This window comes from Psychrobacillus lasiicapitis, assembly GCF_006861795.1.
Lineage (GTDB): Bacteria > Bacillota > Bacilli > Bacillales_A > Planococcaceae > Psychrobacillus > Psychrobacillus lasiicapitis.
In genome coordinates this window covers 115,344-173,014 of the sequence record NZ_VDGH01000008.1, presented here as the reverse complement: position 1 = coordinate 173,014, position 57,671 = coordinate 115,344, and the positions used below count along the sequence as shown (strand labels likewise).

49 protein-coding genes (1 of these 49 only partly in view) are annotated in these 57,671 nt (G+C 37.5%); 41 read left to right on the top strand and 8 right to left on the bottom strand.

All coding sequences use genetic code 11. The features are described from left to right. Positions 1 to 13: 13 nt before the first annotated feature. From FG382_RS14560 to FG382_RS14520, 9 genes are all read left to right on the top strand, one after another. A complete protein-coding gene (locus FG382_RS14560) occupies positions 14 to 433 on the top strand; it encodes a PaaI family thioesterase (RefSeq protein WP_142539615.1) in 420 nt (139 codons plus the stop codon). A gap of 30 nt (positions 434 to 463) precedes the next feature. Beyond that, positions 464 to 1,636: an acyl-CoA dehydrogenase family protein gene (locus FG382_RS14555; protein WP_142539614.1), complete on the top strand. Its 1,173-nt coding sequence runs from the start codon at positions 464 to 466 to the stop codon at positions 1,634 to 1,636. Between the two features lie 17 nt (positions 1,637 to 1,653). Continuing rightward, complete coding sequence (locus FG382_RS14550) at positions 1,654 to 2,442, top strand: citryl-CoA lyase (RefSeq protein ID WP_142539613.1); 789 nt, start codon at positions 1,654 to 1,656, stop codon at positions 2,440 to 2,442. A 295-nt stretch (positions 2,443 to 2,737) separates the two neighbouring features. Continuing rightward, positions 2,738 to 4,528: an acyl-CoA dehydrogenase family protein gene (locus FG382_RS14545; protein ID WP_170206531.1), complete on the top strand. Its 1,791-nt coding sequence runs from the start codon at positions 2,738 to 2,740 to the stop codon at positions 4,526 to 4,528. Positions 4,529 to 4,699: 171 nt separating this feature from the next. After that, positions 4,700 to 5,692, top strand: coding sequence for an NAD(P)H-dependent flavin oxidoreductase (locus FG382_RS14540; protein ID WP_142539611.1), 993 nt, complete (start codon positions 4,700 to 4,702; stop codon positions 5,690 to 5,692). A gap of 280 nt (positions 5,693 to 5,972) precedes the next feature. Further along, positions 5,973 to 7,292 (top strand): ABC transporter substrate-binding protein, encoded by a 1,320-nt coding sequence (locus FG382_RS14535; protein ID WP_229677280.1) that lies wholly within the window; start codon positions 5,973 to 5,975, stop codon positions 7,290 to 7,292. A gap of 57 nt (positions 7,293 to 7,349) precedes the next feature. Continuing rightward, positions 7,350 to 8,261 (top strand): carbohydrate ABC transporter permease, encoded by a 912-nt coding sequence (locus tag FG382_RS14530; protein ID WP_142539610.1) that lies wholly within the window; start codon positions 7,350 to 7,352, stop codon positions 8,259 to 8,261. Next, positions 8,258 to 9,115 carry a carbohydrate ABC transporter permease gene (locus FG382_RS14525; RefSeq protein ID WP_142539609.1) on the top strand — a complete coding sequence of 286 codons (858 nt, stop codon included), beginning with the start codon at positions 8,258 to 8,260 and terminating at the stop codon, positions 9,113 to 9,115. The genes FG382_RS14530 and FG382_RS14525 overlap by 4 nt, the downstream gene beginning before the upstream one ends. A gap of 16 nt (positions 9,116 to 9,131) precedes the next feature. Then, the gene (locus FG382_RS14520) at positions 9,132 to 10,268 is read left to right on the top strand and encodes an ABC transporter ATP-binding protein (RefSeq protein ID WP_142539608.1); all 1,137 of its coding nucleotides are present in this window, start codon (positions 9,132 to 9,134) and stop codon (positions 10,266 to 10,268) included. A gap of 105 nt (positions 10,269 to 10,373) precedes the next feature. On the opposite strand, the gene FG382_RS14515 is transcribed toward FG382_RS14520, so the two are convergent. Continuing rightward, positions 10,374 to 11,261 carry a LysR family transcriptional regulator gene (locus FG382_RS14515; protein ID WP_142539607.1) on the bottom strand — a complete coding sequence of 296 codons (888 nt, stop codon included), beginning with the start codon at positions 11,259 to 11,261 and terminating at the stop codon, positions 10,374 to 10,376. 145 nt (positions 11,262 to 11,406) lie between these two features. Between FG382_RS14515 and FG382_RS14510 the strand changes: the two genes are divergently transcribed. The 9 genes from FG382_RS14510 to FG382_RS14470 all read left to right on the top strand — a co-directional run bounded on the left by FG382_RS14510 (position 11,407) and on the right by FG382_RS14470 (position 21,147). Beyond that, a complete protein-coding gene (locus FG382_RS14510) occupies positions 11,407 to 12,843 on the top strand; it encodes an MmgE/PrpD family protein (RefSeq protein ID WP_142539606.1) in 1,437 nt (478 codons plus the stop codon). A gap of 54 nt (positions 12,844 to 12,897) precedes the next feature. After that, positions 12,898 to 13,935 carry a TRAP transporter substrate-binding protein gene (locus tag FG382_RS14505; RefSeq protein WP_170206530.1) on the top strand — a complete coding sequence of 346 codons (1,038 nt, stop codon included), beginning with the start codon at positions 12,898 to 12,900 and terminating at the stop codon, positions 13,933 to 13,935. A gap of 83 nt (positions 13,936 to 14,018) precedes the next feature. Further along, the gene (locus tag FG382_RS14500; protein ID WP_142539604.1) at positions 14,019 to 14,537 is read left to right on the top strand and encodes a TRAP transporter small permease subunit; all 519 of its coding nucleotides are present in this window, start codon (positions 14,019 to 14,021) and stop codon (positions 14,535 to 14,537) included. Then, entirely contained in the window at positions 14,530 to 15,828 is a 1,299-nt protein-coding gene (locus tag FG382_RS14495; RefSeq protein WP_142539603.1) for a TRAP transporter large permease, read from the top strand. The genes FG382_RS14500 and FG382_RS14495 overlap by 8 nt, the downstream gene beginning before the upstream one ends. A gap of 31 nt (positions 15,829 to 15,859) precedes the next feature. Beyond that, positions 15,860 to 16,654 carry an enoyl-CoA hydratase/isomerase family protein gene (locus tag FG382_RS14490; RefSeq protein WP_142539602.1) on the top strand — a complete coding sequence of 265 codons (795 nt, stop codon included), beginning with the start codon at positions 15,860 to 15,862 and terminating at the stop codon, positions 16,652 to 16,654. Positions 16,655 to 16,706: 52 nt separating this feature from the next. Then, positions 16,707 to 17,861 carry a CaiB/BaiF CoA transferase family protein gene (locus tag FG382_RS14485; RefSeq protein ID WP_142539601.1) on the top strand — a complete coding sequence of 385 codons (1,155 nt, stop codon included), beginning with the start codon at positions 16,707 to 16,709 and terminating at the stop codon, positions 17,859 to 17,861. Positions 17,862 to 17,914: 53 nt separating this feature from the next. Next, positions 17,915 to 18,844: a hydroxymethylglutaryl-CoA lyase gene (locus FG382_RS14480; RefSeq protein WP_142539600.1), complete on the top strand. Its 930-nt coding sequence runs from the start codon at positions 17,915 to 17,917 to the stop codon at positions 18,842 to 18,844. 69 nt (positions 18,845 to 18,913) lie between these two features. After that, complete coding sequence (locus FG382_RS14475) at positions 18,914 to 20,080, top strand: acyl-CoA dehydrogenase family protein (RefSeq protein ID WP_229677279.1); 1,167 nt, start codon at positions 18,914 to 18,916, stop codon at positions 20,078 to 20,080. A gap of 215 nt (positions 20,081 to 20,295) precedes the next feature. After that, positions 20,296 to 21,147 carry an STAS domain-containing protein gene (locus FG382_RS14470; RefSeq protein ID WP_142539598.1) on the top strand — a complete coding sequence of 284 codons (852 nt, stop codon included), beginning with the start codon at positions 20,296 to 20,298 and terminating at the stop codon, positions 21,145 to 21,147. 68 nt (positions 21,148 to 21,215) lie between these two features. On the opposite strand, the gene FG382_RS14465 is transcribed toward FG382_RS14470, so the two are convergent. Beyond that, positions 21,216 to 22,067, bottom strand: coding sequence for a LysR family transcriptional regulator (locus FG382_RS14465; RefSeq protein WP_142539597.1), 852 nt, complete (start codon positions 22,065 to 22,067; stop codon positions 21,216 to 21,218). Between the two features lie 166 nt (positions 22,068 to 22,233). On the opposite strand from FG382_RS14465, the gene tcuA reads away from it, so the two are divergent. Together tcuA and FG382_RS14455 are read left to right on the top strand one after the other, a co-directional pair. Further along, the gene (tcuA, locus tag FG382_RS14460; RefSeq protein WP_142539596.1) at positions 22,234 to 23,742 is read left to right on the top strand and encodes an FAD-dependent tricarballylate dehydrogenase TcuA; all 1,509 of its coding nucleotides are present in this window, start codon (positions 22,234 to 22,236) and stop codon (positions 23,740 to 23,742) included. A 127-nt stretch (positions 23,743 to 23,869) separates the two neighbouring features. Then, positions 23,870 to 24,892 carry a tripartite tricarboxylate transporter substrate binding protein gene (locus tag FG382_RS14455; RefSeq protein ID WP_142539712.1) on the top strand — a complete coding sequence of 341 codons (1,023 nt, stop codon included), beginning with the start codon at positions 23,870 to 23,872 and terminating at the stop codon, positions 24,890 to 24,892. Between the two features lie 71 nt (positions 24,893 to 24,963). Here FG382_RS14455 and FG382_RS14450 read toward each other — a convergent pair whose 3' ends face one another. After that, positions 24,964 to 25,917: a putative bifunctional diguanylate cyclase/phosphodiesterase gene (locus tag FG382_RS14450; RefSeq protein ID WP_170206529.1), complete on the bottom strand. Its 954-nt coding sequence runs from the start codon at positions 25,915 to 25,917 to the stop codon at positions 24,964 to 24,966. A 160-nt stretch (positions 25,918 to 26,077) separates the two neighbouring features. After that, positions 26,078 to 26,203, bottom strand: a complete 126-nt coding sequence (locus FG382_RS23375; RefSeq protein WP_268238252.1) for a hypothetical protein — start codon at positions 26,201 to 26,203, stop codon at positions 26,078 to 26,080. A gap of 44 nt (positions 26,204 to 26,247) precedes the next feature. Between FG382_RS23375 and FG382_RS14445 the strand changes: the two genes are divergently transcribed. The 3 genes from FG382_RS14445 (at position 26,248) to FG382_RS14435 (ending at position 30,254) form a co-directional block, all read left to right on the top strand. After that, positions 26,248 to 27,123: a helix-turn-helix domain-containing protein gene (locus FG382_RS14445; RefSeq protein WP_229677301.1), complete on the top strand. Its 876-nt coding sequence runs from the start codon at positions 26,248 to 26,250 to the stop codon at positions 27,121 to 27,123. A gap of 1,229 nt (positions 27,124 to 28,352) precedes the next feature. After that, a complete protein-coding gene (locus FG382_RS14440) occupies positions 28,353 to 29,015 on the top strand; it encodes a ribonuclease H family protein (protein WP_142539593.1) in 663 nt (220 codons plus the stop codon). A gap of 210 nt (positions 29,016 to 29,225) precedes the next feature. Beyond that, positions 29,226 to 30,254 (top strand): SGNH/GDSL hydrolase family protein, encoded by a 1,029-nt coding sequence (locus FG382_RS14435; RefSeq protein WP_170206528.1) that lies wholly within the window; start codon positions 29,226 to 29,228, stop codon positions 30,252 to 30,254. A gap of 34 nt (positions 30,255 to 30,288) precedes the next feature. On the opposite strand, the gene FG382_RS14430 is transcribed toward FG382_RS14435, so the two are convergent. Continuing rightward, positions 30,289 to 30,696, bottom strand: coding sequence for a hypothetical protein (locus FG382_RS14430; RefSeq protein WP_142539591.1), 408 nt, complete (start codon positions 30,694 to 30,696; stop codon positions 30,289 to 30,291). Between the two features lie 178 nt (positions 30,697 to 30,874). On the opposite strand from FG382_RS14430, the gene FG382_RS14425 reads away from it, so the two are divergent. The 6 genes from FG382_RS14425 (at position 30,875) to FG382_RS14395 (ending at position 42,980) form a co-directional block, all read left to right on the top strand. Then, entirely contained in the window at positions 30,875 to 31,354 is a 480-nt protein-coding gene (locus tag FG382_RS14425; RefSeq protein ID WP_142539590.1) for a metal-dependent hydrolase, read from the top strand. A gap of 224 nt (positions 31,355 to 31,578) precedes the next feature. Beyond that, positions 31,579 to 34,278 carry a 5'-nucleotidase C-terminal domain-containing protein gene (locus FG382_RS14420; RefSeq protein ID WP_170206527.1) on the top strand — a complete coding sequence of 900 codons (2,700 nt, stop codon included), beginning with the start codon at positions 31,579 to 31,581 and terminating at the stop codon, positions 34,276 to 34,278. A gap of 52 nt (positions 34,279 to 34,330) precedes the next feature. Further along, positions 34,331 to 38,920: an endonuclease gene (locus tag FG382_RS14410; RefSeq protein WP_229677278.1), complete on the top strand. Its 4,590-nt coding sequence runs from the start codon at positions 34,331 to 34,333 to the stop codon at positions 38,918 to 38,920. Between the two features lie 214 nt (positions 38,921 to 39,134). After that, positions 39,135 to 41,264, top strand: coding sequence for a choice-of-anchor I family protein (locus FG382_RS14405; RefSeq protein ID WP_142539589.1), 2,130 nt, complete (start codon positions 39,135 to 39,137; stop codon positions 41,262 to 41,264). A 304-nt stretch (positions 41,265 to 41,568) separates the two neighbouring features. Then, positions 41,569 to 42,036, top strand: coding sequence for a nucleoside deaminase (locus FG382_RS14400; RefSeq protein ID WP_142539588.1), 468 nt, complete (start codon positions 41,569 to 41,571; stop codon positions 42,034 to 42,036). 53 nt (positions 42,037 to 42,089) lie between these two features. Beyond that, the gene (locus FG382_RS14395) at positions 42,090 to 42,980 is read left to right on the top strand and encodes an NAD-dependent epimerase/dehydratase family protein (protein ID WP_142539587.1); all 891 of its coding nucleotides are present in this window, start codon (positions 42,090 to 42,092) and stop codon (positions 42,978 to 42,980) included. A 79-nt stretch (positions 42,981 to 43,059) separates the two neighbouring features. On the opposite strand, the gene FG382_RS14390 is transcribed toward FG382_RS14395, so the two are convergent. Then, complete coding sequence (locus FG382_RS14390; protein WP_142539586.1) at positions 43,060 to 43,869, bottom strand: alpha/beta fold hydrolase; 810 nt, start codon at positions 43,867 to 43,869, stop codon at positions 43,060 to 43,062. Between the two features lie 359 nt (positions 43,870 to 44,228). Between FG382_RS14390 and FG382_RS14385 the strand changes: the two genes are divergently transcribed. Together FG382_RS14385 and FG382_RS14380 are read left to right on the top strand one after the other, a co-directional pair. Beyond that, positions 44,229 to 44,978, top strand: a complete 750-nt coding sequence (locus tag FG382_RS14385) for a gluconate 2-dehydrogenase subunit 3 family protein (protein ID WP_142539585.1) — start codon at positions 44,229 to 44,231, stop codon at positions 44,976 to 44,978. A 21-nt stretch (positions 44,979 to 44,999) separates the two neighbouring features. After that, positions 45,000 to 46,712 carry a GMC family oxidoreductase gene (locus FG382_RS14380; protein WP_142539584.1) on the top strand — a complete coding sequence of 571 codons (1,713 nt, stop codon included), beginning with the start codon at positions 45,000 to 45,002 and terminating at the stop codon, positions 46,710 to 46,712. 166 nt (positions 46,713 to 46,878) lie between these two features. Here FG382_RS14380 and FG382_RS14375 read toward each other — a convergent pair whose 3' ends face one another. Together FG382_RS14375 and FG382_RS14370 are read right to left on the bottom strand one after the other, a co-directional pair. Further along, on the bottom strand, positions 46,879 to 48,144 hold the full coding sequence (locus FG382_RS14375; protein ID WP_142539583.1) for a TRAP transporter large permease: 1,266 nt from the start codon (positions 48,142 to 48,144) through the stop codon (positions 46,879 to 46,881). Beyond that, positions 48,132 to 48,629: a TRAP transporter small permease gene (locus FG382_RS14370; RefSeq protein WP_142539582.1), complete on the bottom strand. Its 498-nt coding sequence runs from the start codon at positions 48,627 to 48,629 to the stop codon at positions 48,132 to 48,134. The genes FG382_RS14375 and FG382_RS14370 overlap by 13 nt, the downstream gene beginning before the upstream one ends. Positions 48,630 to 48,965: 336 nt before the next feature. On the opposite strand from FG382_RS14370, the gene FG382_RS14365 reads away from it, so the two are divergent. The 10 genes from FG382_RS14365 to FG382_RS14320 all read left to right on the top strand — a co-directional run. Further along, positions 48,966 to 49,994, top strand: coding sequence for a DctP family TRAP transporter solute-binding subunit (locus FG382_RS14365; RefSeq protein WP_142539581.1), 1,029 nt, complete (start codon positions 48,966 to 48,968; stop codon positions 49,992 to 49,994). A 48-nt stretch (positions 49,995 to 50,042) separates the two neighbouring features. Further along, the gene (locus tag FG382_RS14360; protein ID WP_142539580.1) at positions 50,043 to 51,386 is read left to right on the top strand and encodes an MmgE/PrpD family protein; all 1,344 of its coding nucleotides are present in this window, start codon (positions 50,043 to 50,045) and stop codon (positions 51,384 to 51,386) included. Between the two features lie 21 nt (positions 51,387 to 51,407). After that, the gene (gene pcaC, locus FG382_RS14355) at positions 51,408 to 51,794 is read left to right on the top strand and encodes a 4-carboxymuconolactone decarboxylase (RefSeq protein WP_142539579.1); all 387 of its coding nucleotides are present in this window, start codon (positions 51,408 to 51,410) and stop codon (positions 51,792 to 51,794) included. A gap of 346 nt (positions 51,795 to 52,140) precedes the next feature. Beyond that, positions 52,141 to 53,484 carry an MmgE/PrpD family protein gene (locus FG382_RS14350; RefSeq protein ID WP_142539578.1) on the top strand — a complete coding sequence of 448 codons (1,344 nt, stop codon included), beginning with the start codon at positions 52,141 to 52,143 and terminating at the stop codon, positions 53,482 to 53,484. A gap of 29 nt (positions 53,485 to 53,513) precedes the next feature. Further along, positions 53,514 to 54,056: a PaaI family thioesterase gene (locus FG382_RS14345; RefSeq protein ID WP_142539577.1), complete on the top strand. Its 543-nt coding sequence runs from the start codon at positions 53,514 to 53,516 to the stop codon at positions 54,054 to 54,056. Between the two features lie 90 nt (positions 54,057 to 54,146). Further along, positions 54,147 to 54,992, top strand: a complete 846-nt coding sequence (locus tag FG382_RS14340; protein WP_142539576.1) for a fumarate hydratase — start codon at positions 54,147 to 54,149, stop codon at positions 54,990 to 54,992. A gap of 30 nt (positions 54,993 to 55,022) precedes the next feature. After that, a complete protein-coding gene (locus FG382_RS14335) occupies positions 55,023 to 55,571 on the top strand; it encodes a Fe-S-containing hydro-lyase (RefSeq protein ID WP_142539575.1) in 549 nt (182 codons plus the stop codon). Between the two features lie 18 nt (positions 55,572 to 55,589). Next, positions 55,590 to 56,498, top strand: coding sequence for an NAD(P)-dependent oxidoreductase (locus tag FG382_RS14330; protein WP_142539574.1), 909 nt, complete (start codon positions 55,590 to 55,592; stop codon positions 56,496 to 56,498). 10 nt (positions 56,499 to 56,508) lie between these two features. Then, positions 56,509 to 57,183, top strand: coding sequence for a GntR family transcriptional regulator (locus FG382_RS14325; RefSeq protein WP_142539573.1), 675 nt, complete (start codon positions 56,509 to 56,511; stop codon positions 57,181 to 57,183). Positions 57,184 to 57,206: 23 nt separating this feature from the next. Then, positions 57,207 to 57,671 carry the 5' portion of a tartrate dehydrogenase gene (locus FG382_RS14320; protein WP_142539572.1) on the top strand. The gene runs 627 nt beyond the window's last position, so 465 of the gene's 1,092 nt are visible here — the first part of the coding sequence; it begins with the start codon at positions 57,207 to 57,209; its stop codon lies off the right edge, out of view.

The following is a 57,671-nucleotide window of genomic DNA, read 5'->3' as shown; positions in this document are numbered from 1 at the left end:
GTGAGAAGGTTTGATGAAAACAGATACAGATTACTTGGATTGGTTAAAAGACCATTTTGAGAGTTCGCCCTATTGGAAGACTCTTGGAATTAGCTTTCATTCCTTGGAGAAAGGTGATGTATGTGTGAAACTCGTTGTAACCGAAAAAGTTAAAAATATTAATAACACGCTTCATGGTGGTGCGATTGTTTCTTTATTGGATGTAGCCATCTCGTCCACATTGCGATCTTTACAACCTGAACTGGTTACTACGGTATCACTTACAACAAATTTCATTAACCCAGCAAAATTGGGTAAGACAGTTTACGCCACAGCCAATGTTGTTAGTTCTAAAAGTAGAATACAATACGTCGAATCAGAGGTTTTGGATGAAGACGGCCTCATCATAGCAAATGCTGTTGGCGTTTTTTCACTTATAAAAAAGAAAGACTAAAACTGAACTAAAAAACGGGAGGTAATAATTTTGAACTTTGAATTATCTGAGGATATAAAAGATATAACCAGAACTGTACGTGATTTTGTCTACAATGAAGTAGATCCCCTCGCTAATCAAATTGAACAAGATGACGAAATTCCCAAGTCCATTATGGATAAAAGCAAGGAACTTGGCCTTTTCGGATTAAGTATTCCTGCAGAATATGGGGGCCTTGGAGTTGGCATGGTAGGAAAATGTGCAATTTTTGAAGAACTTGGTAAGACAGCGAATGGTTATACAACCGTTATTGGAGGTCACACGGGAATAGGCACTGTTGGAATTGTCGAAATGGGGACTGAAGAACAAAAAAGAAAGTATTTACCCAAAATGGCTTCAGGAGAATATGTCGGTGCATTTGCCTTAACAGAACCTAGTGCTGGTTCCGATGCTTCAAACCTTCAAACGATGGCAGTCCGTCATGGTGATAAATATATCTTAAATGGTTCAAAACATTATATTACCAACGCACCTATTGCCAGTATTTTCACAGTTATGGCTGTAACGGATAGTAGTAAAGGACCTAAAGGTATCACATCTTTCATTATCCATAAAGATAACCCTGGTTTAAAAATCGGGAAGAATGAAGCGAAAATGGGTTTACGAGGGGCACATTCAGTGGAGCTATTCTTCGAAAATTGTGAAGTGCCGATTGAAGATGTTTTAGGTGAAGAGGGCTTGGGTTATGTAAATGCTTTAAAAATTCTTGCAAATGGTAGAGCAGGTCTAGCTGCACGAAATCTAGGATCTTGTGTAAGGTTATTAGAACTCTCTGTAGATTTTGCGATGGAACGAGTTCAATTCGGTAAGCCTATTTTTGAACAGCAAGTGATCCAACATTATTTGGCAGAAATGGATTTAGAAATTGAAACGCTTCGTAGTTTGACTTATAGAGTAGCTTGGATGGTTGATCAAGGGAAGAATGTTATTAAAGAAGCTTCCATGGCAAAACTACTTGGTTCCGAAGTATATGGAAGAATTGCGGATAAAGCGGTTCAAATCCATGGTGGCCTTGGATATATGCAATCATATCCAATAGAGCGATTTTATCGAGATGCACGAATAACAAGAATTTATGAAGGAACTTCAGAGATCCAAAAAAATATTATCGCTGGGCAATTAAGAAAAAAATATAATTCAAAAAAAGAGCTAGTAACCATCTAATATAAGGAGGAATAAGGATGAAATTTGAAACAAAAGTGGGAGTTTCACATACAGATAAGATTTTTGTGCATGGGTATGACCTTGTGGAGGATTTGATGGGATCAATTACACTTGCAGATATGGCATTTTTAGGTGCCAAACATAGAAAACCAACTGAAAATGAATCAAGGATGCTGAATGCAGTCATGGTCGCAATTTGTGAACATGGTTTTACACCAAGCTCCATCTCTACAAGACTGACTTACTTAGGGGCACCAGAAGCAGTTCAAGCCGCAGTAGCAGCAGGTTTATTGGGTGCTGGTTCGGTCTATCTTGGAGCAATGGAACAAGTTGCGGAAATGTTGGGAAAAGGTTTTGAGAAATATGGAGAAAATAAAAGTGCTAGCGAGCTTGCCACTTTAATATTGGCTGATCGCGATGAGCAGGGTCTCCAATTACCGGGATTTGGACATCCGATCCATAAACCAGTGGATCCGAGAACAGTAAAATTATTCGAACTCGCAAAAGAACTTGGCTTTTATAAGAAAAATTCAGAGGTCATAAACGAAATCAGTAAACAGTTCAATGCTAAAAAAGGAAAGTCAATCACATTAAATGCGGTTGGAGCAATAGGAGCTGTTTTAGCAGATATGGATTTCGATCATCGAGTAATGAAATCTTTTGCTGTTGCGGCTAGAGCTGTTGGTTTGGTTGCCCATATTGTAGAAGAAATCGAGGTAGGTAGAAAAGAAAGTGTTGGTCAAAAGTTATTTGATTTCATTGAAGAAAATACGAATTATACCGTACAGGTAGCTAGCAAAGTTTGATGTTTTAACCTGGAAACAGGGATGAATAGAGGAACCAGTAGTGGTCTTAATACTTTTCTGGTAGCTAGAGTAGGAAAATACTGCTCTACTATTGTTTCCAAAGTCGAAGGTGAAAATATGGAGTGAAAGCCCTATTGGCCGCCTTACTGGATAGCACTATGGCAAATGTATATGTCCCAATCGATTTACTCATATCTAATGAGATTTCGCTGGGACTCTTCCATCAGTCTCATACAAATATGTATTTTGATGTATTTAATAGAAGATAGTTTTTATCAAAATGGGGGTATGCTCAATGTCAGTCGCTTCATTGAATAAAAATGAATTTGTCGGAAAAATGCCTGATACAACAGGATTCAACTATTTTGATGAAGATCAAAATTTATTATTTCTAATGAAACGTTATCTTTCTAATGAAGATTTTAATCGTGCAAAACCACTACTTGCCGAGTTGGGTGAACTTGCTGGTAATCAACTCGATCAACTGTCACGTACAGCAGATAAAAACTCTCCGAAACTGCATTCTTATGATGCTAAAGGAAATCGTATTGATAAAATTGAGTTCCATCCGTCTTACCATGAAATGGAACATCTAGGTTACAGTAAGTTCAGTATGGTGGCGATGTCACATAAATCTGGTGTATTGGGATGGCCAGAGGAATTCCCTTATGTTTTAAAATATGCCTTTTGGTACTTATTCGCGCAAGCGGAGTTTGGTTTGCTCTGCCCGATGAGTATGACGGATTCAGCAGCACGAGTATTGGAAAAATTCGCAAGCGAGGAGATGAAACAAAAATATCTTCCTCATCTTACGAGTACAGATATGGATGAACTATGGACAGGTGCCCAGTTTATGACTGAGAAGCAAGGAGGTTCCGACGTTGGTGCGAATACAATGAAAGCCGAAAAGGTAGGGGACCATTGGGAACTATGGGGAGACAAATGGTTTTGTTCCAATCCTTCTGCAGACATTGCTCTAGTTTTGGCACGACCAGAAAATAGTCAGGCTGGAACAAAAGGTCTTGGTATGTTTTTGGTGCCACGAAAGTTGGAAGATAATACTCTGAATCGATATAGTATCAATCGCTTAAAAGATAAACTGGGTACCCTATGTATGGCTTCAGGCGAAATAAGCTTTGAAGGGGCAGTCGCATATGAGGTAGGGGATATTAAAAATGGGTTTAGACAAATGATGGCTATGGTCAATTCATCACGTCTCTCCAATGCCGTCAGGTCAACAGGAATGATTAGACGAAGTTATTTAGAAGCACTGGAATATGCTCGTGGTCGCTCCTCGTTCGGCAATAATCTGTCTGAATTTCCATTGATGAGAGAAACTCTATTTGAACTTCTACTTGATAGTGAGACAACTACATCAATTGTTTTGCACACCGCAGAAATATATTCCGAAGCCGATAAAGGTTCTGAAAAGGATCAAGCACTATTACGTATATTAACCCCATTACTAAAAGGCTATATATGTAAAAGAGCCAGATATTTAACGGCCGAAGCAATGGAGGTAAGAGGAGGCAATGGGTATATCGAAGATTGGGTAAATCCGAAACTTGTCCGTGATGCCCATGTAGGCTCCATTTGGGAAGGTACGACAAATATATTGGCACTGGATGTATTAAGATCTTTAACCAAAGATAAAGTTGGCGATATCTTCTTTAATGAAATATTTGTCCGACTCGATCGTATTAAAAACCCTCTTTCAAGGCGAGTGGGAGAACAGTTGAGGTCAATTTCCGGTAGGATCCAAGAACAAACCAAACGTATTCTTAAAATAGAAGGTTTAGAGCGGGAATTGCATGCTAAAAAATTAATGAATCGTATGTATCATATTTACTCGGCCAGTTTGTTACTTGAAGAAGCAGATTTTGAAATTACAGATCAAAATAATTACAGGAAACTATTTTTGGCAACCCATTACTTATGCCGTTATTTCCTTTCAAACGGTTTTGATGATGTATATTCGGTAGACAAATCTTTATTGGATTCTTTTAATAAGATTGTTGACTGGGAACCAATATCGCAAGATGTGGTTAATACATTATTAAATGAAATAGAACTCGTTTCAATCTGACTGGAAGCCAATTCTTTAAAAGAAGGATAGATTGGGCTAAACTTTGGACCCCTGTATTAATACGAGGGTCTTTATTTTGTATAGAAGGGGAAATAAAGAAAAAGTGAATCTCTACTAATGCCTTGAAAGAAAACACTCTTCACCAATAATGAATAAGGAGCTACTAATTTCATGACAAAAAAAGCGATAGCTACTATTAAAGATTCTTTAGAGTTGCCGGTTATAATGGCTCCCATGTTTTTGATTTCAAATCCCAATATGATCATTAAAGCTTGTGAGGCGGGGGTTGTGGGTTCATTTCCTGCATTGAATGCTCGAACAAGTGAAGTATTAGAAGAGTGGATGATTCAGATTACCAATGAATTAGAAGATTTAAAGATGAAAAACCCTAATAAAAAGATAGCTCAATGGGCAGTTAATTTTATTAGTCATCGTTCTAACAAAAGATATGTGGAAGACCTTAAACTCTTAAAAAAATATCAGCCGCCAATTGTCATCACGTCATTAGGAGATCCGAGTCCAGTGGTGGAAGTTGTACACGAATATGGTGGTACAGTTTTATCAGATGTAATTAATATTAAGTTTGCCAAAAAAGCAATAGAGAAAGGAAGTGATGGATTGATCCTCGTTTCCAGCGGAGCAGGTGGACATGCTGGAACCTTAAATCCGATTTCCTTTATTCATGAAGTAAAAGAGTTTTGGGCTGGACCCATTATCTTGGCTGGAGGAATTTCAAAAGGTCAGGATATTCTAGCGGCTGAAGTATTGGGAGCAGATTTTGTATATATGGGTTCCAGGTTCATTGCAACTAAGGAAAGCTTAGCGGTGGATGAATATAAAGAGATGGTTATTCAATCGACGATTGAAGATGTCTTATATACCGATGTATTCAGCGGTATTCATGCGAATTATCTTATCCCAAGTATTCAAAAAGCAGGACTAGACCCTAGTAATCTAAAGGATAAGAATGAGATGGATTTTTCAGCAGGTAGTAATAATCACCACGTTAAAGCTTGGAAGGACATATGGGGAGCAGGACAAGGAGTTGGTGTTACCAAGAAAGTACAATACGTTTCTGAAATTATTGAAGAATTACATGATTCTTATCATAAGGCAAAGACTGCCATCATTAACGATAAGGAACAATACTTACTGAAGAATTGAAATATCAGGTGATACTAACTCTGTGTAAGAAATGTTTTTGACTACTATTCCTTTATCTTTTCAAAGTCCATTCATCGAGAAATTGATGAATGGACTTTTTTAGATGGTAGAAAACTATACAACTAAACGAGAGTGAGTATTTAGTTCTTTAAACAGGGTACAAAAGAAGTTAAAAGAAAGACTAATAAACTATTTTAAGAAAAATAAGTTTATTTGTCAGATTAAGAGGGAAAAGGAAGTCGTATGTATTTTGTTATAAATCCTGAAGGAGGAGAAAGAGTTGTTTAAAAAGGGAATGTTGTTTTCACTAATTGCAGTGATGTTGCTTCTTTCAGGTTGCGCTGGCTTCCAGGTTGGAAGCGATAAGGGCGCTGCTCTGGAGGCAGGAGCAGAGGGTAAGGTGGTCGTCGATTTTTGGAGTTTCTGGGGGTCTGAGATTAGAAGGCCTGTCATTGAAAAGATTATCGAGGACTTTAATAACTCGCAAGATGAGATTGTTGTAAAACATACTTTCGTACCATGGGGCGATATTTGGACGAAAGAGCTTGCGTCAATAGCAGCCGGCGATCCGCCAGATGTTGTCATTAATGATATCAAAGCGACAGCACTCCGCGGACAGAAGAAACAAGCAATGAATTTATCGCAATTTCTAGAGAAAGATGATATTTCTGAGCGATTCTACCCTGAACTATGGGAAGCTACTTTATATGAAGGAGATTCGTATGGAGTTCCATTCAATACAGATACTCGTATTCTCTATTACAACAAAGAGGCTTTTAAAGAAGTTGGACTAGATCCAGAAAAGCCACCGACAACATGGGCTGAACTAGAAGAATACGCAGCAAAATTAGATAAAAAGAACGGCGATACATATGACCGTTTGGGATTCTATCCGCTATTTGGTATTAACTATGACGTATGGATGTTGAACGCAGCAGGCCAAAACGTTGTGGATAATAAAGGAAATGTCGAAGTGGACACAGATATAAATCGTCAAACGTTGGATTGGTTATTAGGGTGGAAGGAACGTTACGGCGATAACGTCATTAATTCGTATAAATCCCAAATAGACAGTCAGCAGTCAAATCCTTTCTTCACAGGGAAATTAGCGATGTTTGTCAACACTCCAACATTCAATACGCAAATCCGTGATTATGCTCCTGAACTGGACTTTGGCGTAGCAATGCTGCCTGAAAGCGAGCCTGGTAATGGCCACACAAGCTGGGGAGGCGGGTTTGTAGCTGAAATCCCAGAAGGTTCAAGCCATCCAAAGGAAGCTTGGGAGTTTATCAAATATTTGACGGATCAAGATGCGCAAGAATACTGGGCTGTCAAAAACTATGACAATGTAGCGAACATAAAAGCTGCAGAGGCAACTGCTAAGAATGCAGAGATGTCAGAGAAGGACAGAATTGTGTACCAGATGGCTGTCGAAAACATGCCAAACACATTGTTAACACCGACACCTCTTCAGGCACCGGACTTTCCGACTCTTATCAATCCGGAAATAGATAATGTCATGCTAGGAAAGAAAACTCCTACAAAAGCATTGCAGGATGCCCAAGCGGCAGTCGAGCGATTAGTGAAAGAAAATCAATAAAGATAAAAGGGGAGCAGAAATGCTCTCCTCCTTTTCTATACATAAGGGGATAGTTCAATGAAAAAGAGAAAGTTACATTTTAAACGGCAGGAAGGTCTTGTTGGATACATATTTATCCTTCCTTGGATCATCGGTTTTCTTATCTTTACAGCAGGACCACTGTTATTTTCACTAGGTGCCAGTTTTACCAATTATAATATTACCTCCCAGATGGATTTCATCGGGATTAGAAACTACGAGAAGTTACTAATGGATGACCAACTGTTCTGGACATCCCTCTACAATACGCTATATTACGTCGCTTTCTCTGTTCCTCTTACAACGATTGGCGCTATTTTCCTTTCTGTTCTACTCAATCAAGATGTACCCGGACTTCGCTTTTTCCGTACCATCTATTACTTACCAGCGGTCTTATCGGGCGTTGGTGTTTATCTTTTATGGATGCAGTTACTCGACCCGGGCACGGGGTTAATCAATATGATGCTCGGTTGGGTCGGCATTGATGGCCCGAATTGGTTGTTTGATCCCGAATGGACGAAGCCTTCGCTAATTTTAATGAAGCTTTGGAGCGTCGGCGGTGGAATGCTCTTGTATTTGGCAAGTCTACAGGGTGTACCGAAGTCGCTTTATGAAGCAGCGGAAATAGATGGTGCCAGCACGTGGCAGCAATTCCGCTACATTACAATACCAATGATTACACCGGTTATCTTTTTTGATGTAGTGACAAGTCTCATCGGTGGCTTCCAGATTTTCCAGGAGGCATATGTTATGACCAATGGTGGTGGAGGTCCTGTCAACTCGCTACTTTTCTACAACTACTATATGTGGAATAAAGCATTCAAAGTATTTGATATGGGCTACGCAATGGCTATGTCATGGGTACTGTTCCTCATCGTTTTTGTACTAACAATGATCAATCTAAAACTCGCTCCTCGCTGGGTGCATTATGAAGGGGAGGCGAAAAAATGAAGGATGCTTATTTTGCAAGTATGACTAATCGGAAGAAAGTACTGAAGATTGCGAATTTTATCTTATTGTGTATTGGTAGTCTATTATTCCTTTCGCCGCTTTGGTGGATGATTTCCACTTCCCTGAAAACGATGAAGGAAGTGATGAGTTTCCCACCGACATTCTTCCCTACTGATTGGAAATGGGAGAATTACTTGAAAACATGGGAAGCGGCTCCATTTGATTTGTACACGATTAATACGCTGACCATTACTATTTTGGTCGTAATCGGACAAGTGATTGTCAACTCTTTTGTGGCATATGGGTTTGCGAAGATACCGTTTAAAGGAAGAAATGTTTTGTTCGCCATCGTTCTATCGACGATGATGATCCCTGGTTTTGTGACACTTATCCCACAGTACGTTCTATTTTCAAAGCTTGGCTGGGTCAATACATACTTGCCGCTTGTCGTACCCGCTTTTTTTGGCGGTGCATTTAATATATTTCTGCTTCGCCAGTTCTATATGACGATTCCGAATGAAATGATTGAAGCGGCCAAGATGGAAGGAGCAAGTCATTTCTATATTTGGAGAAAGATCGGCATTCCATTGACTAAACCTGCAATGGCAACCGTGGCGATTTTTTCGTTCAATGGAGCTTGGAATGATTTCTTAGGACCACTTCTCTATGTGAATAATGAGAATTTATATACGCTTCAATTAGGACTTCAAGTGTTTAAAGGAGAGATGAATACGCAGTGGAATTACTTGATGGCAGGGTCATTGTTTGTACTTTTACCAGTCGTCATTCTGTTCTTCTTCTTCCAAAAGTATTTCATACAAGGTATCAATTTACAATCAGGCGGAAAATCATAAGAATGGGGGAAGTAAAATGGCTGAGTTGCTGTTGAAAAACATTAACAAACAATATGATAAATCGATAAAAGGGAATGCGGTAACAGATTTTAACCTACATGTGGAGGATGGGGAGTTCATAGTACTTGTAGGACCATCTGGATGTGGGAAATCGACGATGCTACGAATGATAGCAGGGCTTGAAGAGATTACGGACGGAGAGTTTTTTCTAGACGACAAGCTGATGAATGATGTACCCCCTGCAAATCGTGGCATTTCAATGGTATTCCAAAACTACGCGCTCTATCCTCATATGACTGTTTATGACAATATCGCATTTGGATTAAAAATACGGAAGACCAATAAAAAAGAAATCGATCGTCGAGTGAGAGAAGCGGCAGAAATTTTAGGCTTGCAGGATTTGTTGAAACGTAAACCAAGTGCGTTATCCGGTGGGCAGAAGCAGCGTGTCGCATTAGGACGCGCCATCGTTCGAGAGGCGAAACTGTTTCTAATGGATGAACCCCTATCGAATCTAGATGCGAAATTACGTTTCCAAATGCGAGCAGAAATCGCCAAGCTTCATCAACGTCTTAAAACAACTTCTATTTACGTGACGCATGACCAAACAGAAGCAATGACGATGGCCACTCGAATTGTCATTATGAAAGACGGTGTAATCCAACAGGTTGGAACTCCAAAGACCGTATATGACTATCCGGAAAATGTATTCGTCGGAAGCTTTATCGGATCTCCTGCTATGAATTTCTTTTCAGGTAAAATAGTAGGAAACCGCTTTGTTTCAGAAGGTATCGAACTGAAGGTTCCACAAGATAAGCTAGCAGTTTTAAAAGGACAAGGCTATGATCGAGAAACGATTGTCATGGGAATCCGTCCAGAGCATATTAAAATGCAGACTGGGCTGAAGGGAGAACCTCGTTTTGAGCATTTACGTGCGAAGATTGTTGTTTCCGAATTGACCGGTTCAGATATGCTCCTCTATTCATCCATTGGTCCACAAGAATTCATCGCCCAGGTAGAATCACGTACGATTGTTTCACCAGGAGAGGAAGTCATGCTCGGCTTTGAGATGGACTGTGCCCACTTTTACGATGAGGAGAGCGGTCAGCGGATTAAGGCAGAAGAGAGGCTACTGGAAAAAATATCGGTATAAGAAGTAGTTCATCTAATATTTAATAAGAAAGTATCGACAAACGCCCGCCTGTTCATCAGGTGGGCGTTAAAAATGTGTTTTTTTAGGAAATAATTTATTTAGCTCTTAATTATATAACTCACTCATCGTATTTATAAAAGCTCGTGCGGCTTTGGAGAGATATCGATCATTTTTATACGCTATTACAATTTCTCTCTTTGGGTTAATTTTCTCTGCTTTGATAGGGAGGTAGACAGGTTTATTTGTTAGTTGAAATTCGTTCACAACCATTCTAGGAACGAAAGAAATTCCGACTCCAGCGGTGACAAGAGATTGGCATGTATTGATATTGATACTTTCGAAAACAATCTTAGGTTCGAAGCCGGATTGTACACATAAATCATATGTTTTTTTTCTAAAGTGGTTGCCTTCTTTAATGAATATGAAAGGTTCATCCTTGCAATCCTTCAAATCGACTTCCTCATAACTAGCTAACCAATGATTGGTCGGAATAGCGAGTAAAATATCCTCTTCTAAAATAGTTTCTTTCTCGAGCTCATTATTTGTGATTGGCATCGACATGAGTCCTATTTCAAGCTGACCACTCGAAATCAGTAATTGTAAATTGACACTTGTATCCTCGATTAGTATAAGGTCAATACCTGGAAATTTATCCTTAAATCTCGAAATTGTTTTAGGTAGCATATACGCACCTGTGTGGGCTAAACTTCCAACAAGCAGTTGGCCTTTTTTCATCTCTGCCACGTCAATTATTTCAGAGTTCAGTTGTTGAAACTGATTGATAATCTGTCTGGCATGGGAGATGAACACCTTCCCAGCATAAGTGAGAGATACCTCATTTTCTCTATTGAATAACAGTATTCCCAATTCTTTTTCTAGTTTACTTATTTGGTAACTTAAAGAGGGCTGTGCCAAATGAAGTTTGCGTGCTGCCTTCGTAAAATTTTTTTCATTGGCCAGTGTAATGACATAGTTAAGAATTTTAGGCTCCATTCTAACCTCCTCATAGCTATAGTTTTTTTCTATAAGTATTATTCAAACTATATATTAGACTGATTGAATTTTCAATGTTATAAATATACTAATAATTCTGTTTTTAATTAAAGGTTTAATTAAATTCATTAAAGGGGGGAGAAAAATGCAAAAAAAATTTTTGGAACAAATGGCTGATTATATAGGTTCTGTTAGCTATGAGAGTTTAGGTACGGAAATTATTGAGATTTCTAAACTTGCAATTATTGATACAATAGCGGTCGCGTTGGCGGGATGGAACGAGCCAAGTGTAGAAGTTGTCAAAAAGACTTATATGAAAAAGTCTACGAATTATGCGATGGCCTCTATTTGGGGAGAGTTAGAAAAAGTTCCATTGGAATATGCGGCTCTTATTAATGGGACAGCGACGCATGCGTTAGATTTTGATGATGTAACGCCAACCATTTTGGCGCATCCAAGTGCACCAATAGTGGCTTCTATTTTTACACTAGGTGAATATTTGGAGAAATCTATGAAGGATATACTAGCTGCTTATGTGGTAGGAACAGAAGTCATGATAACGATAGGTAAAGTGATGGGATTCAAACATTATGATCTTGGATGGCACTCTACAAGTACACTTGGAACGATTGGAGCAACAGCAGCTTGCGGACATCTGATGAGATTCAATAAAGAAAAATTGCAAAATGCCATTGCTATTTCCGCTTCGATGGCAGGCGGACTTCAAAAGAATTTTGGAACGATGACCAAGCCTCTTCACGTAGGCTTAGCTGCCCAACATTCAATACAGGCTGTTTTATTGGCTGAAGAAGGATTAACCGCTAATAAAGAAATTTTTGAGGAAAGAGGTTTTTTTCAAGCCTATACAGGTAGTGATCCATTTGTACATTTATCCAAAAACATGCAAAACACAATATTTGGTGGGCAACATGACTATGAGATTAATGGATTAAGTGTAAAAAAATTCCCTTGTTGTTATTTGACCCACCGTTTTATTGATGGGATGTTGGAAATAAGAAAGGAAAATAATTTAAAACTTAGTGAAGTAGTTGAGATAAATGTATCGGTTCCTCCAAATGGACTAACTGCACTTATTCATCATAAGCCAAAAACCGGTCTACAAGGAAAATTTAGTGCTGAATATACTTGTTTAGCTGCTTTGGAAGATGGAGAAATTCAATTGAACTCATTTACAGATTCCATGGTGCAAAGAGACAAAATTCAAAAACTCTTTGGTATCGTCCAGCTATCAGAATATGAAGGGGAAATCACAGATTCCGAGGAAATCGAAAAGTTACCAGTGTATGTGTCCGTAGTAACAAAAGAAGGCAAAGTGATAGAAAAAGAAGTTAAGCACGCACCTGGTTCAAAAGGAAAGCCTATGAATTTAGAAGAATATGAAGCTAAATGGTCTGACTGCCTAACTTTTGCTTATGGTGATGAGGTAGATAGTAAACAAAAAAGTAAAATGGAACATTTTTTTCAACAAGGACTAGAAATGGAAAAATTACATTCTCTCAAAGAGTGGATTGAAAACATTAAGGGTTTTATGAGTGAAAGTAAGGAAGAGCGCATTGTGTAAATAGTCTGTGGAAATAAATGAAAGCGTTACCACAAATAAGGGGGTTAAATGTTTATGAAGAAGCTTTTATTCCTATGTTTAATTTTATTAATGATTTTAACTGGTTGCAGTAAGGGCAATGATTCTGTCGCTAAAGCAGGAGATAACAAAAATCAAAAAACACAAACAATCAAAATTGCTTATAACTTACCGAAAGAGCATGCGACTGGTGTTTATTTTGAAGTACTGGCGGAAGAAATTGATAAGAAAACAAAAGATACTTCCATTCACTTAATTCCGAGTACATTCTCGAATGGACAGCTATATAACGACACACAATTGCCAGATGCCCTTGCAACGGGAGGCGTTCAAATAGGACAGATTACAACAGGTTTTCTAGCAGGTGGAGAGGCAAAACCGTTACAAGTTACGGATTTACCATTACTGTTTAATTCTTGGGAGTCTATGTGGACAGCTGAGGATGGAGAGTTTGGTGACATATTTAATACTCAATTTGAGAAGCTGGGGATGAAATTGATTGGATGGCCGTCTTATGGAACAGTGGAACTCTATGGAAGTAAACCAATCAAAGTACCAAAGGATGTTTCAGGACAGATTATGAGAGGCTTTGGTCAAGGTGCATCCTTAATGTTGGAAGAACTAGGAGCTTCACCAGTAAGTATGAGTTCACAGGAAATATATCAAGCGCTTGAGCATGGAGCGATAGATGGCTACACTACAGGACCTTCCTCAGTAATTGATCGGAGTTTGTATGAAGTAACTAAATATGGAACAGATATGACCTTATTAAGTCTTTCCTTTCAAGGAGCTACAAACCTTAATTGGTGGGAATCGTTGCCAGAAGATGTACAAAAAGCAATAGAAGAGGCTTCTGAAATTGCTCAAGAGCAGTCAAGAAAAGAAGCAAAGGAAAAAGATTTAGTCTACAAAAAACAATTGGTGGAACATGGGATAGAACTATATACACCTTCTGAGACAGAAATGGGACTATGGAAAGAAGCAGCTTCTAATCGTTATAAGGCATACGTTGAATCTTCAGGTGAAATAGGCGAGCGCTTATTGGAATTGGTAGAGAAAGCAAACGAACAATAATTTGGATCTGAAGGACATAAGAAACATCATAATCTTGGGTGACTTATGTCCTTTGAGAAATCTGAAGAGAGTTGGTGATCGTTATGAGAGGTGTATTGAAAGGCATCGAATACGTACAAAAAACGATTGTTTACTTATTAGCTATTTTAATAGCCTTGCTTGCTATTATTGTCTTTTATGAAGTGATTGCTAGGTATGGATTTAGATCTCCAACTATCTGGACAAATGAAATATCATCGTATATTTTGCAATTTATCGTTTTCTTTTCCATGGGTTATTTACTGATTGAGGATGAACATCTTAAGGTAACTTTCTTTCTCGATAAGTTAAAAGGTAAAGCTAATAAAGTATTACGAATAATTAACGTGATATTAGTAATTCCGTATGCAGCTATATTACTTATATACGGATGGAATATCACAGCTAGCTCCTTCGAGCGAGGATCCGTTTCTCCAACGTTACTTTCTGTTCCTTTATGGATTCCTTATTCATTTATTTGTATAGGTGGTGGACTTCTAATATTGGCTGGAATAGGTAATGTATTGAAAATTATTACTGAACCAAACGATGCAACAGTAAAGGAGGCGAAATTAATTGATTAGTACGAGCGCCATATTGATATTATTAGCAGTCCTTTTTATCGCATTATTTTTAGGTGTTCCAATTGGTTTCGCACTAGGTTTGTCGGGAGTAATTACAATCCTATTTTCAGCTGATACACAATATTTAATACAGGTACCAATCACATTGAAAAATACTTTATCTGAATTTATTTTTGTGGCGATTCCCTTGTACATCATTATGGGAAATCTAATGTATCACGGTAAAAGTGGGGAACGAATTTTTGCGGTAGCCCATCATTTTCTCAGAAGAGTAAGAGGAGGGGCCGGAGTGGCAAGTGTTGCGGCTTACACTCTTTTTGCTGCCATTGTAGGTTCTAGTATGACATCCGTGTTAACAATAGGCCGGATTGCTATCCCTGAAATGTTGAAACAAAACTATACAAAAAACCTTGCGTATGGTCTTTCAGCGCTGGGGGGGTCTCTAGGTATCCTTATTCCTCCAAGTATTCCTTTAATCTTGTATGCATCATTAAGTGGATCTTCCCCTGGACATTTGTTCATGGCAGGAATTATTCCAGGATTGATGATAGCCATTTTACTATCTATTTATACTGTTATTAAAGCTCCTAGTCTTAAGCTTTCCATGCAAGAAATAGAAGAAAATACTATTCCTGAAAAGGAAAACAAAAATATACTTTTTAAAGCAATCCCTGATCTCTTGTTGCCAGTATTTATATTGGGTGGAATATATGCAGGGATATTCACTCCTACGGAAGCAGCAGCAGTTGGAGTAATTTACGCATTCATTGTTTCGTCAATTATACATCGGACGTTACCTACCCGGTTGATCCCTACTGTCTTTATTGAATCAGTAAAGACAAGTGCGATGTTGCTTACTGTTGTAGTTGGAGCAGTGGTTTTTGGATCTGCATTAACTCTTCTAGGAATGCCACAATATCTCTCTAACTTTATCTCTGAACTTTCTGTTGCCCCTTGGATAGTTATATTAATCATGAGTATTATTTGGCTCATTATGGGCTTTTTCTTGGAAGTTGTTTCCATACTATTAATCACAACACCAATCTTCTTCCCGATTGCAATGAGCCTAGGATTTGATCCAATTTGGTTTGGAATCATCATGGTGATTAATATGGAACTTGCAGTAATTACACCACCTGTTGGAATGAATTTGTTTGCTATTAAAACATTGGTACCGAAAGAATCGATGGGAACCATTATAAAAAGTGTATTGCCTTTTGGGTTAATTATCATCCTAGTACTAGCCTTAGTATGGATATTCCCGGAGATTGCACTTTTCATATTAGGTTAAAGGATAGTATTTAGAAAGCGGAGGGAAACTTATGAAAAACTGGGACACGATAAAACTTATTGATGATCATAAAAATGACAATATTTATGTCTTACAACTTAATCGACCGGAAGCGATGAATGCATTGAATACTCAAATGGGAAAAGAGTTAATCGAGTGCTTTCAATATTTAGAGACGCTAAAAGATCTACGAGTTTTAATTTTAACAGGGTCTGGAGAAAAGAGTTTTTGTGTAGGAGGAGATTTAAAAGAAAGGAAGGGAATGTCTCAAAAGGATTGGAAGCTTCAGCATGATATTTTTGAAGAAGCATATGAAGCAATCCGGAATTTTTCGTTTCCGACTGTTGCGGCTGTGAATGGGTTTGCGCTAGGTGGTGGGTTGGAGATGGCTCTGAGCTGTGATCTTTGTTATGTTGCAGAGCATGCTAGGATCGGGTTGCCTGAAGTGAAGATCGGAATTATTCCAGGTGCAGGTGGGACACAGCTTTTGCCAAGAGCTATCCCAATAAAGGTGGCGAAGGAATTTTTATATTCAGGGAAACATATGACTTCAACCGAATCACGCGAATTTGGGCTTGCTAATGGGGTATTTCCAGGTGCGAGTTTACTCGAGGGAACGTTGGAAGCTGTGAAAGGAATCGCAAAAAATGCTCCTCTTTCATTAAAAGCACTTAAACAATCAATTGATAAAGGAATTCAAACAGATATTGAAAAGGCACTATCAATCGAATTAGAAGAATACTATAAATGTGCTAATTCGCAAGACCGAGAAGAAGGAATACTGGCATTTAATGAAAAAAGAGACCCAGTTTGGCAAGGTGTTTAAAGGTGATTCGCATCTCCGGTCTATTCCATAAAAACTATGAAGGGGGAGTTCGATGTTACCACTAAAAGGGATTACTGTTGTTTCATTAGAACAAGCAGTAGCAGCACCTTATACGACTAGACAATTAGCAGATTTAGGAGCACGTGTCATTAAAGTCGAAAGACCAGGCGGAGATTTTGCTAGAAAATATGATGAAACGGTTCACGGAATGTCTAGTATTTTTGTTTGGTTAAATCGTTCAAAAGAATCGTTGACACTTGATCTAAAAGAGCCGGAAGGAAAAAGAGTTTTGGATAAGATTCTTTCCGAAGCTGATGTGTTCATACAAAATTTGGCTCCAGGGGCGATCAACCGACTTGGTTTCAACCCGGAGGAATTAAAGGAGAAGTATCCGCAGCTAATCATTTGTAGTATTTCTGGATATGGGTCGGACGGACCTTACAAAGATAAAAAAGCGTACGATTTACTTATACAATGCGAGGCCGGATTGATGTCCATCACTGGAACAGAGGAAACACCTTCAAGGGCTGGGATTTCTATCGCAGATATAGCTGCAGGAATGTATGCTTATACAGGAATTTTAACTGCATTGTTTGCGAGAAAAGAAACTAATAAAGGAGCAATAATCGAAATATCCATGCTAGAAGCGTTAAGTGAATGGATGGGATATCCGCTTCTTTACTCTAAATATGGAGGCTCTGATCCGAAAAGAACTGGTGCAAGCCACGCAGCAATTTATCCTTATGGTCCGTTCAAGGTAAAAGATGAGGAACAAGTATTTTTAGCCATTCAAAATGAAAGAGAATGGAAACAGTTTTGTGAAGAACTATTAAAGAATCCATCTTTAATTAATGATTCTCGCTTTAATATAAATAGCAGTCGTGTACAGCATAAAATAGCATTAAAGGAAATAATAGAAGATACGTTTAAAAGTTCAAGTGCCAAAGAAATAATTGCTAAGCTGGAAGAGTCTAATATTGCTAATGCCCAGTTAAATACATTAAAAGAACTCATTCATCATCCTCAATTAAAATTTAGAGAACGTTGGAGAGAGATCCATTCTCCAGGTGGAGTAGTAAAAGCACTTATACCACCTGTTACATCGAAGGAATTTGACATTGTAATGAATCCGGTGCCCGAGGCTGGTGAACATACAGAAGCAATATTAAAAGAATTCGGTTTCCATCAACAACTGATTGAAAAGTAATCCTCCACTTTTTATCATCAAGTGGAAATGCGAGCAAGGGGGAAGAACTTGGTATGAATTTTCCGACAAAAGTATATATCAATGAAGTAGTACTACGCGATGGACTTCAACTGGAAAAGAAATTAATCAATGTAGAGGAAAAAGAACATTTATTTAAACGGTTGAAAAGTGCTGGGGTACAATCCTTTGAATTTGGATCATTTGTTCATCCTGTAAGAGTCCCGCAGATGGCTAATAGTGGAGAATTATATTCTAAAATACAGCAAGCAGCCGGTGATGCTGATTTGATTGCTTTAGTTCCTAATTTAAAGGGAGCAGAAAGAGCGGCTCAACTGAGTGTCAAAAATATAAACTACGTCTTTTCGGTGAGTGAAACTCATAATCTACAAAATGTACAAAAAACAACTTTGGAATCCTTAGAAGAGTTACATGAAATTAGTGATCTTTGTATCGAAAATAAAATTTCTTTGGATGTGTCACTGGCTACAAGCTTTGGTTGTCCTTTTGAAGGAGAAATACCAACAGATCGGATTGTTTCCATCGTGCATCAAGTTACTGAATTGAATATAAACACACTGACATTAGCCGATACGACAGGAATGGCGAATCCGAAAAGGGTTTTTCAGCTAATTTCATTAGTGCGTTCTGAGTTTCCAAAACAGAAGCTTGGACTTCATTTTCACAATACAAGAGATATGGGCCTCTCCAATATACTAGCAGGTATGAATGCAGGTGTTAGTCATTTTGATACAGCACTTGGTGGGCTGGGTGGTTGTCCGTTTGCACCGGGAGCTACCGGTAATGTTTGTACCGAAGACGTTGTTCATATGCTTCATAGTATGGATATACAGACGAATGTAGACTTGAAAGAACTATTGAAAGCTTCCCATCTGTTGGAAGAAATAGTGGGACATCAAACTCCCAGCTATTTATTGAAAGCTGGCCCATATGATAAAAAGTATCCAGTCCCTGTTTCTACTTGAGGAAATTAAGCAAGTCGTCCATCTTTAAAATTCTGTTTTATTCATAAACTTTTAGGAGGAATGGTTCATTTGGTAACTGCAAAAAGTTCAGGCGAGGAAATCGAGCTAATTAGAAAAAGTATTCGCACATTATGTGGAAAGTTCCCGGAAGATTATTGGAAAAAACTCGATGAAAAAAATGAATATCCCGAAGAATTTATTAAAGCGCTGACGGAGGAAGGATGGCTTTCCGTGCTGATACCCGAAGAATACGGAGGTGCCGGACTTGGTATAGCTGAAGCTAGCGTTATTTTAGAAGAAATTAATCGTTCGGGTGGGAATGGAGCGGCAGGTCATGCTCAAATGTATACAATGGGCGCATTGCTGAATCATGGAAGTGAGGAGCAGAAACAACGTTATCTACCGAAAATTGCAACAGGTGAATTGCGACTTCAAGCATTTGGAGTAACGGAACCAACCGCTGGCAGTGATACGACTAATATAATCACAACTGCTGTCCGTCAAGGAGACAAGTATATAGTGAACGGACAGAAAATCTGGATTTCTCGCACTAAGTATTCAGATTTAATGCTTTTGTTAGCAAGAACAACTCCGAAAGAACAAGTTGCCAAAAAGACAGATGGATTAAGCTTATTTATTCTGGATATGAATGACCAAAAGGATAATATTACGATTCGCCCAATCGAGACGATGGTTAACCACGCCACGACTGAAGTATTTTTTGAAAATGTAGAGATTCCTGTAGAAAACTTGATTGGAGAAGAGGGTAAAGGATTTCGTTATGTACTAAGTGGTATGAATGCTGAGCGAATTTTAGTAGCATCCGAAAGCATAGGTGATGGTTATTACTTTGTAGATAAGGCGGTTCAATATGCAAATGAGCGAGTCGTTTTCAGTCGCCCAATCGGTCAAAATCAAGGAATACAATTCCCCATATCGAAAGCTTATATGAATATTGAAGCGGCAAAGCTTATGAGAGATAAAGCTGCAGCTCTATTTGACGCCAATGAAAAAGGCGGAGCAGAGGCGAACATGTCAAAATATTTGGCGTCGGAAGCCGCATGGGAAGCTGCTAATGCAGCTATGGATACTTATGGTGGATATGGATTTGCCGCAGAGTATCATATTGAAAGGAAATTTAGAGAAGCAAGGTTATTTAAAATAGCGCCAATCTCCAATAATTTAGTAGTTAGTTTTGTTGGACAGCATGTACTAGGTTTACCGAGATCATTTTAGGTGCACTTTAGGTTAGAAATATAACTTATAATTCAAAGTCCATTCATTGACGAATGGGCTTTTTAAATATTTAAGTTAAATCTAATTAGTATTGTAAACAATAAGGAGAGAGTAAAATCTTTCGATAGTCTCAGTTTGGCAGCAAACTACCATTTTTCCTTCGAAACATTTATACTTAAAGAAGCAATGTGTTAATTAAGAAAGAAGGAAGTAAATTGAAATCAATTAATGAACAACTTTATGAATACCTAATTAACAATTCTAGAAATATTACAGAACGATGGTTTGCTGAGAAAGACAATTTTACTGGGGCCTTTTACTCCAACAATTCGAATCCACAAATAGATGACATTCTACTAGAACAACATGCTTTGACGATCAAAACTGTTGTCTCTGCATTTCTAGAGGAAAAGGGTTCTTTAGAAGAGCAACAATTGTTATGGGCCGAGACAGTGGCAAAAAGTAGAATTGAAAATAATACGCCTATACATGAAGTCATTGAGGCATTGAACAAAACTCGTGAAACAATATGGGGATATGTTGGTCTTTTTGCAAAAGAACATGATGAGGTAGTGACCAAAACACATATTATAAAGTGGAGTATAGTATATAACACCTCTTTCGATCATCTTATCTATCTGTTTTCAGAAAAATACTATGAGTTGTCCAACAAGCGTTTGACTGCCCAACAAACATTAATAAATGAATTGGGTACTCCGGTTATTCCAATTTTAGAAAGAGTAGCTGTGCTACCAATTGTAGGTGATATTGATACGAGTCGAGCAAAAGCATTATTACAAGAAGTGCCACAAAAGTGTTCTGCTCTTGGAATAGAACAGCTTTTTATTGATATTTCTGCTGTCCCAATCATGGACACGATGGTAGCCAATGAAATGTTTCAATTGATGGATATTCTCAACTTACTCGGCATTCAAACTTTTATGTCTGGAATTCGCCCAGAAATAGCCCAAACCTCCATTCAGTTAGGACTCGATTTCAGCAGTATACCTACATTTAGTTCGTTAAAACAGGCGTTGTTCATGACTGGTGTTTATAAAAATATTTAGGTGAATCAGAAACTGCCCTCATTTGTTAACTTGTCTAATGGATGGGGGCAGTTTTTATGTAAGAAATACTAGTCACTCAAAAAATCAATAAAAGCTTTAACTTGAGCTAACTCTAGCGTAGCATCCCGATAAAATATCCACGTGTTTCTAAGTAAATACTTATTTTCTTGTAAAAGAATAGGTGCAATATACAAATCCTCATCATTCTTAATACAAATTTCCGGCAGAATAGCGTATCCTAGACCATTTAGCACAAGTTCTTTGCATGTATCAAGCCGGTCTACTTCCATCGATATCATTGGTGGAACCGAATAAGTTTCTTGCCACCAGTTTGCTATTGTATTTTTTAATGAATGGTCCGTTTGGTAATTCACTCTTGGTAGGTATGGAAGTTCGTCGAATGCTATTTTTTTACTAGAAGCGATGCATATTTTTTCTTCCCGTAATAATATTTTATTTTCCTTCCAGCTATAATCTCCTCTCACAATTCCAAGATGCGATTCTTCTTTTTGAAGCATTTGATGAATGTCGGAGCTCCAACCTGTTTTTAAATTTACCTCAACTTCAGGGTATATGGACAAAAATTCTTTCAATAAAGAAGGTAGCTCATAACGAGCAAATAGACCTGAAACAGCCAACCTTAGCGTTCCTTTTACGGTATTATCCATATTTAAAATCTGTTCTTTTGTTTTGCGTAATTGATCAATCATGTCCTGTGCGTATTGGACAAGAAATTCCCCTTTTACCGTAAACTCGACTCCTTTTTTTCCTCTAGAAACAATCTTTGAATCAAACTCTTTTTCCATCTGCTGTATTCGATAGCTTAAAGCTGGCTGTGAAATATAAAGCCGCCCAGCTGCTTTTGTTATATTTTTCTCTTCATAAAGTGTCGTTATTATATGCCAATCTTTTTCATCCAAAAGGTGTCCTCCTCACTAATACTAAATATTCAATCAATTAATTTCATCATATCACTTGATAACTTATTAATAAAATTCTTTTATGGATGAAAATAAAAAAACGATATTATATTTATCTCTCATTTTACTCTACTATAACGTTAAGAGTTATGAAGGAGGGGTCGAAATGTCACATACACAAAGTTATGATGTAGTGGTAGTTGGAGCAGGGAATGCAGCTTTATGTTCGGCGATTGCCGCAAAAGAGGGTGGGGCGAATGTTCTTGTTTTGGAAAGAGGACCTGAGAAAAAACGTGGAGGGAACTCCTTTTTTACAGATGGGGCGATTCGTGTTGCTTATAATAATTTAGAAGCTATCCGAAAGATCATACCAGAATTGACAGATGAAGAAGCAGATATAATCATGATGCCCGAATACGATGAAAGCGATTATTATAATGATTTGATGCGCGTTACAGGTGGAAAAAGTAATCCTGGGCTTGCGAAGCAGTTAGTTTCTAAATCTTATGAAACGATTGCATGGATGCGAGATCAAGGACTTAAATTTGAGTTAAACTATGAAAATCAATCCTTTATGGAAGATGGTAAGCGCCACTTTTGGGGAGGTCTGCCTATTAAAACAGAAGATAAAGGCGTTGGGTTAATGAAGCAGCTTTTCGCAAGAGTGAAAGAGCTCGAAATCGATATATGGTATGAAGCGCGAGCGGTAAAATTAATAAAAGAGAACGACCAAATTACGGGAATTGTTGTGGAAAAAGATAACGAGACAATTACAGTAAATACAGTCGGTGTAATTTTAGCTTGCGGAAGTTTCGAGGCCAATAAGAAATTGAGAAGCGAACATATCGGTGAAGAATGGGAAGCTGCCATTGTTCGTGGGACTGAATTTAACACAGGTGACGGTATATTCATGGCTTTAGAAGTTGGAGCACAAAAATTTGGAGAATGGTCTGGCTGTCATTCGATTGGAACAGATTCTAATGCACCGATTGTCGGAGACTTTACAAAACCAGGAGATATTTTTAAAAAGCATTCGTATCCTTACAGCATTATGCTGAATAAAGAGGGAAAACGTTTTGTAGATGAAGGAGCAGATTTACGGAATTATACGTATGCCAAATATGGTCGGGAAGTATTAAAACAACCTGGTCATATAGCTTACCAAATTTATGATGCTCAAGTTCGCCCGATGTTGCGGAAAGAATATGACTTGGAAGAAGCAACTTTCTATCAAGCAGATTCGCTAGAAGAACTTGCGAATTTATTGCCGGTAAATCAAAAACAATTTTTAGAAACAATCGAAGAGTATAACCAAGCTGTGCAGGAAGGCGATTATAAGCCCGCTGAGAAAGATGGTAAAGGAACGAAAGGAATTACTCCATCAAAATCGAACTGGGCACTCCGGATTGAGAAATCTCCATTCTATGCTTTCCCTGTAACATGCGGGATCACCTTCTCGTTTGGTGGATTACATGTAAATACATCGGGGGAAGTGCTAAATCAAGAAGAACAACCGATTAAAGGACTGTTTGCGGCTGGTGAAATGATTGGTGGAATTTTTTACGAAAACTATCCAGGTGGGTCTGGTCTAATGTCTGGTGCCGTTTATGGAAAATTAGCCGGCACATCTGCTGCACAGTATATCCTAGGTAAAAATGCGGAGTTGGTGAACTAATTTTATACGAAAAGAATTCTCCCTGATTATGCTGTCGGGGAGTTTCATTTAAATAAGAATGTATACGCTTTCAAGATTTGCTGCAAAAATGGAGATTTATACTATCTGAAGGGGTGAAGTAGTATTGATGAAAACGGCAAAATGGAAAGGTATTCTATTAGGAACGGTTATGGCGTTAGGGTTAGCTGGCTGTAGTGGAACAGGAAGTAATACCGCTAGTGGAGCTAATAAAAATACGTACCCAGAAAAAGCAATTGTTGTCGTAGCACCTTCTGGACCAGGGGGAGGCTGGGATAGAACAGCTCGTACATTTACGAAAGTGATGACAGATGCCAAGCTTGTGGATGGAAGTATGATGGTTGAAAATAAGCCAGGCGGTGGCGGAACTGTGTTTCTTGCTAGCTATGTTACGCAAGATGCTAAAAATGACTACAAATTATTCACGGGTTCACCTCCTGTTTTGATTAATCATTTGAAAAAAGAAGGGAATAGCCCATTTGGACATAATGATACGACACCTCTTGCCCAATTAACAAAAGATTATGGCTCAATTGTTGTTAAAGCAGATTCAAAGTATAATGATCTTCAAGCATTATTAGATGATTTAAAAAAGGATCCTACCTCTCTTTCATTTGCTGGAGGATCAGGCCCTGGCTCGATGTATCATTTAGTTTCCATTTTACCTGCATATAAGACGGGAATAGATCATAAATCAATCAAATACGTCTCGTATGATGGCACCGGCGAAGCCATGACTGCTTTACTAGGTGGTAATGCGGATGTACTTGCAACAGATGCTTCATCCGTAACCCAGTATGTAAAAGCTGGCGAAGTAAAAGTGCTTGCGGTCGCTTCTCCAGAGCGGATGGGAGGAGAACTGAAAGATGTCCCAACTATGAATGAACTAGGTATCGATGCGGAATTTATGATTTGGAGAGGGATCTTTGGACCGAAAGAGATAAGCGAAGATGCGCTTAGCTACTGGAATGAGAAGATTCAACAAATGGTAGAAACAGAAGAATGGAAAACAGCAATGACAAGTGCTGGTTGGGAAAGTGACTATAAAAACTCAGAAGACTTTAAAGAATTTTTAGATCAGCAGAATGATCAAATTGCGGAACTGCTTAAGGCGCTAGATATGGCCAAATAGTTTTCTTCTTTTGATCTAAGAGTCAAGCAAAACTGCTATTATTAAAAAAATGTCCTTATGTAAGAAACAATTTAGTCTTGTTTCTCACATAGGGACGTTTTTAGTAAGTCGGCAAATTTAGATGCAGTTAGTGGTTTAGAGAACAAGTAACCTTGAATAATATTGCAATTGTATTTTTGTAATACTTGCAGCTGTTCATTCGTTTCAACGCCTTCAGCAATTACTTCCATCTTCAGCTGATGCGACAATTGGATAATCATATTCACAATAAAATTGGAATCCTCTTCATGTGAACTACTTAAATCACGAATAAAAGAACGATCAATTTTAAGAATATCTAATTTACCTTTAAATCGATTAAGATAGGAAAGGGACGAGTAACCTGTTCCAAAATCATCTAAAGAAATTTTAATACCTAAATTTCTTAGTTCCTCTAAAATAGAGAAAACAATTTCTTCCTCTTCCAATAGAGACGTTTCAGTAATTTCAATTTCTAAGTATTGAGGTTCTAAGTTAGTTTCTTTCAATGTTTGTACTATGTTGCTGATTAAATCTTTTTCTAGGAAGTGATTAGCAGATAAATTAATAGAAATGGGAATCATCGGTAGCTTGGCATTTTGCCAATCTTTATTTTGCATACAAGCTGTTCTTGTAACCCATTTTCCAATTTCTTTTATTAATCCTGTTTGTTCTGCCAAAGGTATGAATTCGGCTGGGGATATCATGCCATGGTTTGGATGATTCCATCTAATCAGTGCTTCTGCACCAATTATTTGCTTGGTCTTTGCAAAGACTTTAGGCTGATAATACAACTCCAATTGGTTTCGCTCTATAGCATATCCAAGGTCCAACTCCAGTGAATGTGATTCTTTTTCATCATTCGCTGATAATGCAAATAGTTGTTGCCCAGGCTTAACTATATTATTTAATTCAGAACTAGTATTTTTAAAATGATCACTTACATTGTCTGAGTTACTTTCTACGTGTAAAGGGTAATATTCAACACTATTTGCTTTTAGTTGCATAGTCGTTCTCCTTGTATATTTTAGTTTTAGAGCTCTCTCCAGATTGAAATGCATGTTTAGATGGGTATTAGGAGAGGGTATTGTTAATTATTTACATTGTAATATTTGAAAAATCCAATAAAATTAATGGAAATAGTAACTTTATTGGATTCTACTATTATTAGTGGATAAGTGGTAAATCTAATGTAGTAATTGGTTTATCGATAAATTTAGCACTCTCATTGCTTACGTTTGGATAAAGCGCTACTGCTAGTACGATTAATAAAATAATAGATAGTTTTTTCATGTGATTACCGTCCTTTTAAATAGTATGGGGTGATATTTTTGGAAATGAAATATTTAGGTTTAGAGATTAGTAAACTAAGAACTGAAATGGGAATGTCCCAAAAAGAGCTCGCAAATAATATTTGTACACAGTCGACTATTAGCCGTATTGAAGCAGGAGAAGTATATCCAGCAATTGATACATTATTAAAAATAGCTTTAAAATTACAAGTCCCAGTTGAATATTTTATAGAAATGTTATTTCATAAAGATGTCTTAGAAAGTGAACGATTAATAAAAGATATTGAGTTTCATCTAAAAGAACATAATTATAAAAAAATTATTTCAATTATTAAACATAACAAAATTGATTCTGAAAATATCTGGTTAAATCTCTACTTAGAATACCTCTTAGATATAGCACATTATTATTTGAAAATCATTACACCAGAAGAATGTATTAGTAGCTTAAAGAGCATTTTAGATTTTTCCAATCAAACAACTATTCAATTCCGCTTTTTACATATTAAAATTAGTAATTCTATTGCAAATATATACGCGGAAAATGGAGAAATCCCAAAAAGCTTATACTACTATAATAAAATTCTCAAAGAGCATTTTCATAAAAACTATAGCGACCATAAAATTTACGAAACACTCATTACAGTGCTCTTTAATAAATGCAATATACTTTATGAGTTAAAAGACTATGAAGAAGCACTAGAAACAGCAAATTTAGGAATAAAAAAATCAAAAGAGACATCATTTTTCTTTTTGGTTGGCCAATTCTTATACTATAAAGGTCAATGCTTAGAAAAAATGAATGGTGCCATTACAGAAATCAAAGAAGTATATAAGCAAGCATTGTTTTTCTTTGAGTTCTTAGAACTTCCTTTTTATATCAGTGCGATTAAACAAAATAAAAATAAGTACTTGGATTAAAAAAGAAGACTATTGTTGCGATCGTTAACATGCTATTTGCTGAAAGGTTAAATAGTTTCTCCAAACTAATTTTAAGATGTTGTACTCTCTCATATAAATGCAATAAGAATAAATGAGTGTTTGCAAGAGGTACAAAATACTTAATAATTCCTGTATAAAACATCTTTTGCATTTCAAATATACTAAATTTAATAAGAAAAATCTCTAGAATATGCATAAATGGATATTTTCCTTCTTGAACGTGCAATATATGTCGAACTTTGTCCCTGTATATATAAAAATATTTTTAAAAAAGATGTTTAACTACTTTCTAGCGGGGTATATAAATAATACAAGGCGGAACTACCGTAGGAAGGGACTGGTAAACGATGCGTTTACAAGAGACTCCAAAGGATGATTTGCACAGCCTTGGCGGAAAATTTGCTTTACTGGCGAAAGGCACTCTCGTCGGGAACCGATATATTTAGGTTCTGTTCCAAAGAGTATGATCGGCAAGTGAAAGAAAAGTTTTTTGTGGAAGTGCACCTTGATGTCTGATGAAGTTTCAGACGAAGTGAACTGCACTGACGAGATGGAAGTTAACATTGTCAGTAACGTTTTAGGAAAGTAACATTAGCGAATTTTCCGAGTGTATCCCCGTATTTGGGGAAAGAAGAAAGCGTAGTCCAATTAGGATTACGCTTTTTTCTTTCCTTTTTCGACATACCTTTAAGATATATTATAGGATAGCGTGGATAAAGTTTTTATACACAAAAAAGAAAAAAGATGTTTAACTAATTTCTTCAAGGGTATATAAATAGTACAAGGCGGAACTACCGTAGGAAGGGACTGGTAAACGATGCGTTTACAAGAGACTCCAAAGGATGATTTGCACAGCCTTGGCGGAAAATTTGCTTTACTGGCGAAAGGCACTCTCGTCGGGAACCGATATATTTAGGTTCTGACCCAAAGAGTATGATTAGCAAGTGAAAGAAAAGTTTTTTGTGGAAGTGCACCTTGATGTCTGATGATGTTTCAGACGAAGTGAACTGCACTGACGAGATGAAAGTTAACATTGTCAGTAAAGGTTTAACAAAGCAACATTAGCGAATTTTCCGAGTGTATCCCCATTGAGGGGAAAGAAGAAAGCGTAGTCCAATTAGGATTACGCTTTTTTCTTTCCATATGTAAAAATGTACTGTATTGGGTAATCTATAGTTATGTGGATTTAATAGTTTGGAGGATTTGTGATGAATGTGATAATCGAATGTATTTATAGGACTCCTAAAGGGGTGGAAATTACCTTTCGCTCAGATGAGATGCAGGCAACTCAAGCCCTACTTGTTGCAGAGGACTTGGAGAAAATAGGTCGCGCAAAAAATGTGATTTTCATTGATCGTTTTGATAGTTCGTGGACGATAAAAGAGTTGAAGGGCTATTTGAAAGGAATCGAAACGGAACCACATAATGTGACTGTTTATTTTGATGGGGGATTCGAGCGAGCATCTAGCAGCTCTGGTTTGGGTTGTGTTATTTATTATGAGCAAAGCGGAAAGTCGTATCGATTAAGAAGAAATGCGTTTGCTACCGAGCTAGTATCTAATAATGAGGCCGAATATGCGGCGTTCTATCTAAGCTTGCAAGAGCTTGAAATTCTGGGGGTTCACCATTTACCAGTCCGCTTCATTGGAGATTCACAGGTCGTGATTAATCATTTGAGTGAAGAATGGCCAGTGATAGAAAAGGATTTATCTAGTTGGGCAGATCGTATTGAAGCTAAAATGAAAGACTTAGGTATTCAGCCAGAATACGAGTTAGTTCCAAGAAAAGCAAATGCGGAAGCGGATCGATTGGCAACCCAAGCTCTGAATGGAATTGAAATTACTGGGACTAGTGAGATGGAGAAGTATTAGCTATTGGAGAAACTAAAAAGTCCTTTCGCAGTTGAACAAGACTGTGAAAGGATTTTTTGCCTTTACCTGCTTTCTAAAGCTCACTATATTTATTTCCATAATAAAGTTGTGTCTCTAAATGAGAAAAGCTATTATTAAAACAGTTGTAGTTCTATTCTGATAACTATGGGTACTTATGCATATTATAGAATGGGTGAAGGAGGATTAATAGTGAAGAAGATTTTATCGTTTGTATTAGTCGGAGCACTTGCTCTTTCTAGCGTTTGGACTCCTAACGCACAGGCGGAGAGTAAGAAAGTCGATTATGTAGCATTGGGTGATTCACTAGCAGCTGGTCATACGCCATATGGGATTAAGGTTGGAAGAGGGTTCACCGATATTATTAGTGAAGAGCTCGCTAAGAAAGATTTGTTAGCGTCCTTTAACAAAGACTTTGCCATGACCGGTGAAACAAGCGTCGGTTTGTTGGAAACATTGAAGCGTACTGAGGTGCAGCAAGCTTTGAAAGAGGCAGAGCTTGTTACCATTATTAGCGGTGCCAACGATTTTATAGATGAAATGTACAATCCAGAGGATGAAAGTATTAATACAGATCTTGCAACAGCGTCGGCAATGTTAAATAAAGTAGCTGGTAATTTGACTGCTGCTATTCAACAAGTGAAAGCACTCAATCCGGAAGCAGATGTTTATTTATTTGGTTATTATTTTCCGTTACCACATATAGCGGATAATGGGGTCAAACAACAGTTGAAACTCGCTTTTAGTTTTGTAAATAGTAGAATGGCTGAAATCGCGAAAAGAGAAAATGTACACTTTGTGGAAATAGCAACTGCTTTTGATGTAAATGGCACAGCATTTTTGGAAAACCCAAAGGATATCCATCCAAACGAAGCTGGGTATCAAGTATTAGCTGATCAATTTTTAAAAAATTATTTAATGCCTGTACAGGCCCCAACCAACATTCCGAAAGTAATGTGGGGGAAAACAGAGCTCAAAATTGGCCAAATTGGTAAAGTAACGATTCTTCAAGATACTTATTTGATGAAAATAGAAAACGATGGCTCTTTATCTACTATTCGAACATTGAAAAAGGGAGAAGAGTACCGAGTTTACAGCTATAAAGGGCAACAGAATGGTCTTTATGGTTTAGGGGGAAGTAGCTTTGTTCAAAAGAACACGGCAATTCGTTACGAAACACCATCGAAAGCGAAGCTAGCGTTATTACAAAAGAAGAATTGACTAGAAAAAAGCGACTGAAGCTTCAGCCGCTTTTTTAGTCTTTTGCATTATGATTGGTATTTTGTTGTTTTGCAGGTGATTGGTTATTAGCTTCTGGCAAAGATTCTTCTTTTTCAGGAAGCTTTTTTTGTTGGGATTTTGGAAAAGCATTTTTTGCTGCCGATTTAGAATCGGGCTCTTGTACTTTTTCATTGTAATACTGAACGCTTGTCATGGCTCCTTCTTCCACCATACGATTGTCGTCTGGGTCTTTAGGATCTGAGAAACCAGCTTTCGTCATTTGTGTCGGCTTATGTTTTTTAGTATCCGTATAAGAATTAATTTTTGTTTTAGTATTTTTCAAAGTTGTTATTGCTTGGTCTCTATTTTCAATTTTAGTGAAATAGGCATATGATAATGCGGCAATTCCTCCAATTAATAAGGCACATCTAGTTTTATTCATCTTCGTCACTCCCTAAATGTAATGTATTGTTTTTATATGATACCCATTTCAATTAGCGGCCAAACATTTTCGTAAGTGGCAATTTCTAATTTATTGGTTACTGTTATCCTATTTAGTCAGTTGGAAAAATAGTGTAAAATAGAAGTTTAGCTTAAGAGTAAAAGGAGAAAAAAGAAGCATGACAGGAAAAACTCACATCATTGGCGGTATTACAGCAAGTCTTGCTTTTGCCCAAACTTCAAATTATGAAACCGTCCTTTTAGTTGGCGCTGGTGTTGTCGGTGCTTTGATTCCAGATATTTGCCACGGAGGAAGTAAAATTGGGCGAAAATTGCCTTTACTATCTAAAATTATTAGTACATTATTTGGCCACCGTTCCTTTACACATAGTTTATTGTTTTTGTTTCTAATAGGAATTCTTTTGAATTCATTCGTAACAAATGAATCTATTGTAGCGGGAATCTTGGTAGGAATGGCGAGCCATTATATTTTGGATATGGCTACAAAAAACGGGATTAAATTGTTGTATCCGATTAAAGTAACGGTGCGTTTCCCGATTACAACGAAAACTGGAGGAGCAGTGGAAGATGTAGTGTTTGCCGCACTATCACTGCTAACGGTTTATTTTGGATATGGAGTTTTTACCAGTTATTTTTAGTTCTCAAGCAGAAAGTTTACAAAATGAAGAAAGCTATTTCACTTAGGGTGTCTATGTGGAATAGCTTTTTTATTTATGTAAATGTATTGTTAACTTAACTTTACAAATTTTTCACAATATTCTGTTTGTATTAAAGTTCTATTTTAATTATAATAGAGTAGTTGCTTGATTATTCTATTTATTAGATAGAATTGCCTAGCGCGAATAATACTAGGAGGGAAATTATGAATAGGAATACGGTAAAAAAGTCTGTAATTGCAACGGTTCTTGCAACATCCTTATTAACTTCAACAAGTGTTAGTTTCGCTAATAGTTCATTGCAAGAAATTGTCGACCAGGCGAGAATAGATATGAAGGAAGCGGCTTATTCTTATGTAGTGCCTTCACAAAATGGAAAACTCGCAACAAGTTTAGATTTGTATCCAGCATTGAATTTGGCAAAAGCAAATTACCAAAAAGCTAGAAAAGCAATCTTGAAATCAGATGCAAAAAATAAAGATACTTTGTTAAAAGATTTAGATGCTCTATATGAAGAACGTATTACAAAAGGAATTATTCCTTATATTGACGCTTACAATTATGCGGACAAATATCTAACGCCGATTATGGCAGATCTCCAAAAGGCAGAGGCAGAAAAAGACTGGGCGAAAGTAGAAAATTTATATCACAAACTATCCGTTCAATTAAAAAGCCGTACAGCGATACTTTATCGCTTTACAGGTAAAGCTGCAAGGGATTTATTGTTAAAACAATATAAAGACCCGGCAAACCTTAAACGTGATCAGCTGATGGTGCCCGTGACAGTTTATATGAAAGTACAAGAAGCAGATAAATTGTTAGCTGCTGGAAAATCTGCGGAAGCTATAAGAGTTTTAGAGACAATTAAACCTTTACTCTATAGATTGCCACCTACTGAACGACTTCCAATGATGAAAGAATTATTAGAAAAAATAGAGGCGGTAAGTAAAAAAGCAGGGGTTGTCATAATCACACCTACTACTCCATCTACTCCTGGTGGTGGAAGCGGTGGTGGAGGTAATAGCGGAGGTGGAAACAGTGGAGGCGGTGGCGGTAATACTGGCTCTAACTTCAATTTATCATTGATGCATACGAACGATACACACGCTAACTTGGATAATGTGGCAAAACGAGTTACGGCAGTCAAGGATGTTCGTAAAGCAAAACCATCTGCACTATTAATAGATGCAGGAGATGTTTTCTCAGGAACGTTATATTTTAATGAATTTAAGGGACAAGCTGATCTGGAGTTTATGAACCTGATGAAATACGATGTGATGACACTTGGAAACCACGAGTTTGATCTTGGTTCAGGGGCGGATGGTCACAAAGCTTTAGCAGAGTTTATTAAAAAAGCTAATTTCCCAATTGTCAGCTCTAATGTTGATTTTTCACAGGATGACGATTTAAAAGGCCTATTCAATGTGAAGATATCAAGTGATGCAAAAAATAGTCAGATTTATAGTGGCATTATTAAAGTTGTAAACGGTCAAAAAGTAGGTTTGTTCGGATTAACAACTGCAGAGACAAAAGATATCTCTAGCCCAGAAAAGGTAACTTTTACTGACTATGTAAAAGCAGCTCAAACAATGGTTGATGAGTTCCAAAAGCAAGGAGTTAACAAGGTTATAGCGGTGACTCACTTAGGTTATGATGATAATCCAGCTTATGACAATGACTTGCAATTGGCAGCAAAAGTTACAGGTATCGATGTTATTGTAGGAGGTCACAGTCATACAAAACTAGAAAAACCGGTAGTAGTAAATAAAGATTTAAATGGAAAAGCAAAAGATCCGACCGTTATCGTGCAAGCTTATCAATACAGTGAATTTCTAGGCACATTAGATGTAGAGTTTGATAAATATGGAAGAGTAGTAAAACATGCAGGCGAGTTAATAAGTGTCAACGCTAAACAAGAGGATGCAGAAGCCGCTCAATTGTTGAAAAAATACTCGGATAAAATTAAAGAGTTGAAAGAACAGCCTACTGGTGCAACTGCTGTAAAAGCTTTAGAAAACCCTAGATCAAATGCAGAAAGTAATGTAAGTGTAAGAAGTAATGAAACCCCACTTGGAAATCTGATTACAGATGGCATGCTAGATAAAGCCAAAGTGTATAACAAAGATGTCGTTATGGCATTCCAAAATGGTGGAGGAATAAGAGCGGGGATTAATCAAGGTCCGATAACGGTAGGTGAAGTTATAACAGTCCTTCCTTTTGGAAATACCCTAGCGACTATGAAACTTACGGGTGCAGAATTAAAAGCAACATTTGAAACTAGTTTTAAAGAATTTCCTAAAGAAAACGGCGGTTTTCTTCATGTATCTGGTGCAAAAGTAGAATTCGATTCTTCTAAGCCGGTAGGAGAACGTGTAGTTTCTATTAAATACGAAGCGGCAAAAGATAGCTATGTAGAAATTAAAGATGATGAAGAATATGTAGTTGCAACCAATGCCTTTACAGCAAAAGGTGGAGATGGCTACGACGTTCTGAAAAAAGCATATGAAGAAGGAAGAGTTACAGATTTAGGCCTCTCTGACTGGGAAAACTTACGTGACCATATCGCAAGCTTGGTAAATGTTGATCTAAAAGTAGAGGGACGTATCGTTGACGTTGCAAATAAAAATCCGGGCACTGAACTTCCAGGTGGGGAGATTGGAGAAGAAGATTTCTCTGGTACACAAGATGCACCAAAAGTATACAATGGCGACGTTACAGTATCTGTGACAAATATTGCTAAACTTGAAAATGCAGTAATCAAAGGTGACTTAATCCTTACCGGTAATCCAAGCGAAAGTATTTCTTTTTCTAATATTACAGTTGAAGGGGATGCAGACTTTACTGGACTAGGTGGGAAAATTGTGAACTTCGACGGAATAACGATTGATGGTGAAATGATTCTTTGATTTTAATAGTTAAGGTAATTATCAAAAATAGAAAAATGATAGGAGCCAAATAATGAAACAGTATAAGAGGAAAACCGTAAATATTGGTTTAATATTTCTTTTGATTTTCAGTTTAATTACTCCATTTAATGCTCAACATGTAGAAGCGGCAGAGTCAATTTCAGTTGCTGAAGCTATTGCAAATAATTCAGGGTCAGCTTCAGTACATGGATATATCGTAGGCTATATGGTAGATAAAAATAAGGTGAACTTAGAAGCTCCATTTCCTGCAGATACAAATATAGTTATTGCAGATTCTCCAGATGAGACAGATATTAAGAAAATGTTGCCAGTTCGATTAGCAACTAATTTCCGTGCTCAATTTGGATTAGCAACTAACCCGAATAACCGTGGAAAAAAAGTTGAAATTAATGGTACTTTAGGTGCTTACTTTACTTTACCTGGTATTTCTGCAGTTTCTACTATGAAGTTCCTTGATGATGGCGGAGAACCACCTGTAGAAAACAAAGTAGAAGTTGTTACAGTGTCTATACCGTCTTCAAGCGTTCCAAAAGATACTAAAATTATTCTATCAACCAAAACAGAAGGAGCATCAATTTATTACACAACTAATGGGTCAGAACCAACAGTTTCAAGTACTAAATACGAAGCTCCGATCGTCATTGACAAAGATATGACGATTAAAGCTATCGCTATAAAAGAGGGACTTGAAAACAGTGCGGTTGCTGAGTTTAGTTATACAGTATTAAGTGAAGAAGGGACAGTATCAATTGCAGAGGCACGTGCTACAGCCCTTGGCCAAACAGTAACGGTTAAAGGAATAGTAGCTGCAAACTTGAAAAATACTATTTCGATTCAAGATTCTACAGGTGGTATTGCCGTACGCCCTACTAGCCTGCCTTTAACTGTAGGAGATGAAGTAATCCTCACTGGTAAATTAGCAGATTATCGTGGACTTCTTCAATTAGATGGGGCAACTATTGTTAATAAGTCAGGAAATGTAGGAGCACCATCACCAAAAATAGTTACAGGTGCAGAAGTGTCCGAAAACAATGAATCACTTCTAGTGCAAGCAAAAAGTATTACATTAAAATCAGTAAATGCAGGAAACTATACAGCAACTGATGGAGTAACTGAATTCATCGTCCGTGATGAAAATGGTTCTTTAGGTTTAATTGTAGGTAACACATATGAATCTATTACAGGTATTGTTCAACAGTTTGATTCAGATTACCAAATCATCCCTAGATCAGTGCAAGATATCATTTCCGACAGTTCAATTTTGCAACCAGTTATAGCAAATCCAGGTAGTGGAACTTTTGTCGGTGGTACAATGGTTACACTGTCCACTACAACTGTAGGTGCAGAGATTTATTACACAGAAGATGGAACTGAACCAACAAAAGAGAGCACCAAATATACTGCACCTATCGAGATTAAAAAAGATACAACAATTAAAGCAGTAGTAATAACTGCTGAGGGATCTTCTGAAGTGAAGTCTTTTGAGTATAAGATTACAGATAGTCTTCAAATTCATGATATACAAGGATCAGGGCACGCTACTTCATTCGATGGAAAAACAGTAGAAGGGATTCAAGGGGTTGTTACTTACTCATTTGAATTAAGTGGTTCAACTTATTATCATATCCAAACTCCAGATGAGTTAGCGGATAATGATCCAAATACCTCGGAAGCAATTTTACTTTATAGTGGTAAAAACAAATGGCCGATTAAAGTAGGTGATCTAGTATCTGTCACTGGGAAAGTGAGCGAGTATGCATATGATGGATATTCTGATGCTAACCAAACTGACTTGAAAACCACACAAATCAACGTTAGAAATGATCAAGGTGGAAAAGTTGAAGTTATAAAAAATGGTGTTACTTTACCAGCGCCAATCATCATCGATGAAACAAAAATGGCATTAGCAAAAATTGATAGTGATAATCTAACTGTTTTCAATCCGACTGTAGATGCAATTGATTTCTGGGAAAGCATTGAAGGAATGCGAGTGGAAGTTGGAAATGTGAAAGCAGTAGCACCGCAAGAGCATGGAGACCTTGTTACACTTCTAGAAAACGCGCCAACGAATTCTCTTCATGGCGGTGTATTATATGAAGAGGGTAACCAAAATCCAAATCGTATACAATTCCGTTTAGAACCTAATGGTCCTGGTCGTGATTTTGAAGTTGCAACGGGGGATAAGTTTAATGGTCCGATTACTGGAGTAGTGGGCTATTCATTCCAAAACTTTAAAATCTATGTTTCTTTAGATGAAATGAAAGCTGCTCATACAAAAGGAACTGCAAAACCTGAGAAGACAACAATTGCTAAATCAGAAGATAAATTAACGATTGCATCTTATAACTTAGAAAACTTCTCAAATAATACAAAATCTACTTCCAATGATAAAGCTAGTAAATTAGCAAGAGCAATCGCTAATGATATGCAAAGTCCTGATATTGTTGGTGTCACGGAAGTTCAAGATAATAATGGGGAAGATTCTGGAGACTCAAAGGCAGACCAAAGCTATGCAAGATTGATTGCGGCAATAAAAGCTGCAGGCGGAGCTCAATATAAGTATGTAAATATTGACCCTGTGAACAATCAAGATGGTGGTGCGCCAAATGCTAATATCCGTGTCGGGTTCCTTTATAATCCGGAACGCGTGAAATTAACAGAAGGTATCTCTTCTGGAAATGCGACTACAGCTGTAGGTTACCAAGATGGAAAGTTAACACTTAATCCAGGACGCATTGACCCTACAAATAGTGCATTTAATAGCAGCCGCAAACCATTAGCAGCACAGTTTGATTTTAAAGGTGAAAGTGTTATTGTAATAGCGAATCACTGGAATTCGAAGTCTGGAGATACTCCTTTATTTGGATCTATTCAACCTCCGAAATATGATAGTGAAACGCAACGCCATAAAATTGCGAATATCGTATATAACTTTGTAGAAGATATTAAAACAAAAAATCCAGATGCAAATGTTGTTTCTTTAGGAGACTTTAATGATTATCAATTCTCTCAATCATTAAAAATCCATGAGGGCAGCCTAATGACAAATATGATTAACAAAGTAGAAACTGCTGATCGTTACACATATTTGTATCAAGGTAATTCACAAGTTTTAGATCATATTTTAGTTACTAAGAACTTAGAATCAAAAACTAAAATTGATATTCTTCATATAAACGCAGACTTTACGGATATGGCTGGACGCGCAAGCGATCATGATCCGGTAATGGTTCAAATTGATTTACTAGCTGAAGATGTAGAAGAACCGATTAAAGCAGAAAAAGAATATGACTTCAAAAATCTTAAAACTAAGAAATTGACGATTGGGCAACCAAGCATATCTGTTAAACTCGATGACAAGTCAGTTATTACAGAAGGAATCCTTTTCAAAGGAGCGTACGCAGAATTTCAAGGTGAAGGTTTTGCGAAGCATTCTGTAACGATCAAACCTGTAAATGCTGGTGCGATTATTGATTTCAAAGGAACAAATGTGCAAAAGTTAATCATTGATGGTACTAATGTAAAAGAAATCCGCGGAGCCGAAAACATTCAAGAAATTGAATTTATTAACGGTGCAAATGCAGAAACAATTAAATTTACAAATGTTAAAGGGGAACCCATTGAGGTTCCTTCTTTACCTGGTGAAAATAAAGCACCGATTGTAAAAAAAGCTATATCTAACCTAGACGTTAGAGTTGGAGAAACAGCATCCATCTTATTGACAGATCATTTTTCTGATCCAGACAATGATAAACTTACTTTTACATCAACAAAAGGGACTGTTGAAGCAAACACATTAAAATTAAAGCTTGAATTAGGTACTCATATTGTTGGGGTCACTGCAACAGACGGTGAAAAAAGTGTAACTACGAATTTTAGTGTAAATGTGACTACTGCTGGTTCCCCTGTGGATGACTATTACAAAGATGCTTTTGGCAAAGAAGGACAAGCCTTGAAAGCTGCGCTCCATGAAATTATCGATGATCATACACAACTATCTTATGATCAAGTATGGGAAGCTTTAAAAGAGACGGATGAAGATCCGAACAATAAGAATAACGTTATTTTATTTTACTCAGGAGTATCCCGTTCCAAAAATAGTAACGGTGGTAATGTAGGACAATGGAATCGTGAACATACATGGGCTAAATCACACGGAGACTTTGGGACAAGTAAAGGACCCGGTACTGATATCCATCACCTACGTGCTACGGATGTACAAGTGAATAGCGCTAGAGGAAATTTAGATTTTGATAATGGGGGAAGCCCAGTTAACGGATGTAATGGATGTTTAAAAACTTCAAATTCATTTGAGCCACCTAATCGCGTAAAAGGTGATGTTGCAAGAATTCTCTTCTATATGGCTACTCGCTATGAAAAAGGAGATAAAGTTGATTTGGAATTAAACGAAAAGCTAGGTAATGGAAGTGCACCTTACCACGGAAAGCTGTCAACTCTCTTAAAATGGCATCTTCAAGACCCAGTTGATGAAGTGGAACGAAATAGAAATAATATCATTCAAAAATGGCAAGGAAACCGCAACCCATTTATCGATCATCCAGAATGGGTGCAATCAATTTGGGGGCAAACAAGCTCGTCTAATGTTCAAAAGGCTTCATAATATTAAAGGATAAAGAAGTGTTACGGGTAACTGATACCCGTAACACTTCTTTTTTGTAAATACATGCTAACAAAAATTTACATGTATTTAACAATATTCACATTGTACTTAATATTTGTATTCTCTATTCTTAAGTAGTCATTGTTATATCTAATTTATAAAATTAATTTAATTAGTAGATTAGTAGTTTATAAATATCGGTAGGAGGAAAATTATGAAAAAAAATAAGGTGAAAAAAACAGTAATGGCTACGGTGCTTGCGACCTCATTGTTTTCATCAACAGGTGTTAGTTTTGCAAGTAGCTCTTTACAAGATATAGTGGAACAAGCGCGTAAAGATATGAAAGAGGCGTCTTACGCTTATGTAGTACCAGCTCAAAAAGGAAAAATTACGACGAGTATGGATCTTTACCCTGCACTTAATACAGCAAAAGAAAGCTATCAAAAAGCAAAAGCAGCAATAGAAAAATCGAGGGTAAAGAACAAAAAAGCATTATTAAGTGATTTAGAAGACTTATACAATGAAAGAATTACAAAAGGCGTAATTCCATATATTGATGCGTATAACTATGCTACTCAATACATAACTCCAATCATAGAGGCAATCGAAAAAGCAGAGTCAGATAAAGACTCGGTTGAAGTAGAAAAACAATTTCAAAAGCTTTCTTATCAATTGAAAGAAAGATCTGCAATTATGTATCGCTTCACAGGCAAAGCACCACGTGACCTACTTTTAGCTAAATTCAAAACACCAGCTGATAGAAAACATGCACAACTCGTGGCATCCAAGTCAAATGAGAATGAAGCACCACCTCTTTATAATTCTAATCCGGAACAACTAGCAGTTAAACAAGTCGCTCGGTATGACAGTGGTCAAGGAGAAACTGGCACGGAAATTTTAGCTTATGATGAAAAACTGAAGAAAGCCTTCGTTACAAATGGTGCTGTTGGTGGATTTGATATTTTGTCATTTGCTGATGTTAGATCAGCTGAATTTACACAAGTAGATTCAGCTAAACGCGTTGTAATTGAGGATTACGGTGTTAAAGGCGTAAAGAACATTACAAGTATCGCTTCTCATCCAACGGAAGATTTAATCGCCATTGCTGCTTACGCTGAAAAAACAGATCTAGGCTATATTATTTTTGCTACTAAAGATGGGAATTTTGTGAAGGCTGTTCAAGTTGGGGCTTTACCAGACATGGTGACATTCACTCCTGATGGGAAAAAAACAATTGTTGCAAATGAAGGGGAACCTAATAAAGATACGACCATTGATCCAGATGGTTCAATTTCTATCATAGATGTACCTTCATTTGAAGAAACAACACTAACTTTCACCGAAGCTATGTTAGATGAAAAGGTGCGCATGTCTTATCAAGGCAAAGGTTCTTCCTACTTAGCACAACTGGAACCAGAATATGTATCGGTATCACCAGATAGCAAAACAGCTTATGTAACACTACAAGAAAACAATGCTATTGCTACTGTAGATTTAGTTAGCGACAAAATTATGTCGGTAAAAGGATTAGGAGTTATCGATCATTCTGTAGCTGGAAATGAAATCGATGCAAACAAAGATGATAAAGCGATTGGTATTAATAAAGCACCAATACTTACCTGGCATATGCCAGATGCAATAGATTCTTTTGTAGTTAATGGTAAAACGTACATCATTACACCGAATGAAGGTGACTCTCGTGATTATGTAGATGATGGTGGTTATTCGGAAGTAGCGAATCTTGCTGATATCGAGTTGCCAATTAAACTAGATGCTTCTAAATATGAAGGTTTTACCCAAGCAGAACTAGATAAATTTGATTTGTCCACATTAGAAGGCTATAAAGTGACGACAGAAAATGGATTAAATGCTGAGGGCACTGCATATGAAACAATTTATGGTTATGGTGGACGTAGCTTCTCGATTTTTGATGCGAAAACGTTAGAGCAAGTATATGACAGCGGTAGTGAGTTTGAACGTATTATTGCTGAGAAAACACCGAAATATTTTAATACGAATAGCGATGAGATAAAAGTAGACAGCCGAAGTGATGACAAAGGTCCTGAGCCCGAAACAGCAGTAGTTGGTGAAATTGACGGAATAACTTATGGATTTATCGCTTTAGAACGTTATAGCGGTATTATGGTCTATGATTTAACCGATGTAAAAGCACCGAAATTTGTCACTCTTATTTCAAGCCGTGACTTCTCAGAAGATGCTGCTGGGGATGTTTCACCAGAAGGATTATTATTTATATCAGCTGAAAAGAGTCCAACAGGCAAAGCATTACTAGCTGCAACTCATGAAATCTCAGGAACAGTTGCAATATATGAATTTGGATAAAAAGCAAAAGAAACGGACTTTCGAACATTCAAGCATTCATACAAATGATACAAAATAAAAGTACAAAAGGGCTCTCCATCATCGACCTCAGTCGACTTTGGAGAGCCCTTTTGGAGATGTCTTTGTCTTCTTGATAAGTACAAGAATGGGACTCGGAAATTTAAGATATCATTGGGGTTAAAATTCTTAATATATTCGCTACTTCCAATGCATTACACTCTCAGATAGTGAAATAAAACTATATTAAAGGTGCCTGGAACCCGCAATAGAATGATATGATGTTCTCAAAGGGAGGAGGCTTAGCATGGATAACTTTATGAAGCGCGCGGTTGAATTGGCTATCGAAAATGTTCGAGATGGGGGACAGCCTTTTGGTGCAGTTCTTATAAAGAATGAAGAGGTCCTTGGTGAGGGAGTAAATGAGCTGCATATGAAGTATGATATCAGTGGGCATGCTGAGTTGCTGGCTATTCGACGTGCACAAGAGTACTTACAAACGAATGATTTATCTGGCACTACAATGTATGCTAGTGGATTTCCATGTCCGATGTGTTTTGCAGCAATGCATTTTGCTGGAGTAGAGAGAATTTATTATTGTGCAAGTTTGGAAGAGGCAAAAAGTGTGGGCCTTGGAAAATCGGCAGTTATTTATGAAGACCTACAAAAGGAAACAGAAGAGAGAGTGTTGCCGATGGTTAGGATGGAGCTTCAAGAAGAAATCGAAAACCCTATGAACTTATGGAGAGAGTTTAATAAAAAGGGTATGTTATAGGTTCTTTAATAGAAGGAGATTAGAGTAATAAATAAAACAAAGGGGATTAAAAAATGAGCAAAGCATTAGTATTAGGGGGAACAAGGTTTTTCGGTGTGCATTTAGTAGAAGCGTTGCTAGCGAAAGGTTTTGAGGTGACGATCGCAACAAGAGGTAATACGCAGAATCCTTTTTCAACACGTGTGAATAGAATCATAGTCGATCGATTGAATGTGGAAGAGCTTAAGGAGCTATGCGGCAATGAAACATGGGATATCATTTTTGACCAGATCTGTTATTCCTCTCAAGAAGCAATGGAAGCGATACAAGTGTTTCAAGATAAGACGAAAAAGTATGTGTTCACTTCCTCCAAATCAGTTTACGATGCAGGTAATGGAGAAGTAGGTTTTGTTGAAGAGGATTTTAATCCATGGAAACACACGATCGTTCAAGGCCCAAAAGAGGATTTTTCCTATAACGAAGGAAAAAGGCAAGCGGAAGCTGTATTTTTTCAAAAAGCACCATTTACTGTGGTAGCGGTGAGATTTCCTATCGTGTTGGGTTTGAACGATTATACAAAACGCCTTCATTTTCATATTGAAAAAATCCGCAATCATGAGGAGATACACTTAGTAAATCCAGAAGCAACCATTGATTTTATTACGGAAGAAGAAGCTGGAAACTTCTTAGCATGGATTGGTCTTTCAGATTTTACTGGACCAATTAATGCGTTATCTAATGGAAAAGTTAAGTTAAGCGACATAATCACTACTATAGAAGAAAAGACACAAACTTCAGCGATCATTACTTCTATACCGAATGAAACCAATGTGTCGCCGTTCAATATTTCAGAGTCTTGGTTAATGGACAATGAAAAGGCTAGAAATTTGGGCTTCCAATTTAGAGATTTAGAAGAATGGTTGCCTGTACTTATTGGAGATATTTTAGAGACAAATAAAAACTAATCGATCAAATCGATTAGTGACATACCTAACAAACAAAAGCTATTTCACAAATAGAAATCCATTCGTGAAATAGCTTTTTTCATCCTATAAACTTCGCAAGTTCCTCATTGAATTTTTCCATCTCACAGTAAAATAAACCATGTCCACTGTATTCAAACGGTATCAATATAGAGCCTTTAATACTCCGATGCATTAATTCGGCAAAATCGTAGGGGCATACTTTATCTTGTTTTCCATGCAAAATAGCCGTTGGAACGTTTATATGTCGTAGGTCATTACGAAGATCTTCATCTCGAAGGGAGGCTAAACATTTAGCCGTAGCGTTACCAGATGCGGCTAATCCCAGATCATGAAACCAATCAATAAAATCTTTTGATAAGTAGCGTGCGAAGAAGATATCTCCAAAATTACTTAGCATTTTAGGGCGATCTGTGTAAGTCTCTTCTATTAATTTATCTACTTCCTCCACTGTTTTTCCATAAGGGAAATCTTGCCGCCTTGTAAAAGCCGGGGCAGCAGCACCTATTAGCGCAAGTTTTGCCACTTTATATCCACTATATCTCGCCATATATCGAATGGAAATAGCTCCTCCCATTGAATGCCCGGCCAGTGTTATATCTTCTAGACCAAGTGTATCAATAATGATTCGAATATCATCTGCCAATCGATCATAGAAATAACCGCTCCACGGTTTACTCGATTTCCCAAAACCGCGAATATCAATTCCAATACAGCGGTAGCCCATCGCTGGAAGCTGGTTGAATTGATACTCAAACATTCGATGATTCGCGGGCCAGCCGTGAACAAATAAAATCGTCTTATTCGAAGTTGTGTTAATATCCTCCACAAAAATATTAACGCCTTTTTCCACTTTCACGTAATAACCCATTCGTATTCCTCCAATGAGCAGCTTTTTACCGACTTTACTAATGTATGAGCGATAAAAATGGGATATGCACTAATCATTGTTGTTACGCTACATTTACCTAGTAATAATAGTGTTAGGAAGTTTGGTTCACCTAGTAAAAACTGAAATGAAAGGCTATCAGACCTAGTAGGATGTGTTAGTGAGTAAGTTAAATGTGACTTTTTATGTTTAATGTAAAAAGTTTAGGGTAAAGATTAGCGGTTGTAAAATTGCAATTATAGAAAAAATATTATCGGTAGTGATTGAGTTTGGTTATATTTGTCTATGCTTTTAGGGAGTAGGTATTTTTTGAAATCACTATTTTTAAGGAGACTATGAGTATGCCAGAAGAAAAGAAAAATCTTTCAACGAGAAGAGACTTTTTAAAAACGTCGGGAGTTGCCGCTGGAGCTTTAATTGGTGGGGGATTAATCGGTGGGTTAGTTGGTTATAACGTTAATGACAACAAATCAGCTACTACACCAAAAGGGACTAGTCCGAGTGATCATACTCAACACGCGAATGCTGGGTTCCAATTTTTCAAGAACAACCGAGATTTTGAAGTGCTTTCAAATGCAACAGAACGTATTTTTCCTAAAGATGATTTAGGACCAGGTGCAATTGAGTTGGGAGTCCCTTATTTTATTGATCGTCAATTAGCCGGTCAGTATGGAAGCAACTCGAAAGAGTATATGCACGGACCATTTGCAGTAGGAGCTCCAACACAAGGATACCAAAGCCGTTTAACGCGCGCTGATGTGTTTAAGCAAGGTATTGAGAAGCTGGAAGAAGAGGCAAATAAAAGATTTGATAATGGATTTTCAAGCATTGAGCCGGAGCAAATGGATGAAATTTTAACTGCTTTTTCAAAGGATGAAGTGAAGATGTCGGGAACAACAGCTGCCTTTTTCTTTAGAATGCTTCGATCTGCAACATTAGAAGGTGCTTACTCCGATCCGATGTATAGCGGAAACAATAATATGGACGGATGGAGAATGAAAGGGTTTCCAGGTCACCAAATGTCCTATATCGCTGTAATTGAAAAAGAAGAATTCCAAAAAATCGAGCCAAAGTCACTTGGCAGCATGTAAGAAGAGAGAGGGGTATTACGAATGGCTACTACATTACCAAAAGTAGATGTTGTTGTTGTTGGATTAGGTTGGACAGGCGGTATCATTGCTGCTGAATGTGCGAAAGCGGGTCTAAAGGTTCTTGGTTTAGAGAGAGGGGAAGCGCGAAACACGGAAGATTATTTGAAGGTTCATGACGAGTATCGTTATGCGGTTCGATATGAACTGATGCAAAACCTTTCAAAAGAAACGATTACTATTCGAAATAACCGTAAAATGCCTGCGCTCCCAATGCGTCAATTAAGCTCTTTTTTACTTGGTGAGGGACTTGGAGGTTCCGGGACGCATTGGAATGGACATTCCTGGAGATTCTTGCCTTATGATTTTCAAATTAAAACGATGACGGATGAAAAGTATGGACCCAATAAATTATCGAAAGATTATTTGCTACAAGATTGGGGAGTTACCTATGATGAGTTAGAACCTTACTTTTATAAATATGAACAAACGCTTGGAATTTCTGGTGAAGATACGAATCCTTTCTGGGGGAAACGATCACAACCATTTCCAACGCCACCGATGAAAAAGACACCGATTTTAAAGAAATTTGAAAGCGCTACACAAAAGCTTGGATACAATCCGTTTATGTTACCTTCAGCGAATTTGTCTGAGCCTTATACGAATCCAGATGGAGCAGCGATCAATAGTTGCCAATACTGTGGTTTCTGTGAGCGTTTCGGCTGTGAATATGGTGCAAAGAGTTCTCCAGAAATAACTGTAATACCGACGGCAGAGAAGACGAAAAACTTTGAAATGCGATTCCGCTCAAATGTCGTGGAAGTGATTAAAAATGGCAATAAAGTATCCGGCGTTAAATACTTAGATACACTTTCTGGTGAGGAATTTATCCAAGAAGCAGAAGTAGTTGTCCTATCAAGTTATGTGATGAATAATGCAAAACTTTTAATGGTATCTAACATAGGTGAACAATATAACCCTGATACAGGAAGAGGTACGCTAGGAAAGAATTATTGCTATCAAATCCTTCCGGGTGCTACTGGTTATTTTGATGAGCAGATGAATACATTTATGGGTGCAGGAGCACTTGGTATGACGATTGATGATTTTAATGGCGATAATTTCGATCATAGTGATTTGAATTTTATTCATGGTGGTAGTATTTCCATTACTCAAACAGGCTCTAGACCGATTGAAACCAATCCAATTCCACGTGATACACCTACATGGGGAGCGGAATTCAAAAAGAACTCTATTCATAACTTTACTCGTACATTAGGAATTGGAACGCAAGGTGCATCTATGCCGCACAAAGAAAATTTCCTTTCTTTAGATAGTACCTATAAAGATGCTTATGGATTGCCACTTCTTCAAATGACGTATAACTTTACCGAACAAGACCGTGCTTTGCATAAGTATATCACCGAAGTTACGCAGAATATCATGAAAGAAATGGGTGCTAAAACAGTCGAAGGTAAAAATCCTATTACTGACTATGATATTGTCGGTTATCAGACAACACATAATACGGGCGGTACGATTATGGGAGCAAGTCCCGATAATAGCGTAGTGAATACTTACTTACAGCATTGGGATGCTGAGAATCTATTTGTAGTTGGAGCAGGTAATTTCCCTCATAATGGTGGTTATAATCCGACTGGAACAGTAGGAGCATTAGCATATAAGAGTGCTGAAGGTATTATTAAATACAGTAAATCGGGTGGATCACTCGTTTAAGATAAACTAATACAGTGTTGAAAAATAGATGCTATTTCCGGATATTTTATCGGGATAGCATCTTTCTTTTCATTAATGCCCGACATACTGATCAAATAACAAAACAAAGCCAAGAACCTGGAATCTTAGAAATCCAATGGCTCTTGGCTTTGCTATTAACCTACTATTATTTTGCGAGCAATAGAGATATTTCTGGGAAAATGATAATAAGTACAAGTACAATCGCGAAAATCGCGAAAAATGGTATCACACCTTTGATTACACGATCGACTTTTTCCTCGGCGATAGCGCTGACGACGAACAAATTGAGTCCAACTGGTGGTGTAATCATACCCAGTTCCATATTTACTACCATGATAATTGCAAAATGGATCACATTGATATCCAAAGCTGCAATAATTGGCAATAAAATTGGAAGTGTAATTAGAATGATAGCAGTTGGCTCCAAGAACATTCCAAGTATAAAAAATACAATACTAATGATGATTAAAAACGTCCATTTGTTAAAACCACTATCACTTACCCAAGTAGCAAACTCTTGTGGAATTTGTTCTGTTGTTAAGAACATTCCTAATATAAGTGCAGCGGCAATAATTAAAAAGATCATCGATGTCGTAGTAACAGATTCCGTTAGAATTTGCTTAAATTTAGCCCAATCTAATTCTCTGTAAATAAAGATGGATACAATAATAGCATACAAGCAAGCTAGGAAGGATGCTTCTGTTGGTGTAACGATACCACTATAAATCGCTCCTAATATTAGAACGGGCATTACTAATCCCCATATAGCTTTTAAAGTAGGTCTCCAACGCTTATTTAACGGCACCTTTTCTAGTCCGCCATAGCCTTTTCGATGTGCTACAATCACGGCATAAACCATTAATGCAAGGCCAAGCAATATGCCTGGTAAAATACCTGCAGAAAATAGTTTTCCTGTGGATTCTTCGGAAACAGAGCTATAAAGAATAAGTGGGATAGAAGGAGGAATTAAAATTCCAAGAGTCCCAGCTGCTGCAACTAATCCCATTGCATAATTTTTATCGTATCCTGCTTTTACCATCATTGGAATCATAATCGCTCCAATAGCTGCTGCAGTAGCAGGGCTAGATCCAGAAATAGCAGCAAAAACCATACAAGTTAGAACAGCAACGACCGATAAACCACCCTTTGTATGACCCACCCAAGTTTTAATACACTCGATCAAATACTTGGAAATTCCACCCTTAGCCATTATTAATCCCGCGAACACAAAGCCAGGAATGGCCATTAGTGTAGTACTATTCACACCCGTAAACATTTTTTGAATAACGGTGTTAAGTGAGAAGTCTACTAAAAATAGACCAGTGACACTAGAGACGACTAAACTTATGGCGATAGGAACTCTCAAAAAAGCTAACACAAACAATAAAACAATAACGATTATTGCTGCCACTCTAAATCACTCCCTCCCGTAACATCTTCTTTTTTAACAAAAAATCTATAGGCTTTCTCACAAAAGCGTATAAATAACAAAGCACCTGCGATTGGCATGATTAAGTAGTTAATCCAAATAGGGAAACCAAGATCAATCGTTTTAATAGCCTGTTCGTGCGCTACTAAAACCATTTCTAAGCCTGTCCAAAAGATAAAAATACTAAAGCCAATCCCAATAACAAAAGTAATAACTTGACAGAAACCTCTTATTTTCGGACCTGATTTGTCGTACAGAAACTCGATGGCTATATGTTTATCGTCTTTTAAAGCTGTAGAGAATCCTATGAAAATCGCCCATACAAGTAGCATCGTATAAACTTCTGTTGCCCAGCTTTGAGAAGCCCCGATTACATACCTCATAAAGACGGAGTATAGGCTAATTGCAATACCCACAAGGAAAAAAAGTCCGGATAAAGCGCTTTCAATAAAATTTAAAATTCTCAATAAAATTCCTCCCCTTATTAACTTTGTATTTCGGATACAGGATTACAAACCAATGATAATATAGGAATATTCAAAAAACAATACCATAATGCAGAATATACTAAATATTTTAATTTTTCTTTACAATGGTTTTTTGTTGTGATAATTTGTTACTTGAGTTGTATCCAATAAACAAAATTCATAACATGTAAGACAACTCTTATTAAATCTTCACAAAGATAATAAGAAAGCGTGGTGTGCAGAAGTAAAATGGAAAAGCTTGTTTGAAAGCCCTTTCAACTAAAGATGCAATACTCGAATTTATTGTCTTAACATTAAAAAATAAGGGGGATTTTTGTGAAAAAGTTATCTATATTTTTATTATTTGTTTTATCCATATTCGTATTAGGAGCTTGTCAAAGTGATGAAAAAGTAGCTGTATCTGGTGCAAGTAGCGATGGAGTTCAGGAACTAAAGATTAAATTTTCTCACGTTGTTGCGGAAAACACGCCAAAGCATCAAGGTGCACTAGCTATGAAAGAGTATATTGAAAAAGAATCGGATGGCAAGATTAAAGTAGAAATTTATCCAAATAGCTCCCTATTTGGAGATCAAGATGAATATCAAAACTTAGTAGCAAATAATATTCAATTTATCGCACCTGACTTAACAAAATTCGTTGGAAACAATCCACAATTCAACGTGCCTGCACTTCCATTTGCGTTTGCTGATGATGAAGAAGCGATTGCATTCTGGGATGGAGAGAAAGGACAAGAAGTTTTAGGAAGTCTTAAAGATGATGGTGTTCTTGGGTTATCTATGTGGCCAAATGGTGGAAAACATTTAACGAATGGTAAGCACGCAATTAGTTCACCAGCAGATTTGAAAGGTTTAAAATTCCGTACGCAAGGTGGTCAAGTATTAGAATCTATGTATACAGCACTTGGAGCAGGTTCGGAGTCGATTCCTTTTGGAGAATTATACACTGCACTTGACCAAGGAGTAGTAGATGGACAAGAAAACACATTTAGTAATATTGAATCGAAAAAATTCGATGAAGTTCAAAAGTATATGACAATCATGAACCATACACGCGTAGACTACGCTGTATTTACAAACACAAAATTCTGGGACAGCATGAATGACGCGACAAAAGCAATAGTAGAAGGTGGATTGGCAGCAGGTACGGAAGTGGCACGAGCAGAAGCAAAAAGTTTAAATGAAAAAGCACTAGAAACGATTAAAGAAAGAGGCAATGTAGAAATTGTTGAATTAACACCAGAGCAAATTGAAGAATTCAGAAAAGTACTAGAGCCTATTTATGAAGAATATGAGGATGAAATCGGTGCGGATGTAATTGAAGCAGCAAGAAATGCTGGGAAATAAAAAATCAAATCGACCTGACAATAAGGCCGTGTAAAAAGGCGGAATAAGATGGTAACGAAAACATTAGTTAATCATTGTTTGTCCACTTCCTATGATCAAATTCCACAAGAAGTAATACTTCATGGGAAAAGAAGCTTGTTAAATTGGATGGGTGTAGCAGCTGGGGCTTCTACCCATCCCTCTATTGATATATTACTAGAGTTAACCAACGAGTTAAAAACTGCAGAACAAGTTTCCATCTTTGGGAGGGAAGAAAAGGTCGATTTATTAATGGCTACATTAATAAATGGAACCTCATCTCACATTTTCGACTATGACGACACCCACTTAGATACGATCCACCATCCAAGTGGTCCAATTGCTCCGGTAGTTTTTGCTTTAGGAGAGCACTTAGGTTTCAGTGGAAAAGAGATATTGCACGCATTTATATTAGGGTGCGAAGCAGAACTAAGAATTGCTAACGCTGTTTATCCAAGCCATTATCAGCTAGGATGGCATATTACAAGTTCAACTGGCGTATTTGGTGCAGCTATTGCAGCGGGAATTTTACTAAAGCTAGATGAGGAACAAATGCTATGGGCTCTAGGAATTGCAGGTACGCAATCCTCTGGTCTAAGAGAAGTATTCGGGACGATGACAAAACCATTCCATCCAGGAAAGGCTGCACAAAATGGATTGCTTGCTGCATTGCTAGCTAAAAAAGGTTTTACAAGCTCTGAAAAAATTTTAGAAGCAAAACGAGGCTTTGCAAGTGTACTTGCTCCTGAGCATGATTTAGAAAAAGTAAATGTCAATTGGGGCACGGACTGGGAGCTATTGAAAAATAGTTTTAAACCATACGCTTGCGGAATAGTGCTACATCCTTCGATTGATGCATGTATTTACTTGCATAAGAACGTGTCACTGGAAGACCTGAAATCTATCGAGCTTAAAGTTAATCCTTATGTACTTGAACTGACTGGAAAAGAAACTCCACAAACAGGTTTAGAAGGAAAGTTCAGTGTATATTTCACAGCAGCTATTGCCTTTTTAGATGGTGAGGCGAGTGAGAAGCAATACACAGATGAAAAAGTAAAAGATCAAAAAATCATCGAAATGCAAAAGAAAATAAGCATAACAGTCGATGAAGCGATAAAAGAAGAAGAAGTTGAAGTAAAGGCCGTATTAAAAGATGGATCTGAAATAACACATAAAGTAGAGCATGCAAAGGGCAGCATCCAAAACCCTATGGTAGAAGAGGAGCTCTTAACAAAATTTAATAGTCTTGTAGAAGACATCTTAGGGAAATCAAGCACAGAACAGATGGCAAAGATTCTATTACATTTAGATGAGTATCCTTCCATTGATGAGTTGATTCAGTCCAATAAAAAGAGCGAAGTGCTATCCAAATAATAAAAGTTAGGAGAATGATTCATGAACAAAGAAAAGTTTGATATAGGCATAGAAATCCGAAGAAGTGTACTCGGAGCGGAGTACGTTGACAGTTCAATTCAAAATGCCACAGAGTTTAATATGCCAATGCAAGAATTAGTAACAGAGTATTGCTGGGGAGAAATCTGGGCAAGACCTGGCTTGCCAAAGAAAACTAGAAGCATGTTAAATCTTGCGATGATTACTGCTTTAAACAGACCGCATGAGTTAAAACTTCACGTAAGAGGGGCTATCAATAATGGTCTAACAAAAGAAGAAATTCAAGAAGTATTTTTACAGACAGCCATCTACTGCGGAGTGCCGGCAGCAATTGATAGTTTCAGAACAGCAAAAGAGGTTTTCGATGAAATGGATAAAGAAGAAAACTAAAAAATTTTGAGGTTTTCTTTTGGATACAAAATACAAGAGGACACGCTAATTAGTAGATACCCTATACAAAAAATATAAACATACACCATAGAAATAGGGAATCGTGCGATTCGAAGAGTATGCTTTGCGATTCCAGCTATGAATCTTGTGATTTGTAGTAGACCTTGCGATTCTAGTGTTGCATATTGCAATTTGTAAATTTTACCTTACAAATCCAGCCTTTTGTTAAAAGCCTATTGTAATAAACCTATCAGTAAATCTTGAGGGGAAGCTTCAAGAAAAAATAGAGTGGCCCCTTAAGATGCACCTAGTGCTTTTCTTATATTCCGTAAAGGAGATTTGATACATGGATTTAAGTAAAGAGTTAGCTAAATACAGTCAAGCATTAACCTATGAAGAACTGCCACCCGAAGTGGTAGAGTTTACAAAGCTTTGTATTTTAGATTATTTTGGTTCAGCTATTGCCGGTTCTAATAAAGTGCCGATCAAGATGATCAGCGAACTTGTGGAAGAGATGGGCGGTTTGGAACAAGCGAGTCTTTTTACTGGGGGAAAATCATCAGCTGTCAATGCAGCACTCTTGAACGGAGCTGCGAGTCATATAGTAGAGCTGGATGATATTCACAAAGGGTCTATTATCCATGCAGCTACCGTTGTTATTCCAGCTGCTCTTGCGGTAGCACAATGGAAGAAGCTGTCTGGTAAAGACTTAATAACGGCAGTCGTTATTGGTTATGAAGTTTGTTTTAGAATTGGAGAAGCAGTTTCTCCGTCTCACTACTATTACTGGCATAATACTGCGACATGTGGAACATTTGGTGCTGCAATTGCGGCTGCTAAATTACTGAACTTAACGGAAGAAGAAATGGTTTTTGCGTTAGGAAATGCAGGTACACAGGCAGCTGGATTATGGGAATTTATAGTAGATGGGGCAATGACCAAGCAATTACATTCTGGAAAAGCAGCGATGAATGGACTTCTAGCGGCACTTTTAGCACAAAAAGGTTTCACTGGCCCAACGAAAATCTTAGAAGGTGATCGTGGGTTCTTCAAGGCGATGAGTGAGCAATATGATGTCTCCAAAATAACAGAAGGCTTAGGGAAAGAATTCAAAATTCTAGAGAATTCCTTTAAAATTCATGCATCCTGTCGCCATACACATCATGCAATCGATTTATTAATCGAGGTTTTCAAGGAACGTAAACCAAGCTTGGAAGAAATTGAGTCTATAATTGTTAAATCCTATAAAGCAGCGATTGATATAACCGATAATGATAATCCGACAACCGAGTATGCTGCTAAATTTAGTCTGCAGTTTTGTTCCGCATTAGCTATTTTAAAGGGTAGCGCGGGCTTGTTTGATTTTAATGAAACAAATTTATGGGACGATCAGATCCGGCAGTTATTGAAAAAAGTGAAGGTGAGTATTGATCCCGATATTAATGCAAATTATCCGGAACAATGGGGTGCTACAGTGGAAGTTGCTTTAGCAAATGGAGAAACGATTCAAAAACAATCCGATTTTCCAAAAGGCGACCCAGAAAACGCGGTGACTTCCGAAGAATTGGTCGAGAAGTTTACAACTATGACAAACGACATTTCTGCTACAAAAAAAGAACAGATTATACGAGACATTTTAGCACTAGAGTTAATAGAGAATACGGAAACTTTAATGACTCGCATTTCATAAAAGATGCTAGATAAAGAGGGAGAAATAGGATGGGATCTAATAAAACCGAACAAATCAATTTGATACAAAACAGACTAAAAAATTTAAATGATGATGAGTTAGATCAGATTTCCTATTTGCTGTCTCTTTATCAAGCTTCCTCTACTGAACAACCAAAAACAAATATTCCCATGCATTTTTTAGGGAGATTTCTAGGTATCGAGCAAAAGGAAGATGGCACAACCGAAATGAAATTAGGAATTCAAAATGAGAATACATATGGTGTTGCACAGGGAGGTTCCATTTACACATTAGCGGACGTTGCCATTGGATTTCAAATTTTAAAATCGCTCGAAAAAGGAGAAAAGGTTTTCACATTAGAGTTGAAGGTGAATTTTATCAGAAAGGGGCAAGGAGCTCGTTTAATCGCAATTCCGATTATTCTTTATCAAGGAAAGACGACAGTGGTGTCGGAGTGTGATATCAAAGATGAAGCAGGAAATTTAATAGCAAAGGCACTTGGTACCTTTTATCTTCAATCAGGAACGAAGATAAAGCCTCCGGCGGATGTCACAGATTTTGAAAGGAGTTAATCGAGCTTGCTCGATTCAAAATCTGGACGCAATTACGCCGAGGCGTAATTGATTTTGTGCGTTAGAAAAAAGGAGAAAGTAGGATGGTAGATGAAAAAAATCCATTATGAAAATATCGTGGAACAAGTTGCGGAGATATGTAAGAAATCGAATTACAATTTGGGGGAAGATGTTTATTCTGCTTTTAAACTAGCGCTACAAACCGAACAATCAGAAATAGGCAAAGAAGTAATTTCTCAGTTAATCGAGAATGCGGATATTGCCAAAGCCGAACAAGTTCCCATGTGTCAAGATACCGGAACAGCTGTCTTTATCGTGGAAGTCGGTCAGGATTGTCATATTGTGGGGGGAAGCTTGGTTGATGCGATTAATGAGGGTGTCAAAAAGGGTTACGGAGAAGGTTATTTACGAAACTCTATTATTTATAATCCATTAAATCGCAAGAATACAGGGGACAATACACCAGCCATCGTTCATATCGACTTAGTGGAGGGAGACAATATAACGATCCATATGACTGCAAAAGGTGGAGGTGCAGAAAATATGAGTGACCTGAAAATGCTAAAACCTTCAGATGGGATTGAAGGAGTGAAAAAGTATATTTTATCAATCGTAAAAGAAGCAGGTCCTAATGCATGCCCTCCTCTAGTAGTAGGTATTGGGATTGGTGGGAACTTTGAGCGCTGTGCTTACTTGGCGAAAAAATCATTGTTTCGCCCGCTAGGTGTTCGTCATGAAGATCCGGTTGTCGCCGAACTGGAAGAAGAACTGATGTCGGAGATCAATCGACTAGGCATTGGTCCTCAAGGAATGGGAGGAAATACAACAGCACTTGATGTGAAAGTGGAGGTTGAATCCTGTCATATCGCCGCATTGCCAGTTGCAGTTAATCTCAACTGTCACGCTAGCCGACACCAAACCATTACTTTAACTTAATTCAGCAAATGATATTAAGGAGGGCAAACTGTGCCAAAAAAGATAAATCTACCATTACAAGAAACTGATCTTATGGCGTTAAAAGCAGGTGATCGTGTCCTGTTATCTGGCGTTGTTTATACAGCTAGAGATGCAGCGCATAAGCGAATGATTGAACAAAAAAAAGAAGGAATTCCTTTTCCAATCGATTTGACCAATCAAGTTATTTATTATGTTGGTCCGACTCCGGCAAAGCCAGGCATGGTTATTGGTTCAGCTGGACCAACGACTAGCGGCAGAATGGATTTATATACGCCACGTTTACTCGAGGCTGGGTTGAAAGGAATGATTGGTAAGGGGTATCGGAGCGAAGAAGTGAAGCAAGCAATGATCAAGCATAAGGCGGTCTATTTTGGAGCAGTTGGTGGAGCTGCCGCATTGATTGCTCGTTCGATTAAATCCTCCGAAGTAATTGCATATGAAGATTTAGGGACAGAAGCCATTAGGAAGTTAACGATTGAGAACTTTCCGGTGTTTGTCATTAACGATGCACACGGTGGAGATGTTTACCAAGAGGGCGTAGCTCAATATAAATCTTAAATAGAAGGGATTGGAATTATGAGAGTAGGAATTATTGGTTTAGGTAATATGGGAGGCAGGATAGCAACAAGGCTATTAAAGCAAGGAGTGGAAGTCGGCGTTTTCGATGTAAATAAAGATTTTGTTCAAGCTTTAGTTGGTTTAGGTGCAACAGAAGCAGAAAGTCCAGCAGATTTAGCATCGAAGTTTCCGTATGTGATCACGGTTCTCCCGAATGTGTTTATCGTAAAGGAAATTTTAACAGGGCAGGAAGGCTTGATGAAAGGCCTACGCCCGAACAGTCTATTGATAGATATGACCACCTCCATCCCATCTGTGACGAAGGAATTACATGCCATGTTAGCTGCTGAAGGGTTGCGAATGATTGATGCTCCTGTAAGTGGAGGGGTGAAGAAGGCGGAAGATGGAACTTTATCCATAATGGTTGGCGGAGAAGAGGACCACTTTGAAGAGGTTAAACCGCTTTTAAGCCATATAGGACAGAACATTATTCATGTTGGTGAAATTGGGGCGGGTCATACGATAAAAGCATTAAACAATATGATTTCCGCCACGACATTAGCAGCAACAGGCGAAGCAATGGCTCTTGGGGTAAAACTAGGATTAGACCCATCTAAAATGTTGGATGTTATTAATTCTAGTACAGGAAGGAGCTTTTCGAGTGATTTTAAATTCCCGACCCAAGTGTTAACGAGAAATTTCGAGGTAGGATTTACACTTGATCTAATGGTGAAAGATTTAAAAATTGCCATGAATATGGCAGAGGAAGAAAAAGTGCCAATGTTTATATCAAGTGCCTCTTTTCAATTATGGAAACAAGCATGGTCGAACGGAAAAGGAAATGAAGACCATACGGCCATTGTTAAACAAATAGAAGAAATGTTCGACGTGGAAATAAGAGAAAAGAGTATATCCGTAACTAGATAGGGAGTGTACAATGGAAAATTTCAAATTAACGGAACAGGATAAAGCCACTTTACAGTCCAAAGTAACGACCAAACTAAGAGATCTCATACTAAAAGGTGAATTTAAAATGGGTGATCGGCTCACCCAAGAAGAATGGGCCCAAAAATTAGGAGTTAGCAGAATGCCTCTTCGGGAAGCGTTGAGACAGCTAGAAGTAGAAGGTTTAGTTCGTATGGAACCAAGAAAAGGTGCCATCGTCACACCTATTTCTATTGAAGACATTGAAGAAATCTATCGACTCAGACAAATGTTAGAAGGAGAGGTAGCAGTTCAATCTCTTCCGTTTTTAGACGAGGAAGATATAAAGGAATTAGAATACTTATACGATAAAATGCTGAATTTAAAGCATACGGAAAGTGAAATGGAATTATATATGAAACTCAATAAAGAATTTCATCAAATTATTATAGAAGCTTCTCCAGGAAGAAGAATCAAGGGTTTTATCCATACATTGTGGCAAGGGGTTCCGCAGTATACACCAAGTTTACTTGCAAAGCACCTTTCAGATTCTCATGAGGAGCATCGTCTGATGGTGCAATATATTAAAGAAAAAGATGCGGTCCGATTAAGAGAAGTAATGGAAAAGCATATTAGTCGAACAAAAGATAATTTAATAAAAATGATCAATAAAAACCAAAGTATATAGACAAAATGGAGAGGAGTTTTAAAATGAAAAAAATTGAGTTATCGGTCATTCCTGGAGATGGGATTGGGAAAGAAGTAGTACCAGAAGCAATACGTGTATTAGACACAGTAGCAAATATTCACGGAGGATTAAAATTCAATAATATCGAGTATCCATGGAGCTCTCAGTATTATGTGGAGCACGGGAAAATGATGCCAGATAATGCTTTAGATTTACTAAGTCAAAGCGATGCAATCTTTTTAGGAGCGATCGGAGACCCGGCTCTCGTAAAAGATCATATTTCATTAGGAGGATTATTATTAAAAATCCGTAGAGAATTTGAACAGGTGATAAATGTACGTCCTGCAAAACTATTAAAAGGAATGGTATCTCCTTTGTCCAACCCAAAGGACTTTGACATGATAATAGTTAGAGAGAATAGTGAGGGTGAATACAGTAGTAGTGGTGGAAGAGTCCATAATGGCATAGACGAGATCGTCGTGCAAAAT

Bases quoted from the DNA above. Each gene is read 5' to 3' on its own strand.
- FG382_RS14560 (WP_142539615.1), top strand. From the start codon at position 14: ATGAAAACAGATACAGATTACTTGGATTGGTTAAAAGACCATTTTGAG.
- FG382_RS14550 (WP_142539613.1), top strand. From the start codon at position 1,654: ATGAAATTTGAAACAAAAGTGGGAGTTTCACATACAGATAAGATTTTT.
- FG382_RS14545 (WP_170206531.1), top strand. From the start codon at position 2,738: ATGTCAGTCGCTTCATTGAATAAAAATGAATTTGTCGGAAAAATGCCT.
- FG382_RS14540 (WP_142539611.1), top strand. From the start codon at position 4,700: ATGACAAAAAAAGCGATAGCTACTATTAAAGATTCTTTAGAGTTGCCG.
- FG382_RS14530 (WP_142539610.1), top strand. From the start codon at position 7,350: ATGAAAAAGAGAAAGTTACATTTTAAACGGCAGGAAGGTCTTGTTGGA.
- FG382_RS14525 (WP_142539609.1), top strand. From the start codon at position 8,258: ATGAAGGATGCTTATTTTGCAAGTATGACTAATCGGAAGAAAGTACTG.
- FG382_RS14520 (WP_142539608.1), top strand. From the start codon at position 9,132: ATGGCTGAGTTGCTGTTGAAAAACATTAACAAACAATATGATAAATCG.
- FG382_RS14515 (WP_142539607.1), bottom strand. From the start codon at position 11,261: ATGGAGCCTAAAATTCTTAACTATGTCATTACACTGGCCAATGAAAAA.
- FG382_RS14510 (WP_142539606.1), top strand. From the start codon at position 11,407: ATGCAAAAAAAATTTTTGGAACAAATGGCTGATTATATAGGTTCTGTT.
- FG382_RS14505 (WP_170206530.1), top strand. From the start codon at position 12,898: ATGAAGAAGCTTTTATTCCTATGTTTAATTTTATTAATGATTTTAACT.
- FG382_RS14500 (WP_142539604.1), top strand. From the start codon at position 14,019: ATGAGAGGTGTATTGAAAGGCATCGAATACGTACAAAAAACGATTGTT.
- FG382_RS14490 (WP_142539602.1), top strand. From the start codon at position 15,860: ATGAAAAACTGGGACACGATAAAACTTATTGATGATCATAAAAATGAC.
- FG382_RS14485 (WP_142539601.1), top strand. From the start codon at position 16,707: ATGTTACCACTAAAAGGGATTACTGTTGTTTCATTAGAACAAGCAGTA.
- FG382_RS14480 (WP_142539600.1), top strand. From the start codon at position 17,915: ATGAATTTTCCGACAAAAGTATATATCAATGAAGTAGTACTACGCGAT.
- tcuA (WP_142539596.1), top strand. From the start codon at position 22,234: ATGTCACATACACAAAGTTATGATGTAGTGGTAGTTGGAGCAGGGAAT.
- FG382_RS14455 (WP_142539712.1), top strand. From the start codon at position 23,870: ATGAAAACGGCAAAATGGAAAGGTATTCTATTAGGAACGGTTATGGCG.
- FG382_RS14450 (WP_170206529.1), bottom strand. From the start codon at position 25,917: ATGCAACTAAAAGCAAATAGTGTTGAATATTACCCTTTACACGTAGAA.
- FG382_RS23375 (WP_268238252.1), bottom strand. From the start codon at position 26,203: ATGAAAAAACTATCTATTATTTTATTAATCGTACTAGCAGTAGCGCTT.
- FG382_RS14445 (WP_229677301.1), top strand. From the start codon at position 26,248: ATGAAATATTTAGGTTTAGAGATTAGTAAACTAAGAACTGAAATGGGA.
- FG382_RS14440 (WP_142539593.1), top strand. From the start codon at position 28,353: ATGAATGTGATAATCGAATGTATTTATAGGACTCCTAAAGGGGTGGAA.
- FG382_RS14430 (WP_142539591.1), bottom strand. From the start codon at position 30,696: ATGAATAAAACTAGATGTGCCTTATTAATTGGAGGAATTGCCGCATTA.
- FG382_RS14425 (WP_142539590.1), top strand. From the start codon at position 30,875: ATGACAGGAAAAACTCACATCATTGGCGGTATTACAGCAAGTCTTGCT.
- FG382_RS14420 (WP_170206527.1), top strand. From the start codon at position 31,579: ATGAATAGGAATACGGTAAAAAAGTCTGTAATTGCAACGGTTCTTGCA.
- FG382_RS14410 (WP_229677278.1), top strand. From the start codon at position 34,331: ATGAAACAGTATAAGAGGAAAACCGTAAATATTGGTTTAATATTTCTT.
- FG382_RS14405 (WP_142539589.1), top strand. From the start codon at position 39,135: ATGAAAAAAAATAAGGTGAAAAAAACAGTAATGGCTACGGTGCTTGCG.
- FG382_RS14400 (WP_142539588.1), top strand. From the start codon at position 41,569: ATGGATAACTTTATGAAGCGCGCGGTTGAATTGGCTATCGAAAATGTT.
- FG382_RS14395 (WP_142539587.1), top strand. From the start codon at position 42,090: ATGAGCAAAGCATTAGTATTAGGGGGAACAAGGTTTTTCGGTGTGCAT.
- FG382_RS14390 (WP_142539586.1), bottom strand. From the start codon at position 43,869: ATGGGTTATTACGTGAAAGTGGAAAAAGGCGTTAATATTTTTGTGGAG.
- FG382_RS14385 (WP_142539585.1), top strand. From the start codon at position 44,229: ATGCCAGAAGAAAAGAAAAATCTTTCAACGAGAAGAGACTTTTTAAAA.
- FG382_RS14380 (WP_142539584.1), top strand. From the start codon at position 45,000: ATGGCTACTACATTACCAAAAGTAGATGTTGTTGTTGTTGGATTAGGT.
- FG382_RS14360 (WP_142539580.1), top strand. From the start codon at position 50,043: ATGGTAACGAAAACATTAGTTAATCATTGTTTGTCCACTTCCTATGAT.
- pcaC (WP_142539579.1), top strand. From the start codon at position 51,408: ATGAACAAAGAAAAGTTTGATATAGGCATAGAAATCCGAAGAAGTGTA.
- FG382_RS14350 (WP_142539578.1), top strand. From the start codon at position 52,141: ATGGATTTAAGTAAAGAGTTAGCTAAATACAGTCAAGCATTAACCTAT.
- FG382_RS14345 (WP_142539577.1), top strand. From the start codon at position 53,514: ATGGGATCTAATAAAACCGAACAAATCAATTTGATACAAAACAGACTA.
- FG382_RS14340 (WP_142539576.1), top strand. From the start codon at position 54,147: ATGAAAAAAATCCATTATGAAAATATCGTGGAACAAGTTGCGGAGATA.
- FG382_RS14330 (WP_142539574.1), top strand. From the start codon at position 55,590: ATGAGAGTAGGAATTATTGGTTTAGGTAATATGGGAGGCAGGATAGCA.
- FG382_RS14325 (WP_142539573.1), top strand. From the start codon at position 56,509: ATGGAAAATTTCAAATTAACGGAACAGGATAAAGCCACTTTACAGTCC.